Below are 54,516 nucleotides of genomic sequence, written 5' to 3'. Positions count from 1 at the left end.
CGTGAATGAAGACCGTGCGTCCGCCGATATCGTTCTGCGCCTCGAAGACGCCGTCGCGCTTCAGCGTCGCCAGCAGGCGTTCAAAGAACACCTGGGGATCGTTCTTCCAGTCCCAGAAGGCGCCGGAACTGATCATCTCGGCGAAGGTGATGTCCTCGCTCCAGCGCTCCTCGACGCGGTAGAAGTCGCGAAAGCTGCGGTTGAGATAGAGCGGGCGCCCGTCCAGCTGGAACAGCCCGACCGCGACCGGCAGGTTCTCCATGGCAAGTTCGAGCGCTTTCACCCGACGGGTGAGGGGATCGGAAAGTGGTGATGTCGCAGTGGTGGCTGTCATCGAATATCGGCCCAGGTTTCAATATGAACATATTCGAAAAAACCTAAACAACCGTTGCGTGAAAGGTTAATCCTGACAATGCGCCGTTAACGGGACGGCAATCTTTCGGACCGCGCCGGTCCGCCGCCACCGTTGGCTCAATGGCGCCGCTCCGTTTCGGCAGCCGAGTTTCTGCCTTCCTTGCCATACCGCGTCGCCATCCCTGCAGGTGCTGCGGCGAAGCGCCTCTTTGAAATAGAGAGGAACCTTCATATATATGAAGAAACGTTTCTTTTGCAGGAGATCTCTGTGGCCAACATCACCGTACTCGGCTCCGGTTTCGGGGCGCTCACCACCGTTCGGGAACTGCGCCGCAGTGGAGTCCGGGATGAAATCACCGTGATTTCGCCGCGCGACGAGCTGCACTACCTGCCGAGCTCGATCTGGTTGCCGGCCGGCCTGCGAAAAGGTCCCGAACTGAAGATCCCGCTCTCCCATTTCTTCGCCGAACATCGCGTGCGCCATGTCAAGGCATCTGTGACGGGCCTTTCCGCCGACGGCCGTGTGGTGAAGACCGAGGCCGGCGAGTTTGCCAACGACCAGCTGGTGATCGCCACCGGCGGCCGCTTCATCCGCAAGCTGCCGGGCATCGAGCATGCGCTGATCCCCTGCGAGGGCGTGGCCGTCGGTGAGGAGATCGCCCGCAGGCTGGACGCCATGAGCGGCGGCACGATCGCCGTCGGTTTCGGGGCCAATCCGAACGAGCCGGGCGCCGTACGCGGCGGGCCGATGTTTGAATTCCTCTTTATCATCGACAGCCTGTTGCGCCGTCAGGGAAGGCGGGAGCGGTTCAAGCTGATCTTCTTCAATCCCTCGACGCGGCCCGGCCAGCGGCTGGGCGACAAGGCGGTCGACGGCCTGCTGGCGGAGATGGCAAGGCGCGGCATCGAAACCCGGCTCGGCCACAAGATGGTCCGCTTCGAGGCCGACAAGGTGGTGACCGAAGGCGGCGAGTTTGCCGCCGATCTCATCCTTTTCATGCCGGGGCTGACCGGCCCCGCCTGGCTTGCCGAGGCCGATCTTCCGCTCTCTCCCGGCGGTATGATCGCGGCCGACGAAAAGTGCCGCGTCAAGGATCGCCCGAACGTCTGGGTGGTCGGCGACAGCGGCAGTTTCCCCGGGCCGGACTGGCTGCCGAAGCAGGCACACCAGGCCGACCTGCAGGCCAAGGCCGCCGCCGAAAATATCGCCGCCGTGCTGAAGGGCGGTGCGCCGACGGTCGACTTCAAGCCCGAACTGATCTGCATCGTCGACATGCTCGACACCGCGATGCTCGTCTATCGCAGCGAGAAGCGCAGCTTCCTCGGGCCGAAGATGAAGATCTTCCACTGGCTGAAGCGCTATTTCGAAGGCCATTACCTGCGCACCTATCGCTGATCCCATGGCTGTCCGGCGGACCTGCTGACCGCGCCGCGCCCCTTTCGTGTGACTGCCTCGGTCGCGGTCGAGAACGCAATTGCGCCTTGATCCGCAGCCCCGGCCTCTCTATCTCTCGACGGACACTTTTCCGATTTCCTGCCTGAAGGAAGGTCCTCTCTTGTCCGTTTTTTCCAATCTGCCGAAGCCTCCCGTCGCCGAGAAGAAGCCCGTGTCCGATACGCGCCACGGCATCACCCGCAGCGACGACTATGCCTGGATGCGGGCCGACAACTGGCAGGCGATGTTCAAGGACCCGAGCCTGCTCGACGCTGCGCTGCGCAGCCATCTTGAGGCGGAAAACGCCTACATGGAAGCGGCCATGGCCGACACGAAGGATCTGCAGAAGACGCTGTTTGCCGAGATGAAGGGCCGCATCAAGGAGGACGACAGTTCCATCCCGATGAAGGACGGCCCCTTCGCCTACGGCACCGCCTTCGTCACCGGCGGCGAGCAGCCGCGTTATTTCCGCATCCCGCGCGACGCCGACCACAAGGACGAGGCGAACCGCAAGCTTCTGCTCGACGGCGACAAGGAAGCCACCGGCAAGGACTATTTCCGTCTCGCCGGCCTCGATCACACCAGCGACCATGCCTTCGGCATCTGGGGTTATGACGACAAGGGCTCGGAATATTTCACGCTGCGCATCCGCAATCTCGAGACCGGCGAGGATCTGGCCGACGTGATCGAGAACACCGGCGGCGGCGGCGCCTGGGCGCCGGACGGCAAGAGCTTCTTCTACACGCTCCAGGACGAGAACCATCGCCCCTCCAAGGTCTTTCATCACATCGTTGGCCAGCCGCAGTCGGAAGACCGGCTGGTCTACGAGGAAAAGGATCCGGGCTTCTTCATGGGAGTCGGCGGCTCGCTGCTCGACGACTTCATCTATCTCGACATCCACGACCACGAGACGTCGGAATACCGCATCCTGTCGACGAATGACCTGTCGGCCGAGCCGAAACTGGTCGCCGAGCGCGAGGAGGGCGTCGAGTATTCGATGACCGAGGGCGGCGACGTCTTCTACATCCTGACCAATGACGGCGACGCCAAGGACTTCAAGATCGTCGAGGCGCCGGTTGCCGCGCCCGGCAAGGAGAACTGGAAGGAAGTGGTTCCCCACACCCCGGGCCTCTTGATCCTCAACCACATGGCCTTTGCCCGTCATCTCGTCTGGCTGCAGCGCCGCAACGGCCTGCCGGAAATCATGATCCGCGACCGCAAGACCGGCGAGGAACATGCGATCGCCTTCGACGAGGAGGCCTACTCGCTGGGCCTGCAGGGGGCCGCCGAATACGACACCGACGTCATCCGTTTCTCCTATTCGTCGATGACGACGCCAAGCCAACTCTTCGACTACGACATGACGACCCGCGAGCGCGTGCTGCTCAAGACCCAGGAAGTGCCGTCGGGTCACAATCCGGACGACTACGTGACCCGCCGCGTGCTGGCCGCCGCCCATGACGGCGAAATCGTGCCGGTGACGCTGCTCTACCGCAAGGACACGCCCCTCGACGGCTCGGCCCCCTGCCTGCTCTACGGCTACGGAGCCTATGGCATCACCATCCCGGCCGGCTTCTCGACGAATGCGCTGTCGCTCGCCGATCGCGGCTTCGTCTATGCGGTCGCCCATATCCGCGGCGGCAAGGACAAGGGCTACGCCTGGTACGAAGACGGCAAGATGGAAAAGAAGGAAAACACCTTCAAGGACTTCATCGCCGCCGCCGATCATCTGGTGAAGGAGCGCTTCACGGCTTACGAAAACATCATCGCCGAGGGCGGTTCCGCCGGCGGCATGCTGATGGGCGCGGTCGCCAACATGGCGCCGGAGAAATTCGCCGGCATCATCGCCGCCGTGCCCTTCGTCGACGTGTTGAACACCATGCTCGACGACACCCTGCCGCTCACCCCGCCGGAATGGGGCGAATGGGGCAATCCGATCGAGTCCGAAGAGGAATACCGCTGGATCGCCGCCTACAGCCCCTACGACAATGTCGGCGCAAAACCCTATCCGCCGATCCTCGCGCTCTCCGGCCTCACCGATCCGCGCGTCACCTACTGGGAGCCGACCAAGTGGATCGCGAGACTGCGTGAAAACGCGCCCGAGGCCGGCCCTTTCCTGCTGAAGACCAACATGTCCGCCGGCCACGGCGGCAAGTCCGGCCGCTTCCAGCGCCTGGAAGAGATCGCCTTCGAATACGCCTTCGCCATCAAGGTGGCGGGGAAGATGTGAGGGGGCGGCCGCCCGTCCGGCAGCGCGCTCTTTCGATTGGTCAGCGACAAACGAAGGAAGTTCGTTAATTTGTTCTTCAACTCTGCGTTGTTATGTTGCGCCGCCGAAGGTCCGAAGCCGTCGTGACCGGGGGTGCAGTTACTCACACACAGCGGGGCTCAGTGCATGAGTGCAAAAGGTGATCGTTTAGCTGCATTCCTATCCTTGGTGGTTCTCATTCTCTTTGGTTTGGGCCTCTTGGTCTTCGCTGTTCCGGAGTTGACTATCATTCTCGCATTCACCGGGTTTGGCCTCCCGGTGGCCTTTCTCATGTGGCTGGCTCCGACTGCTTTCGTACTTCTGTTTCTCTTCTTGTTGTTCTACAGCGTCATCAAGGCCAGATGGTCGATACGACTGGCGAGTGCCTTGGGCCTTTCTCTAGCACTCTTGAGCTTGCCGCCGTTGCTGCTCAACGGTCCGATTGAAAGTCAAGCTGAGTCCTTGGCTAGCGCCGATCATGACGACATCCACTTACCGCTGGGGCGCTCCTCCATAGCCGTGAAAAAGGCCCACAACTATGAACGGGACACGACGCAATGCGATGGTTTTTGCCTGCACGCCTTGCTTTCCGGCGCCGCCGACCGCGTTCTCATTGCACTTTCAAGTCAGCCGGAAAGTCCGCCAACCGGTAGCGAGCAGGCACTCGAATTCAGCATACAGAAGCAGAAAGTGTGCCCAGTTGTTGCATTCAAACCGGGTTGGCACACTCTGGATCTGCCTGCGGAAAATGAGGGCAAAGGTTCGCGCGTGAACGCTGTTGACCTGATTAAGCTGAGGATCGCCAATGGCGAGTGCCTGGTCCGACGGCCAACGACTCTGAAGGACGCTGAAGTTGTCATAACGCAGGGCGAAATTAAGCGGGCGCTAAGACCGCTTGAGGCGGGATTTGACCTCGCAGCGGATACCGTGGCGGCATCCCGTTTGAACGTCTATTTCCGCGGGGCTGACGGGGCGTTCGTCGAAGTCTACCGCCGAACCTCAATCAACTACTACCCCTTTGGGCCGCTCTACTTGCCGGTGATCAACAGTGGATCCGAATTCAAGATGGAACCAGGTTGGTGGCGATGGCATAAGGCAATCAACGTCGACGACCCATCCAGAGGGGATGGGGCTTGGGGGGCGTTCCTCACCGGAACCCTTGGATTGAACCTCGCCCTGGATGGCCGTGGCGCGGAGCAAGAGATTTTCGCCAAGATCGAGAACGCGCTAGCGGCGAACCGGGCGGTGACGCGCAGCGAATGGGATGCCTTCGCAAACCTGTTCGATCGTATCGCGCTCGGTGACAGAACGAAACTGGACAAGCGTAGCGAGGCACTAGCGCTCCGCATTCTCGATGATCCACGTTATCCGCCGCCGCCCAGGCTATACAGCCTCGTTGCTTCTTCGAGAGGCTCTGCCGAGAATCTCTCTCATCTTGCAAACGTCTTCATGACGCGTGCCGCGGCAGGAGTGACCTGGTCTGAGAGCCTGAATGTCAGTGAATCGCAATCTCTGCAAAATCTCTCAATCGGCATTGGCGCGCTCCCCGATGAAGCGTTGACTCCCCATATCAATGGGCTTGTCGGGCTAGCGCTCAAGCCGGAGGCTAGGGAGCATGCGCGGGAAGCGTTGTCTCGTCTTTCGATATTCGGCGAGGCCGCCGCCCCGACTTTGCTGCGTCTCGTGCGTACCGGCCTCAGTGGCGGCAAGGAGTCGTTTCAGTCGAACACATTTCAGCATCCCTACCTCGCGGGTATGATCGGGTTATGTCGTGCAGGTCCCACCGCAAGCTCGGCCTTGCCCCAGATGACAGCCTGGCTGCAGCAGGGACTTCTGCCAATGTACGGGTCCTACGGTCGGCTAGCCGCGGCCACGATGATCAGGCTTGGGGCTTCGTCCGAACAGCTCTGGCCGTCCTATTCTGCTGCCAACGGAAATGCCAAGAGGGATGAGATGGAGCATCTGGCGCAAGCCAGTTTGAAGAACACAAGGAATTGTCGGTATTAGATTGCTGCGCCACGTTGCCGTTCAAGGATGCATTCAAGATACTTACTTCGTCACGGATCTGGCAAAGGACGTATGACATGGCGACGGAAACCATCCCCTTCGATGTCTCGGAATTCTTCAGTGATGCCGAGGCACAGGCCGCGCTGCTGACCGATGCCTTCGAAAGTGGCGATGCCGGACACATCGCCAACGCCTTTGGTGTGATCGCCAAGGCCAAAGGTATGACCAGCGTCGCCCGTGAGGCAGGCGTGACCCGGGAGGCGCTCTACAAGGCTCTGAGCGAACGTGGAGACCCAAAATTCTCCACCGTGCTTGGCGTCGCGAGGGCTCTCGGACTGAAGCTGACTGTCACGCCCGCGTCGGCGCCTGCGGAATAGGGTTCATGCCTGTCTTCGTCGCCCTTCTGCGCGCCATCAATGTCGGTGGCACAGGAAAACTGCCCATGGCGGAGCTGAAGGCGCTCGCCGAGGGGCTCGGCTTCGCCGAAGTCTCCACCTACATCCAGTCCGGCAACCTGATCTTCCGCGACGGCGGCGATCCGGCGGAGATCGCCGCGCGGCTCAACGCGGCGCTCGGCGACCGTCTCGGCAAGGCTCCCGGCGTCTTCCTCCGCACGCCGGTGGAGCTCCGCGCCGTCCTCGACGGCAATCCCTTCGCGGCGATGGCGCCGGAGCGCGTGCTCGTCAGCTTCTTCGGCAAACCGCCCGGCGACGACGCCCTGCACGGTTTCCTCGCGCCCGACGGCGAGGAGGCTGTGGTGCGCGGCCGCGAGATCTACGTGCACTATCCGATCGGCTCCGGCCGCTCGAAGATCAGGCTTCCTGCGCTCAAGGCCGGCACCGCGCGCAACATCAACACCGTCGCCCGGCTCGCCGAACTGGCCACCGGATTGGAGGGGCCGTGAGCGCTGGCCCGCCTGCGTGCGGCCATATCCGCCGGTCCGCCGATCTGGCATGATGCGGGGCAGCCGAGGGGAGGGCCGGGCATGTCGACAGTCATACCACTGCTGGCGCTCGCGGCGATCATCACCGTGCTTGTCGTCGCGCTCCGTTCGATCCGCCGGTCCGGGCCCTGGCAACCGCCCTACGAGCTCATCAATGCGAGCCCCGAGGAAATGGAGCGCCGGGCGGTCTATCTGCGCGACCGGTTGTCCCGAGATCCCTTCGGCCAGGCGCGCGCGACCGCGCTCTGGCGCAAGCTTGCCTCGGTCGGCGAGGGCGAAGGACTGATCGTCGAATTCCACCGCGACTTCTGCGGCCAGGGGCTGGTCCGCCGCGCCGACCGCGTGGTGCTCTGCGACATCTTCGACGGCGGCGGGCATAGCGGCGATTCCATCGCCACCTGGGACAATGAAACCGACTTCGTCGCCTTCTTTGCAGGTCAGTCCGATTTCTCCTGCAGCGGCTGGGACGAACGCGAGCCGGTCTTCCACACCACCGACCCCTGGGATCGCAACAACCAGCGGATCACCCGCGCCGCCATCGATGCCTGGCTTGCCAAGGGGCGTGCTTGAGCGAAGGGCGGGGTGGCGCGGCGTGTGACGTCCGTCACGAAGCAGCGTCACGCCCGAATCATTTTGTCAAGCGACCGACCGGCTCAAACCCCTGATTGCTGCATTGCGGCGCAAGCTTCGCGCAAGCTTCAATGGTTAACAAAAGGTTAATTGTTGGAACGAGAGTGTCTGCCATGAGGATCGATAGCGGCCTTAGCAGCTATTCATACAATAGCCGGTACGTTCATACCGCAAAGGACGGCGAGGAAAACGCAGCAGATTCCGCTGCTTCGGCAAAGCCGCGCGCCAGCGGCAATTCCGCCTTCAGCAGCACACTGCTGTCGTCGAACCTGGCCTCCGCCCTGTGGATGGTCGAAGGCGGCCGCAAGACCGCGTCGACGGTCCAGTCGGATGCCAGCTTCGCTTCGGACGAAACCGCGCTGCCGACCGTTGCCGAGAAGGTCGAGGCGCTTTACCGCGAATACGAACTGGGCGGCGAGGAAATCGACGCCTGATCGGTTTCGCGCCGGATCGAATGCAAGAAGGGCGCCCTCGGCGCCCTTTTCCGTTTTCTGAGGCTGGTCGTGCCGGCCTCGATTGCCTGGCCCCCGTCAATGCGCATGATCGTGGGCGTGGCCGGCCTTTCCGTGGACCTGCGTTTCGTCATGGGAATGCCCGTGGCCAGGCCCCTGGTCAGTCCCGTGATCGTGGCTGCAGCCGCACACGCTCTGGCTTGCCGCCTTGGTGAAGGCTTCGGCGCCGCCGGTCTTCCATTCCTGCCACGACTGCCAGAGGATCTGCGCCGAGGAGTTGAGGAAGAGGCCGGCCATGATGAAGGCGACGGCAAGGTCCGGCCAGGCGGTCGCGGTGCCCCAGACGCCCAGCGCCGCGATCATGACGATGACATTGCCGATCGCGTCATTGCGCGAGCAGAGCCAGACGGAGCGCACATTGGCGTCGCCGTCCTTGTAGTTCATCAAGAGCAGCACGCTGGTGACATTGGCGGCCAGCGCCATGAAGCCGATCGCACCCATCACCGGCGCTTCCGGCATGCCGTCGAAGAAGACCCGCCAGACGGTCGAGCCGAACACCCAGAACCCCATGAAGAACAGGCTGATGCCCTTGGCCGCCGCCGCCGTGCTGCGGACCTTGAGCGAGGCGCCGATCACGGCGAGCGAGATGCCGTAGGTGACGGCGTCGGCGAAGAAATCGAGCGCATCGGCCTGCAGCGCCTGCGAGCGCGCCAGCTGTCCGGCCGTCATCTCGACGACGAACATCGCGGCATTGATGAAGATCACCGCCCAGAGCCGGCGCTTGTAGGTGTCGGACATGCCGTCGAATGGCCCGTGGCTATGGCCGTGGCTCTCGCTCATTGTGATTCCTTTCCGTCTTGAACTGGTCCGGTTGCTTACCTAATCTCTATAGCGACTAGAGCTTCAAGAGGTATTTTGACGAAATGTACTCGATCGGCGATTTGTCGCGGCGCACCGGCGTCAAGGTTCCGACCATCCGCTATTACGAGCAGATGGGGCTGATCGACGCCCCCGACCGCTCGGAGGGCAACCAGCGGCGCTATGAACGCAGCGATCTCGATCGCCTGGCCTTCATCCGCCATGCCCGCGACCTCGGCTTTCCGATCGAGGCGATCCGCGAGCTTCTGGCGCTCGGACGTCATCCGGACGAGCCCTGCGAGCGTGCCGACGAGATCGCCGCGGCCCAGCTCGGCGAGGTGCGCGAAAAGATCGCCAGGCTGCGAAAGCTGGAACACGAGCTGGAGCGCATCGTCACCCATTGCGGCGCCCACAGCGTCGGCGATTGTTATGTCATCCGCGCGCTCTCCGACCACGGATTGTGCGACCACGAGCATTGAGGGAGTGGATCATGCCGGTGATCAGGCAGGAAGACGCGCCGCTGGAAGAGGAAGACGGCAAGGGACCGAACGGCGAGCTTGGCCCCTATTCGGCGCGGCTTCTGTCCGATGCGGGCGGGCTCACCCAGTTCGGCGCCTTCATCGAGACCCTGCCGCCCGGTTCGCGCTCGTCGCGCAAGCACTGGCACGAGCAGGAGGACGAATTCGTCTTCGTTCTCTCGGGCAGGGTGACATTGCACGAAGGCGATGCGATCCACGAACTGGCCCCCGGAGAGAGCGCGACCTTCAAGGCCGGCGTCGCGCTCGGCCATTGCCTCGAGAACCGGTCGGACGCTCCGGTGAGCTACCTTGTCGTCGGAACGCGGTCACCGGACGACGTGGTGAACTATTCCGACGACGATCTGAAGCTCACCAAGATCGGCTTCGTCAAGCACTGGACCGATCGGTCGGGCAAGCCCCTGAAGTTTTGACCCTAAAGCGCGCCTTTCTCCATCAGATCGAGGCAATGGTCCGCCCGTTCGAGCAGTTTGGCCCTCTTCGCGTCGTCCATCCGCCGCCAGCTGGAAAGGATGTTGACCATGCGATGGTTGCCCCGGAGCTTCTCCGCGTTGACGGCGATGAAGCGCCAGTAGAGCGCATTGAACGGACAGGCGTTTTCGCCCGCGCCATCCTTCACGTCATAGGCGCAGCCGCCGCAGAAATTGCTCATGCGGTCGATGTACTTTCCGCTTGCCGCATAGGGCTTGCTGGCCATCTGGCCGCCGTCGGCATAGAGTGCCATGCCTAGCGTATTCGGCAGCTCCACCCACTCATAGGCATCGGCATAGACGGCAAGATACCATTCGCAGACCTCGGCCACCGAAAGCCCGGCGAGAAGCGCGAAATTGCCGGTCAGCATTAGCCGCTGGATATGGTGCGAATAGGCGTGTTCGATCGTGTCGTTTACGGCCGACGCCATGCAGCGCATCTTCGTCTCGCCGGTCCAATAGAGCGCGGGCAGGGGGCGGTGGGCCTCGAAGGCGTTCTTCTCCGCGTAGGCGGGCATGAAGCGCCAATAGATGCCGCGCACATATTCACGCCAGCCGAGGATCTGGCGGATGAAGCCTTCGACCGCGTTGAGCGGCGCCGCACCCTCGAAATAGGCGCGCTCCGCCCGGCGGATCACGTCCATCGGCAAAAGCAGCCCGGCATTCAGATAGGCGGCGATCATCGAATGGAAGAGATAGGGCTCGCCCGCCACCATCGCATCCTGCCAGTCGCCGAAGGAAGGCAGGATGTCGGTGACGAACTGCTCGAACTCCGCTTCCGCCTGCTCCGCCGTGACCGCGAAATGGAAGGGTTTGAGCGTGCCGATATGGTCGGCGAAGCGCGCCTCGACGAGCGCGACCACGTCGCGGGTGATCGCATCGTGCCGCCAGGACAGGCGCTTCGGCCCCTTCAGCCCCTTCGGTGGTGACTTGCGGTTTTCCTTGTCGAAGTTCCATTGCCCGCCTTCGGGCATGTCCCCCTGCATCAGCACGCGGAAATGGCGGCGCATGTCGCGGTAGAAATACTCCATCCGGAGCTCCCGCCGGCGATCCGCCCAGCGGCCGAAGCCGGCCCGGCTGATGAGGAAGCGGGTGTCATCAAGGATCTCGACCGGCACGCCGAGCCTCGCCTGCCAGCCGCGCATTTCCTCCAGCAGCCGCCATTCGCCGGGTTCCGTCACAATGATCCGGGAGGCGTGGCTTGCTGCCAGCGCCCGCTCCACCTCGCCGAAAAGCGACTGGCTGTTGTCGGGATCGTCGAGCTTTGCGTAACGCACGGAAAGACCGCGCGTGCGCAGTTCCTCGGCGAAATGGCGCATGGCGGAGAAGAGGAAGGCGATCTTCTTCTTGTGGTGGCGCACATAGCGCGCCTCCGCCATGACCTCGGCCATCAGCACGACGGAACCGTCGGGCGCGGCGTCGGCGAGCGATGACAGGGAAGGGGAAAGCTGGTCGCCGAGGACGAGATGGAGCGTGGTCATGTGCCGAGAACGCGGTGGATCGAGGGTCGGATCACTTCGTCTTGACAATCGATTGAAATCGGCGCATTGATCCCGCCCATGATCGACGCACGCGCACCCATCACCTGCACGTATTTTTGGGCCTACCGGTAACCGGCGGCTCGACAGATCATCATGTCAACAGGCCGCCGTCAGGCGGCCTTGTTGTTTTCAAGACAAAAAGCTTCCCCTGACGGCGATACGAAACAAGGGAAGCGAAAATGACCGAAGATACAGATCTCACCCTGCCGCGGCCTCCGGTCGTGGTCATCCGTGCCGCCAAGCGCCACGACCTGCCCGAACTCAATCAGATGATTGCCTCGCTCGCCAGCCATCATGGCGATGCCTCCGCCATGACGCCGGAAAAGCTTGAGCGTGACCTCTTCGGCCCGATGCCGTGGATCACCGCTCTGGTCGCCGACGGCGGCGAGGGCCTGATCGGCTACGCCATTCTCGTGCCGCTCTACAGAGCCCAGGAAGGCAAGCGCGGCATGGACCTGCATCACCTCTATGTCCATGACGGCCAGCGCGGCAACGGCATCGGCCAGCATCTCGTCGCCCGCGCCAAAGAGATTGCCCGCCAGGCCGGTTGCGACTACCTTTCGGTCAGCGCGGCCACCGGCAATTTCGCCGCTCACCGCTTCTACGAACACATGGACTTCGTGCCGCGGCCGGTCACCGGCATGCGCTACCTGCAGGCGCTCTCCTGAGCGTCGTCGCGGCCCTTTGTTCGATATTCGAGGAGAATGAGCCATGCCCCGCATCGTCGTTGCCCTGCAGGTCGATTTCGCCGATTGGGAGCCCGCGCTCCTGATGGCTGCCGCCCGATACTATCTCGGCTGCGAGGTCCTGACGGCCTCGCCCGATGGCGCCCCGGTCATCTCGATGGGTGGATTGAAGGTCGCGCCCGACATCGGTTTTGCCGAGATCGATCCGGCACGCTTCGATGCCCTGGTTATTCCCGGCGGCTATGCCTGGGAAAAGGGCCAGGCCTTCGATTTCACCGCCCTTGCCACCGGCTTCCGCGCCGAAAACAAGGTCGTCGCCGGGATCTGCGCCGCAGCCAGCGCGCTTGCCGCGACCGGTGTGCTGAACGACGTCGCCCATACCGGCAATTCGCTTGCCTCCCATCAACGCTATCCGGCCTACAAGGGGACCGCGCTTTATCGCGACCAGCCGCAGGCGGTCTCCGACGGCAGGATCGTCACCGCCGCCGGCTCCGCGCCGGATACCTTTGCCGAGGCGGTGCTGAAAGCGCTCGATCTCTGGACGCCGGAAGCCGAAGCCGAGCTTTCGGCCTTTTCCGCCGAACACCGCGTGGCGCGCGCTTGAGTCAAATCCAGGTGATGTGAGGAGCGGGTTCCCGTCCGAAGCTGCCTGAAAACAAGGAGAAGGTGGTTCTCGTGCCTCGGAAAACGACGGAACGCCTCTAGGGGCGAGACCCCCGCCTTATGTCGCGGCTGTTGAGATTGAAGGCATTGCCGGCCGAAACTCCGCGTGCGGCCTTTGCCGCCGCCGCCGCCGTGAAGGCGTCGTGATGGGCGTTGAACCAGTCGATGCAGGTTTCCCTGCTGGGGGAGGGCTCTCCGGTCAGGCTGCGGAAGGCGAGCCTGTGCACGAAACACCGGCTGCCGGACGCCCGGTGTTCGAAGACCAGCGCATCGAGGTCGATGCGCCAGTCGAATTCGGGGCAGGGCGTGCCTGCCATGCCGTGGTCAGGCCTCGAAGCGGCGACGGAAGTGGCCGCTCAATGCACCGAGCAGAGCCCAGAACAGCAGGCTCGTCAGCGTCGCCACGACGACGAAGCGATGCGACATCGCCTCCGGTGCAAGCGCGTGTTCGCCGTCCGGCGGCAGCGGTGCGCCGATCACGTGCGGCAAGGCGATCAGCACAATGGCCGCGGCCGCCGCCCAGGGCTTGCGCTGGAAGAACAGCAGGGCAAGGCCTGCCGCCGTCGAAAGCGCTGTGCCCACCCACCAGACCTGGCGGTCGAGAAGCGGTGCGGCCGGCGTGCCCGGTAGTTCCGGATGGAGCCCGAAGCCGGGCGCGAGCATTACCACGACGAAGCCGCACAGGCCCCAGATCAGCCCGTGACGCCAGTCGCTCTGCCGTCCCGAGATCTGCATCAGGCCGTTCAGCGCCAGCGCGAAACCGGTGGCCGTCAGGATGTTGGCGACGAGCGTGTAGGCATTGCGCTCGATGCCGTCGGCCGGAGCCCAGGCGTCGGCGCTGTGATGGTCGTGCGCTTCGGTGGCGGCTGCGTCGCCGTGGTCATGGGCCGCAACAGTTCCCTGGCCGGCGCCGTGGCTCTCGGCCACGTCACCGCCCTCAAAGACTTCGGCCGCCAGAATGAGCGGCGTCGTTCCTAGGAATTGCGCAAGCGTGACCACCGTTCCGACGATCAGCCCGACCAGCACCGAAGTGAAGACGAGCGAACGAAACAGTGACATCGGCTCTCCTCAGTGGCAGGGGAAGGCGTTGGCGTGGCGCGCGTCGTGAGCGGCGTTGTGAACCACTTCCATCGGCGAGAAGCCGACGAAGCCGACGATGAACAGGCCGAAGAAGACGCTGAGCAGGGCCGGCGCAAAGCGGCTGGCCGAAGACGAGGTGGATGCTGTGACGGTATTGACGGACATGATTCCCTCCGAACGATAGCGATGAGTGACGACGACCGAGGAGGAGGAGAAGATCGGGGCCGGATACAGCTTCGGATCGACGATCCGGGCCGCACACGCTCCCTGTCTTCCGAACACCCCGTCCGGCAGGCGACGACAGCTGATGGCAGGTCTCCTGGCTTGCGGGTCATGACCCCCGGACAGCCTTCCCGGATTGCTCCAGTGGCATCGTCGTCCAGGCGTTCGCCGCTCACAGTTGCGGGGGCAGCCACGAATCGAGCCCCGTCAGGGTCGTCCCTATCGTGTTCCCTATTAATCCCCGAAGCGCCGCTTCTGGGGAACCATCTGAGGCACTATTGGGGTCGCGATCTGCAAAAGTCAATCACAGGCCTCTGCGCCCGACCGAAACGGAGAGGAAAAGTCCGGCCTCTACGGCGCTCAGTGGCGCACGGGCGGATTTTCTGCCCATTGCTGCAGGGTGGTCTTGATCAGCACGAGTGCCGCCCGCTGCGCGTGATCGCGTTCGCGCGGGTCGACGATGTTGGAAAGCCGCTTTTCGAACGCCTGCACCGTCTGATCCACCCAGCGGTGCAGGGCCGGATCCGGGTGACTGTCGAGCAGCGAGCGGAGTGCGCTTTCCATTCGTCTGCGTTCGATGCTCATGCTTCCGTCCCTGTTCTCTTTTGTGATGCGGGTCACTCTGTCCGTCGAGCCTTGCGCGATGCTGGAGGGAAAGAGGACGGCAGTTGCCGATTCCGGCTTTCGCCCCTCATCCGCCTCCTGAGCCGGTCGAAGGGCGGCACCTTCTCCCAGTGAACGGGGAAGGCAATGGAACGGGAAAATGGTCAAGGGTGAGGGGCCGGCGGGAAAAGGTTGAGGCGCTGTCGATGCCGGGACTGCTGGAGTGTGGTTCCGAGGCTGCCCTGCAGATCCTCCGGCGCTGTCGTGCGCACTTTCAACTGCGCTGGGGGACCAGTCGTTACGCCGTTTCGCCGGCCGCTTTCGAAAGCGCTTCCTCCGCCCATTGATTGAGACTCTTGCCGGAGAGTTCGGCGGCCCTTGCCGCGCGCGCGTGCACGTCCGGATCGACACGGAACATCATCTTTCCCGAATAGGATTTATGAGGCTCTCGCCCAAGCTTACGGCAGGTTTCGATGTAGTCGTCGGCGGCGTCGTGGAAAGCCTGCTTGAGTTGGTTCACGCTTTCGCCGTGAAATCCGACCACGTCGTCAAGGCCGGCGATGTTGCCGAAGAAGATCTCGTCCTCGGCATCGAATTCGATCCGTGCCGAAAAGCCTTTGTAGTGCATGACGTTCATGGTCTTACTCCGAGGTCGTCGAGGAATCGCCGTGCGTCACGGATCTGGTAGCGCTTAGCTTCCTTCTCGGGGTGCGGCCGATGAAAGAAAGCCAACCGTCCGTCTTTCTCGAAGCGCACACGGGAGCCGCTGCCTTCTATCAGCACGCAGCCTGCCGCAAGCATAAGGCTTTCGACGTCCGCCCAGGCTATGGAGCCGGATACCGGGTCGGTGAAGATCGCCAGCAGTGTCTTCCTCTGCCGATTGTTCATTCGCAGAAGGCTAACGCGAGCTAGCGTTTTTTGCAAGCGTTTCTTGCTGAAGCCGGCTCAGGGGCCGTTTGCCCCACGCATCCTCACGCCCCTATCCATCGCTCACGGCACCGCCGGCACGGCCTTGAGGTAGGCGGCGATCGCCTCGCGGTCGGCGGCGGTGAGTTCGGCCATGTTCTTCTGCACCTCGACCATCGAGCCGCCGACGCTGTCGAAGTCGGGGGTGAAGCCGGTCTCGAGGTAGCTGGCGATGTCGCCGGCCGTCCACGAGCCGATGCTCTTCGAGCCGGGTGTGATGTTGGGGATCGTGCCTTCGCCTTCCGGGTTGGGGCCGCCCGCCAGCCACTGACCGGCCTTGAAGCCGCCGAGCGCGTCGCGGGGCGTGTGGCATTCGCCGCAATGTCCGGGGCCTTCGACCAGATACTGGCCGCGCTTCACCGTCTCGTCGGCATTGGCGATCTCGGCCCGTGGCCGGTCGTTGAAATAGAGGAACTTCCAGCCCCCGAGCGAAAGCCGGATGTTGAAGGGGAAGGGCAGTTCGTGGTCCGGCGCAACGCTGTCGCTTGCCGGCAGCGTCTTCATGAAACCGTAGAGGTCGTTGATGTCCTTCGGCGCCATCCGGGCATAGGAGCCGTAGGGGAAGGACGGATAGAGGTGCTCGCCGTCGCGGCCGACGCCGCGGGTCATCGCATCGCCGAATTCTGCAAGCGTCCAGGCGCCGATGCCGGCCGTGGTGCTGGGCGAGATGTTGGGGGCGTGGAAGGTGCCGAACGGGCTCGGGAGCGGCGCGCCGCCGGACAGCACGAGGCGTGCGTCGCCCTCCGACTTCGCCGGTGAATGACAGCTCGTGCAGCCGCCGGCGAAGAACACCTGCCGGCCGTTCTCGAGGTCGGGTTCGCCGAGATCGGCCCAGACAGACGGATCCTGTCGGGCGGGCGCCGTCACGAACAGAAAGCCGGCACCGCCGACAACGCCGAGCGCCGCCAGCGCGCCGAGCCCCTTGAGCCATTTCGATGTCATGGCGACCTCTTCAATCCTGATCCCAGCCTAATGCGGAAATCCCGGCAGCGCGCCCCGGTGGACGACGGGAAACGCTGCCGGGATCGTATTGGTTCGCCTTACTTCTTCAGGCGGTAGGTCTCATGACAGGCGCCACAGGTCGCGCCGACCGCCTTCATCGTCGCGCCGGTGCTGGCCTGGTCGGTCGGAAGCTGGGCGAGCTGGCCTTCGGCGGCCTTGACCAGATCGGCGGCCTTCGCCTTGAAGTCGTCCGGGGTTTCCCAGATCTTCGGGCTGGCTTCCGTGTCGAGGCCCACTTCGGAGCCGGCCGGGAAGTGGTTCGGGAAATCCTTGCCGACCTCTGCCATGGTGGTCAGCGAGGCCTTGACGACCTCCGCGTCGAACGGCTTCTCGCCCTTGACGATCGCGCCGATGGCGCCCATCGCGCCGCCGACCTTCTTCATCATTTCCTGGCGGACGACCTGAGGCTCGTCTGCGGCGATCGCGACGGTCATGCTGAGCGCGCTGGCGAGGACGCCGGCCATGACAAGTTTCAGCTTCATCGGGGGATATCTCCATCTTGGCGGCCGGCCGAACCGGCGGTTTGTGGTGCGGACATGCGCGCCGATGTTTGCCGAATTGGCATGGCGGAATGAAGTCACATTCCGGTGAATGGCTGGGCTTCGGTCAATTGTCTGATTGTTATCGGTAATTTTCGCGTGATCGGATTTCATGCGCCCTGCAGCCCCTGCCAGAGCGTAACCGCTGCCGCGGCAATCAGCAGGGCTCCCGCGCCGCGGCCGACCCAGATCGTCGCCGCCGGATTGCCGGTCAGCGTCAGCCGTGCCCGGTCGGCCGCCAGCGCCACGCCGCCATAGACCAGCGCCTGCGTCGCCATGGTCATCGCCCCGAGCACGAGGCCCTGCATCCAGACCGGGCCATAGGTCGGCTTGACGAATTGCGGATAGACCGCGATGACGAACAGATAGGCTTTGGGGTTGAGCAGGCAGGTGGCGACCGCGCGCCGAAAGGTCTGCCGGAGCGCGGGAGCGGGTGCCTGATCGACCGCGGCGACGGTGATGGCACTGCGCACCAGCGTGACGCCGATCCATGCCATGTAGAGTGCGCCGGCGATCAGGATCGGCAGGAACAGCCGCGGCGCCAGCGCAATCAGGATGCCGGTGCCGAGCGTGCCGTAAAGCGTGTGCACCATGCCGCCCGTCATCATGCCCGAGGTCGCGACCAGCCCGGCCCGCCGCCCGCCGGAAAGCGCGCTCACCAGCACATAGAGCATGTCCATGCCCGGGACGATGATGATGCCGGCGATCAGCACCAGGAAGAGCCACAGATTGTCGGTATAAGTCATGTCAGTATCCTCATGGGTGCGGAAAGGCAAAAATCATGTTTCCGGCGCAAAATCAGCCGGTTTCGGCTTTCCATAGCGTCGGCCAACTGACATGCTTGTGTCAGTTGCGTTCGGCGGGAGCGGGAAAAATGCGCAAGGCCTCGCGGCTCTTCGAGATCATCCAGATCCTCAGGACATCCCGGCGTGTGGTGACCGCCGCCGAGATCGCCGAGCGGCTGGAAGTGACGCCGCGCTCCATCTACCGGGACATTGCTGCCCTGCAGGCGATGCGCGTGCCGATCGAGGGCGAGCGCGGGCTGGGCTACATCCTAAGGCCGGGCTTCGACATGCCGCCGCTGATGTTTTCTGTCGAGGAAACCGAGGCGATCGTGCTCGGACTGGCGCTCCTGGAGCGCACGGCGGACATCGGATTGAAACAGGCGGCCAAGGGCGTCAACGCCAAGATCGCCGCCGCCGTGCCCGAGCCGCTGCGCCGCGTGCTGGCGGGCAACGCATTGAAGGCCTGGGGCACGATCGCGCCCGCGCCGGAGGGCATCGACCTCGCTTTGGTGCGCGCCGCGATCCGCGACGAGCGAAAACTGCTTCTCGACTATCGCGACGAAATGGGCAGCGCCACCGAGCGCGTCATCCGGCCGCTGGCGCTGGTCTATTATTCGGCTACCGCCGTCATCGTCGCCTGGTGCGAACTGCGCCGGGCGATCCGCAATTTCCGCGCCGACCGGGTCGAGGCGTGCGAACCGCTCGAGGATTTCTTCCGCGGCGAGGGCGACACCTTGCGGGAAGCCTGGGCCGCCGGCTGGTCGAACGGTCCGCCGGTTGGATGACCCTAGAGCCCGAGCGTCCGGCTCTCTTCGCGGCCGAATCCGGTGATCTCGATGCGGTCTGAATGAACGGCGACGATCGCGAAGGCGTTTTCGTCGGCCGTATCCACCATACCCCTGAAGTTGACGAAATGCGTGTCGCCGAGCCGGCCGTAATTGCCGGCGTGGTTATGGCCGCAGAAATAGCCGATGGCCGCAGGCGAGGCGGCGATCATCGCCGAAACCTCTTCCGCACCCCACAGATTGTGATCGCTCGCCGGATGCAGCGGATAGTGCCCGAGCACGATCGCCTGCTCGCCGGCCGCTTCCGCAAGCGCGAGCCGCTGCCGGATCCACTCGGTCTGGGCGGCACTCATCCCGGCATTCCAGGTCTGGGCATTGATCGCGCCGGCTTCCGTAAGGGCCGCAAGCCTGGTGGCGGCCTCGCCGCGACGCGGGTCGTCGAGCGGCGGCGCAAACAGCGACACCTCGTTGCCGTCGGTCAGGATCAGCCGTACGCCGTTGCGGACGAAGTCGTGATAGGGCGCCGGCATGCCGAGCTTCGCGTGGACACTGGCGAGCCGGTCGGCGGCGACCGCGAAATCATGGTTGCCGGGCAGGAACAGGCAGTCGTGCCGGAGCGTGCGATAGACCTCGAGCACCGGGTCGAAATTCTCCCAGTCCCGGTCGATCACGTCGCCGAGCGTGACGACGAAGTCGAGCGCCTCGCCGTTCAGCGTCGCGATCGCGGCGCCAAGCTTGTCGAGGCTCCTGGCGTAATGACGGTCAAGCCGCGTGTTCGGTTCGATGGGCGCATATTGCGGGTCGGCGATCACGCCGAAGCGGAGAAGGGGGGATGTCGTGTCGGGGAGCATGTCGGATACGTGATGAAAGGAATGGCCGCACATAGGCGCGCCGGATGACAGTCGTGTGACGCCCGACGACATCGAGCGTTCGATTGCCCCGCGTCCCGGCTCCGGCGTGCACCCATTTATTTCCCACTCTTTGTCGTGGACGCGCGTCGAAAAAGACCTATGAAGTCGAGATCGACAGCCGGAAAGTCACGCACAGGCCTCGTTTCATGATCGTCCGCAAGCGCCCCAGCCTCTTCGCCCTCTTTTTCATTCTGCGCGGCTCCGTCCTGCCGATGATCTATCCGCAGGTGCTCTTCGTCCTGCTGCTCTCGGCGGCGGTGGTCTGGGCTCACGGCTTCTGGCCTGGCCTCGTTCCGGGCTTCAACAGCGCGCCTTTGGCGCTGGTCGGCATCGCGCTTTCGATCTTTCTCGGCTTCCGCAACAATGCCTGCTACGACCGCTGGTGGGAGGCGCGCAAGGACTGGGGGCTGTTGATCCTCGCCGCGCGTTCGCTGGCGCGCCAGTCGCTGATCCTCGAGGATCGGGGCGATGATCAGGAACCCGCGCCGCGCCGGCGCCTGCTCGACCTGGCGATCGCCTTTGCCTATGCGCTTCTGGCGCATCTGCGTCCGGGCGGCGACCCCGACCGCATCCTCGGCCGGCTGCAACCGGACGAACATGCTGCTTTCCTCGCCAGCCGCAATCCGCCGGACTTCATCCTCCGCCGCATGGGTGCCGTTCTGGCCGGCCTGAAAAGTCGCGGCCGCCTGAGCGACATCGAGTTCGGCCTCTTCGATGCCACGTTGAAGGATATGGGCGCCGTCCTTTCGGCCTGCGAACGCATCCGCCTGACCCCGGTGCCCTTCGGCTACACGCTGCTTCTGCACCGCACCGCCTATATCTTCTGTTTCCTGCTGCCCTTCGGTTTTGCCGACATGCTCGGCTGGCTGACCCCGTTCGCCGTCGCGCTGGTCGCCTATACCTTCTTCGGCCTCGATGCGCTGGGAGACGAGCTGGAGGAACCCTTCGGCGAACTGCCCAACGACCTGCCGATCGGCGCGCTTGCAGAAACGATCGAGATCAATCTGCGCGAAGCACTCGGCGAAACTGAGTTGCCGGCGCTGCCTGCACCGAAGGACTACCTATTGATGTAGAACTGATGCTGCGCGCAGCATCGGTAGCGTATTGGGTGGGGCCGTTGCGACCCGATGGCCCTTCTAATCCATTTATACTTCCTAAATGAGTCCCTGTTACTTCTCACCCTGTCTGGATCGATACGGTTGTTATCTCCGGCGGCATGAGAGCTGCTTCAGACGATGTCACGTCACGTTTTCATCGGATCTGTCCATGCTCGCGCTTTCCAGAAGCCATTATCCCGAATTACCCCCGCCGGAGGAGCTCGACAGCGATGCGCTGTCGGGGGAGAACCTGCGCGAGCAGATGGTCATCGCCTATCTCCCGATCGTGCGCGGCTTCCTGGTCCCGGCCATCTGCTACTATGCGATCATCACGGTCGCCCATTTCTTCTACGAGACCTGGGAAAACTTCCTGACCCTCGGCGGGATATCCTTGCTGACCGCGATCATCGCTTTCGGCCTGCGCAATGTCTGGCTCGCTCGCCGGATCGACTTCCGCGCCCTGGAAGCAGCCAGCCTGACGATGAACCTGTTGATCTACATGAACATCGTCTCGTTTCTGTCGATCCATTTCGAGCCGACAAAGCTCGTCTATTTCGTCCTGCTGATCATGGTCTGCTCGACCTCCGGCGTCAGTTTCCGCGTCGTGGTGCTGGGCGGCGTCGTGTCGATCGTCACCATGTTGTGGATGGCGAACCGGGCGGGCGGCGACATCTTCCTGCAATTTGCCTTCATCGGGTTGGCCGGTGCCTTTGCCGCGATCGGCATGGCGATGCTGATGCGTGGTGCGATCCTGCGTGCCGTGCGCGCCCGCGTCACCGCCGATGCGCTGCGCCGGCGGGCCGAGCGCCAGGCCGATTTCGATGCGTTGACGGGCCTTCCCAACCGTCGCAACTTCTTCGCCACGCTGGAACAGCTGATGGCCTCGCCGGCAGCGGGCACCTATGTCGGCATCATCGACCTCGACGGCTTCAAGCCGGTCAACGACCTTTATGGCCATGCCGTCGGCGACGACCTGCTGGTCGAGGTCAGCCGCCGCATCCGCCGCGCCTGTCCGCCGGACTACATGGTTGCACGGCTCGGCGGCGACGAGTTCGCCCTGGCGATCACCCGGCCGCTCTCCGAAGATGCCCTGATGCATCTCGGCACCGCGATCTGCGAGGCTTTGCGCCGGCCCTTCACCATTTCCGACATCCCGATCGCCATTTCCGGCTCGATCGGCTTTGCCCATTATCCGACGAACGGTGTCACCGCCCGCCAGATCTACGAGCGCGCCGACCATGCACTCTACTGCGCCAAGCGTGCCACCCGCGGCGATGTGGTCATCTTCACCGAGCGCCACGAGGCCGAGATGAGTGATTGCGGCCGTATCGAGCAGACGCTACGCAATGCCGATCTCGTGCGGGAACTCTGCACCGTCTTCCAACCGCAATACGACATTCTCAAGGGGAGCATTTCCGGATTCGAGGCTTTGGCGCGCTGGAACAGCCCGACGCTGGGTCTCGTCAATCCCGGTCTCTTCATCGCTGCCGCCGAACGCACCGGCATGATCGAGCGCGTCACCGGCATCCTGCTCGAAAAGGCGCTTGCGGCTGCCGTCACCTGGCCGGAAGGCATCACGCTTTCCTTCAACCTCTCGCCGCTCGATCTCGTCTCCGCGCGGTCGATCACCAATGTGATGCGCATCGTCCGCGAAAGCGGCATCGCGCCCGAACGCATGACCTTCGAAATCACCGAAAGCGTGGTGGTGAGCGACTTCGAACGCGCCCGCGACTCGCTTGTCGCGCTGGCCGACATGGGCTGCAAGATCGCGCTCGACGACTTCGGTGCCGGCTATTCGAGCTTCGGCTACATCCACCGCTTCCCGCTCCACCGGATCAAGACCGATCGCTGCTTCGTCACCCGCCTTGCCGAGGACAATGTCGTCGGCCTCAACATCCTGCGCGCGATTGCCGAACTCTGCGCCAATCTCGGCGTCGAATGCCTGGCCGAAGGCATCGAGACGGAGGAAGAACTGCGTAGCGTCCAGTCGGCCGGCATCCGCTTCGTGCAGGGCTATCTCCACGGCCGGCCCATGGGGGCAGCCGAAGCTGCTGAGCTCATCGCCGCTCGCGGCGAAGGCGAGATACTGGCCGCTGCCGGCTGATGCCGGACCTCGAACCGGATGCCATCAAAAGCCATCAATATTTAGGGGTTCTAAATAGATGATCCGTAATATGCGCTGGCCTGATGACCGGGTTGCGATCCCTGCCGCATGATGTCGGCCCGACCGGAACACTTGACAGAAGGAAACGCGAGCATGAACGGGAGAGGTGAAACAGGGCTCCGGCATCCTGATGTCGTGACGGCCGATGTCGGCAATCTTTCCCGGGAGACGCTGCGGGCCGAGATGGCGAAGACCTTTCGTCCCATCATCCGCGGTTTCATGCTGCCCGTGGTGCTCTTCTACACGCTGGTCATCGTTCCGAACTTCTTTCTCAGCCCCTTGCCCCAGGCCTTGAAGCTGTCGGCTTTGTCGGGCGCGACCGCCGTCACCGCCTTCGTCTGCCGGCGGCTACTCGCCCGCCGCGACGCCAGCTTCGCCCGCCTCGAACTGATCGGTGCCGTCGTACTGCTGCTGATCTACCTGAACTGCTGCAACATTCTCTACATCGCCTTCCATCAGGCGAACCTTGTCTTCTTCCTGCTGCTGTTCATCCTGACGGCCGCGGTCGCCATCAGCGTGCGTCTCATCGTTGCCGGCTGCTCGCTGGCGCTCGCCACCATGCTCGCCGCTGCCTGGGCCATGGGGCCGGAAACGCTGCTCTACTATTCATTCGTCAGCATCGCCGGCGCCTTCGCAGCGACCGGCATGGCGATCCTGATGCGCGGTGCGATCATGAATGCCGTGCGGGCAAGGCTCGTTGCCGACCGCCTGCGCCAGCGCGCCGAGGTCCAGGCCGAACGCGACGCACTGACCGGCCTTCCCAACCGCCGTCACTTCTTCTCCGGGCTCGAAAGAATGGTCGTCGCAGACCTCTCGGGCGAGACCGCCCATATCGGCCTCATTGACCTCGACGGCTTCAAGGCGGTCAACGACGTCTATGGCCATGCTGTCGGCGACCAGCTTCTCGTCGAGGTTTCTGAGCGCCTGCGCGAAATCTGTCCCGAGGACTGCCTGATCGCCCGCCTCGGCGGCGACGAGTTTGGCGTGCTCGTACGCCGGCCGCTGACGGCGGCAGGCCTCGACACGCTGGGCCGGGCGATCTGCGAGACGCTCGGTCGGCCCTTCGCCGTCGCCGGCCGTAGCCTCACCGTCACCGGTTCGGTCGGCTTTGCCCATTACCCGACGAATGGCCGCACCGTGGGCGAACTCTACGAGCGGGCCGATTACGCGCTCTATCGCGCCAAGCGGGAGCACCGCGGTTCGGCCGTCGTCTTTTCCGCCCGTTACGAGGCGGAAATGCGGGACGTGAGCCGGGTGAAGCAGGTTCTTCGCGACAGCGATCTCGAGGCAGAGCTCTACCTCCTGTTCCAGCCGCAATACGACATCATGCGCAACCGTCCGGTCGCCTTCGAGGCGCTGGCCCGCTGGCAGAGCGCCGTCCTGGGGCCGGTCACGCCCGACGTCTTCATCGTCGCTGCCGAACGCTCCGGCCTGATCGAGAGGGTGTCGGAAATCCTGCTCCGCAAGGCCCTGGCGGCCGCCGCCGTCTGGCCGCAGGAAATCGGCCTGTCTTTCAACCTCTCGGCCGTCGACCTGGTCTCCACCTCGGCGATCGCCAGACTCTGCACCATCGTCGGGGAAAGCGGCGTGGCGCCCGGGCGCGTCACCTTCGAGCTCACCGAAACGGCGATGATGTCGGATTTCGAAAAGGCGCGTGCCTCGATGGAAATGCTGGCCTCACTCGGCTGCCGCATCGCGCTCGACGATTTCGGTTCCGGCTATTCGAGCTTCGGCTATATCCACCGCTTCCCGCTGCACAAGATCAAGACCGACCGCAACTTCGTCGTCCGTCTCGGCGAGGACAAGGCCGTCGGCTTCGGCATCCTGCGCGCCATCATCGAACTCTGCGCCAATCTTGGCGTCGAATGCATCGTCGAGGGCGTCGAGACGGCGAACGAGGTCGACACCGTACGCGCCGCCGGTGCCCGCTATATCCAGGGCTATCACTTCGGACGCCCGATGACCGCCGTTGCGGCGGGAGACTATCTCGACGCCGAGATGGCGGGCGAGGATCTCAAGGCCTCCTGACAGAGGGCTTTTGCGCTGGCAGTCCGCTCTTCCAGATGAAAAGAACCCCGGAAACGGACCGCGGGCGAGGGGGATGGGCCGCCGTTGGCCATGTCGTTTCCGGGGCAATGAAGACGCAGTCCGGGCGCAGCACCTGCGCGCCCGGAATTGCCGGCCTCAGTCGTCGAACTTGACGGCCTTCAGCTTGTCGATGCCGAGCACCTGCAGCGCCAGCTTCTCGTAGAAGGGCTCGGCCATCCCGCTCTTGATCTTGTGCAGGAAGTATTTCTCGAAGCCGATCTTGGCGGCATGCACCCACTTGCCCTGCGACGACCAGTTGACGTTGCGCGGCGGGATCTGCGGCTGGGCCACGAAGGCGATGCCCCCGTCGCCGAAGTCGGCGAGGCAGACCGCATTCCAGGAGCCCTCGGCGTTCGGCTTCTCGCCACGGACGAGCCGCGCGATGTTTTTGGCGGTCGCCGTCACCATGCTCTCGATCATGAAGCCGGTCTTCGGCACGCCGACCGGCACCGGCGTCTTGCCGGTGGGCGCGATCGCCACGCAGACGCCGACGGCGAACACGTTCTGGAACTTGCCGTTCTGCTGGTGCTTGTCGACCAGGATGAAGCCGCGCGGATTGGTCAGCCCCTCGATGTCGCGCACCGCCTCGACGCCGCGAAACGCCGGCAGCATCATCGTATAGGCGGAGGGAACCTCGTGGATCGTCTTGGTCGTGCCGTCGTCGTTGACCTCCTCGACGGTCACCTTGTCGGCCTCGAACTTCTGCACCTTGGAATTGGTGATCCACTTGATGTGCTTGGAGCGCATCGCGCTTTCGAGCAGCCCCTTGGTGTCGCCGACCCCGTCGAGGCCGAGATGGCCGATATAGGGTTCGGAGGTGACGAAGGTCATCGGCACCTTGTCGCGCACCTTGGCGTCGCGCAGCGCCTTTTCCAGGATGAAGGCGAATTCATAGGCCGGACCGTAGCAGGACGCGCCCTGCACGGCGCCGATGACGACCGGGCCGGGCTTGGCCACCAGCTTTTCGAAGGCGGCCTTGGCAGACAGCGCATGGTCGATATGGCAGACCGACTGCGTGTTGGCCTCGGGGCCGAAGCCGGGGATCTCGTCGAAGGCGAGTTCCGGGCCGGTCGCGATCACCAGGTAGTCGTAGTCGACGAAGGAACCATCGGTGAGCTCGATGCGGTTGTGGGCGGCATGCAGCCGCTTGGCGCCCTGCGGATAGAGCCCGATGTCGCGCTTCTTGCACGCCGGCTCGAGATCCACCTCGATGCTTTCGCGGTCGCGCCAGCCGACGGCGACCCAGGGGTTGGACGGAACGAAGGAATATTTCGACCCCTTGTTGATGATGCTGACGCGGTCACCCCGCGACAGGTTGTCCCTCAACTCATAGGCCATGATGGTACCGCCCAGACCGGCACCGAGAACGACGACATGCGCCATGTAGCAACCTCCCATTTGCACATTCGGAAACACATATTATAAACAGTATATACGAAGCTACGTAGATATAATTTGACGTTCGTCAACTGAACGCAAAAAAACTTGTCCCCCGTCAAATCCTTGGCGGGGGAGGCGATTGCCGGCAAAAAAGGGGGAAAGGGATCTCAGCCGGGAAGGTTCGGCTGGATCTTCTGGCTGGGCAACAGCTCGTTGGCGATGGTGAGCGCGATCAGCGACAGCGGCACGGCGAGCACGGCGCCGACTGCCCCCCACATCCAGGTCCAGAAGATGATAGCGACGAAGACGGCGAACGGGTTGATCTCCAGCCGCCGCCCCATCACCGCCGGCGTCACCAGGTTTTCCATCACCATGTGCACGATGAAGAAGGCGAGCGCGGGCGAAAGTGCCATGAACAGCGAATCATGGGTGACCAGGCCCCCGATCGCCAGCGCCAGCGTCATCGCGGTCACGCCGAGGAAGGGGATGAAGCTCGAAAGGAAGGCGAAGAAGCCCCACAGCACCGGCATGCTGAGCCCGCCGATCCACGAGATCAGCACCATGGCGACGCCCACCACCGCATAGAGCAGCGAGGCGGTGGCAAAATAGAAGCCGAGTGCCTGCTCGATCGAATTGATCGTGCGGATCGCCGCAAGCCGCCGCGCCCGGTCGCGAAAGGCGATGATCAGCGTCTTGCGGATGGTCAGCCGGCTGCCGAGGAAAAGCAGCAGCGCGGCGAAGAAGATCAGCCCCTGCACGACGGCCGGCGTGACATGGGTGGCAAAGGTGGTGAGCACGGTGCCGGTGTTCTCGATCAGCGCCTCCGGCGTCACCGGCCCCGAGGTGAAGCTGAACCGCGAGATGTGCAGCCATTCGATCTTTTCGAGATAGGGAAGGATCCGTTCTATCACCGCCTCGACCATGGCCGGGGCAAGGCCGGCAAGCTCGGTGAGCGGCCCGATCAGCGTGTTGGCGGTGAAGAACAGCAGCATGGCAAAGAGCGTGGACAGGATCAGCGCGGTCAGCATCGGCGGGATGCCGAGCGCGCCCAGCCGGTCGGCCGCCACCCCGAGGATCAGCCCGATGACGATGGCGAACGTGATCGGCATCAGCACGCTTGCCGCGAGATAGACGGCGGCGACCGCCATGATCGCAAAAATACCGATCACAGACCAGATCAGCGCGAGGTCGAGCGCCGTCTTGCGCACCCGCACCCGATGATAGGTCCGCCGCGACGTCGGCCCCTTGAACGGCCCCGGCACGGTTTCGACCGCCGCGCGCGCCCTCGCCTCGCGGCCCCGGCCCGATCCGTTCGTCCTGTCGCCCATGCTCATTACCCCGGTGAAGATGCCGGACAACGCGGCAGGAGGCGGAGTGTTCCCTGAACGACCCGGCCCTTACGACTTCCTTATGCACCGGTCCGATCTTCCCCATCGAATTCCGATGCGTGGCAGGGCTATCCCGGAGCCGATGGCGCGACCCGGAATCTGCGGGCCGCGGCGGGTAAGGCCCGCGGGTGATGGCGATGAAGACCGACGACGATAGACCTCGAAGAACAGCGTTTGCCCCCGCGCCGAAACCGGGCCGGCGCTTTCCGCGCGAATACTATGTCCTGGCGGGTGTCGAACAGGCTGGCCCGGTGATCGGCCATATCGCCGGCCGTCCGATCTTCGAAAGGGTAATCGACGCGCGAGGAGGGCGCTACCGTTTCGCCGGCGTCGCGCCGCGCGACATCACCGGACGTTTCGATGTCCTGTCCCTGCAGGTCGGCGAATGGATCGTCGAGCCCGGACTGATCTATCTGGCCGAGACGGCCTGACGGGGCATGGCCGGGAGCGAAGGGGCGCCGTGCCCGCAGATCCGTCAGCAAGACGGCCGGCAACAGAACTGCCCCGAACACCCCGCCGAAAACACCCCGCCGGGCATGCCTGCAAACGCACCCCCACACCTTCGGGCCGGCCGCTGCTACTTGTCGCCGCGCGTTCCTGGCTATTCTGCTGCACTGCCACAATTTCGGCGTTTCCCGCGCTAGTCTGGCCGACGAGCCTCACGCACCATCTTCCCCCTTGTTCGCGGTCATCCAATGCGTCTTTCCCGTCGCGCCTTCTGCGCCTGTCTCTTCTGCGGCCTCGCCTCCGCCCGCGCGACTTCCGTGTCTGCCGCAGCGGATGCGGCGGGTTCCGTCCCGCCCGGCGCCGGCGACGTGTCGGGCCGCCCGGCCGCCGCTCCGCCGCTTTCTCCGCCGGCCCCGGTCCTGCCGCCGATCAAGGCGGGTCGCCTGATCGAGCCGAAGCTCCATGTTCCAAAGGGTGGAAACGCCGCTCCCCAGGTCGCGCTGACGCTGGACGCCTGTTCCGGCGCGACAGACCACCGTATCCTTGATTTGCTGATCGCAAAGGAAATCCCGGCGACCTTCTTCGTCACGGGCCGCTGGATCCGCAAGAATCCTGAGGCGCTCGCGCTGATTGCCGCCCGGCCCGACCTCTTCGAGGTCGAGAACCACGGGCTGAACCACGTGCCAGCGATCGACCTGTCCGGCACAGTCTACGGGATTGCCGCCGCAGGCTCGATGGATGCGGTGCGCAAGGAAGTCGAAGAAGGCGCCCGCTTCATCACTGATGCCGGCCTTGCCGCCCCCCGCTGGTTCCGCGGCGCGACCGCCCGCTACACACCGGCCTCGGCCGCCGAGATCCGGGCGATGGGCTACCGGATCGCCGGCTATTCGCTGAACGGCGACGACGGCGCCTCCGTCGCCGCCAAAACCGCCACCCGCCGCATCGCCGCCGCCCGCGACGGCGACGTCATCATCGCCCACGTCAACCAGCCCACCCACCCGGCCGGCGCCGGCGTCGCCGAAGGCCTAACGGCGCTCAAGGAACGCGGTGCCCGGTTTTTGAAGCTGAGCGAGGTGGAAGCCGATGCGGTCGCGGCCGTCGGGGACGACGGGTGAGGAGACGAGGCCGGTCCGGCAACGGGACCGTCGTCGAAATCGGGATGCCGGTTGTCCCGGGGCCTTGCTGTGAACGCAATTGAGGCGCATCGTTCCTCATCGATGGCACTTTAAGAGGGCGCTGTCGGCCGGGGGCTGCGCGCCTTCGCCCCAAGGAAAAGGAGGACGTCATGTCTTCCATTCGTCAGCACATAGACGGAACGTTGGATTCGCTCCCTTTCGGTGCGTTTGCCGTTGCGCTGAGCTTCGGCCTGGTTCTCTTCATGACGACGGGAGGCTGGATATGGTGACTGTTCGCCGCTTCAGTGTGACCGCGGACGAGGGAACCTACCGGCAGGGCGTTCTCATGCGCCTCCTGCGACGGGCCGCCTATTCGACGGGGAATCTTGCGCCGATGGCCGGCGGCGATTTCGCCGCCGAGAGAACCGCGATCCGGCAGATCAAGGCCGCCATGATCGGCCTCGAAGACTATCCGGCCACCCGCGATCGGAACCAGGCTGCAGAAACCGAGGCCTGGGAGCAGGAAGGCGGAAGCGTTGAAGCCGAAGCCGTGAAGCGCCTTCCCTCGAACAAGGAGGATAAGTGAATGTTCGCGCACAGATATGAATGCCAGGAAGACACCAGCGGTACATGGAGCGTTATCGACACTCTGACGGGCCGGGTCTGCGAGATCGGCTACCGGGATGTCTGCCGGCTCCGCGAAAGCGATGCGCTGGCGATGACCGAAGTGTTGAACCAACACCCGATCGCGCCCCTCGCGCAGCCGACCGCAATGTTCCATTCGTCGGGACACTACAGTGACCGTGCTGAGAGCGAGCCCCGTCAGGCTCGGGCACGACAGGGCTGAGCGCCGATCGCCCGTTTGACTGGGCGACGCCACTATAGTCCTTGCGCAAGAGGCGAAATAGGCGCATGCAATAGCATCAGCAGCTACGTCAAGGGCGCTGCTGGCTCGGGGATTTGAACCCCGGCCCCAACGAAAGGAGGACAATATGTCTTCCGACTCCTATCCTTCGAACCTATCGCGAAATCTCGTCCGAACCGGCACGCTGGGTTACCGGGAAAATCTCGCGCTCTGCGCACTCCTGATGGTGGATCGTCCCACCCCGGGGCTTGGTTTCCGCCATGCGGGACCCGAAATGGATTTCGCCGTGTTTCCGGATTTCTCCGGCAAGGCCGTCGGCCGGTTGGCGCTGTCCGCCCGGCGCGCCGGGACATACGTCCTGGCGGATTCGCTTGAAGAACCTTTCTCCGGCACCCGCTCGTCCCCTTCGATCGGGGAACAATAGGTGTCGTTGCGGGTAGTCCCGTAACGCCCGAACGCATCCGACGTCGATCAACACAGGAGGAAACCATGGCCAAGGGTCAGGTAAGAAGCACGCGCGAAGTCCGAAAACCCAAGAAGGAAAAGGACGTCAAAGCGCGGGAGGCCCTGCTGGGCGCGCAGGTGAAGATGGCCACCGACAAGAAATCCTGACGGCCGCAGCCGCTCCCTGGCTTGGCATCGGGCCATTCTCGGCACGCCGGGATCGGGATGCCGCTGTCTGCGTGCCATGAAGCCATGCCGTATCCGCGGCAGGACGGGAGAACAAGCATGATCAAATTCGACTACACGACGGGTGCCGGGCTTTTTGTCGGCCGCAAACTGCGGCAGACCCGCGGCCCCCGATACAGGCGCTTCGACACTGCCGCCGAAGCGGTCCGCTTCGCGATCGAGGAAATACCCGGATCTCGCCTGCTGGGCTCGGTGCTGGAAGTCGATGACGACCGTTTCGACGACCGGCAGATCCGCATGCTCTATGACGATCCTGGCTATCCGTTTGCCCGTCGGGAAAAATGATCGGTGGCGGCGACCTCTTCGCAAGGAGGTTGCCGGTGCCGGTTTGCCAGACACTGGGACGAAATGATGATCTTCTCGGTACGCCACATAACCTCCTATCGCTACAGGAGGCCGGTCAGGTTCGAACAGCACAGGCTGATGTTTCGCCCGCGTGACAGCTTCGATCAGACCCTGTTCAGCTGCAGCCTCACAGTCACGCCCGAGCCGGCCGCCGTGCGCTGGATCCACGATGTCTTCGGCAACTGCATCGCCTTGATCGACATTTCCGGCAGGGCCGCCGAACTGCGGGTGGAAACCGCAATCCGTGTCGATCACACCATCCATGTTCCCCTTGATCTCGAGCAGGACGAGCGCTCGCTCGCCTTTCCGTTCTCCTACGACGCCGACGAGGCGATCGACCTCGGGCGGACCGTGCTGCGGCACTATCCCGACCCTGGAGACGAGGTCGGGAAATGGGCCCGCCAGTTCGTGCCGGCCGGCGAGATGGTGCGGACCGGGCATGTGTTGATGACCCTGTGCTATGCGATCCGCCAGAGCTTCGTCTACACCCGCAGAAGCGAGCACGGCACGCAGCCGCCCGGCGAGACCCTGCGACTGCGCAGCGGCACCTGCCGCGACTTCGCGCTGCTGATGATGGAGGCGGTCCGCTCGCTCGGTTTCGCAGCCCGTTTTGTCACCGGATATATCTATGTCCCCGACCGGGACGGTTCGACCACGCTGGGTGGAGGATCCACCCATGCCTGGTGCCAGGTCTACCTGCCCGGTGCCGGCTGGGTCGAGTTCGATCCGACCAACGGCATCGTCGGTAGCCGGGATCTGATCCGCGTCGGCGTCGCGCGAGATCCGAAGCAGGCAGTTCCGCTGTCGGGGAGCTATGTCGGGAGCGCGCGCGATTTCGAGGGAATGCAGGTGCAGGTCAACGTGACCAGCGAGGGTGGCGCGGCACAGAATGAAGGGGCGACGGAACGCCCTTCCATGTCCGTGCGTTGAAGGCTGTGATGAATGCTAACGCAAGGAACGACATCCCCATGAAGATACGCGCCGGCTTTCATCTGGGCTATGAATGCGAACACGAAACCGCAATGCTCCTGGTCCTCAACATCCATCCCTCCCGGCGGGTCGATCTGATGACCGAACAGGTCCTGAGTTTCGACCGCCCGGTCGAGGCATGGGGCTACACCGACGTCTTCGGCAATGCCTGCAGCCGTATCCTGGCGCCGGCCGGCCTGACGACGATCTCGACCTCGTTCGACATCTACGACAGCGGTCTGCCGGACCCCATTCCCACAGACGCCATCCAGCATGACATCAGCCACCTGCCCGACGACGTGCTCGTCTTTCTCCTCGGCAGCCGCTACTGCGACACCGACCGTCTGGCGGATTTCGCGTGGAAGACCTTTGCCGGAACCCCGTTCGGCTGGCCCCGCGTGCAGGCGATCCTGGACTTCACGCATGACCGCATCACCTTCGACTACACGAGGGCCGACCCGCTTCGGACGGCCTTCGGCGGTTTCACGGACCGGACCGGCGTCTGCCGCGACTTCGCCCACCTCGCCATCACCCTGTGCCGCTGCATGAACATCCCGGCGCGCTACTGCACCGGCTACCTCGGCGACATCGGCGTGCCGAAGGATCCCAACCCGATGGATTTCAGCGCCTGGTTTGAGGTTTATCTGAGCGGGAGATGGTTCACCGTCGATGCTCGCCACAACACCCCGCGCATCGGACGCATCCTGATGGCCACCGGTCGCGATGCGACCGACGTCGCCCTCTCGACCGCCTTCGGTCCGGCTGTCCTGAAACGCTTCGAAGTCGTGACGGACGAGATCCCCGCCTGAACCGGCTGGGAGCTGCGCCAAAAAACCACGCCCCTGTTCATCAAATTTTCTTAAATCAGAAAAGCCTTGTCCACGCGTCGGTAACCTATCGCCCTTATGATCCCGACGATTGTTTGGAGTTCGGGAGTTCGGTGATGCGGCGCGGTTGGGAGTTGAGGCAGTCCTTCGGACGCATCATGTGTCGGAGGGACGGCAATTTCGGCATGGTCACCGCGCTGCTGGCAATCCCGCTCGCGCTTTCGGTCGGCGTGGCGCTCGACTATGTCAACGCGTCGGCGGACCGGGAGAATCTGCAGGCGCTGGCCGACAGTGCGGCGCTGGCCGGCGGCGGGCAATACGACGGAACCAATGCCTCGGTGGCGATTTCAACCGCAGAGGCGATCCTCAAATCCTATGCGGAAAAACTGCCGGCCGGGACCACCTACGACGTCAAGCTCGACGGCCAGTCCCTGAGCGTGACGATGGATAGCGCCTCGACCAATGCCTTCATGGGCATCGTCGGGCGCGGCACGACCGATATCGGCGTCGCCTCGACCGCGATCAGCCCGATGAAGCCGAAGAAGATCACTTTCATGCCCACCAAGGCCCAGGGCTGGTACTACAAGAAAGTGTCGATCATCGTCGTGCGGCCGAAAAGCACCGCGGAAGAGGTGGTCGGAACGGTCACCTACCAGCCGACTACCCAGGCGGACGGCGGCCAGGGCACCATGGTCGTCTCGCCGCAGACCACCCTGGAGCTCGGCGACTATGCCTCGTTGATCCTCAAGATGGAAATCAAGTACGACGGCTGCGGCCTGAACCAGAAGGCGACGGTTTCGAATTCCAAGGTGACCTGTTCGGCGAGCAACCGCAACGCCGACAAGACCTTTAATCTCACTTTGCGCACCGACAATCCGGACACCACGCATTACCTGTTCGTCGACGGCGTCCAGCTGCCGCAGGGCGTGACCAGCCCGCTCGAAAGCATCCTCGAATGCGGCAAGACGTCGAACCACGCCTGGGAAGACGGCGGCGGATGGGCGCGCCAGGACTTCTTCTACACCGCCACCTCCTATTGCGCCCCGAACGGCCAGTTCGTCCGGCTGACCAGGTAGGGGATCCGTCGATCGTGATCCGCCGGCGGCGAGATGCCGCCGGGGCCTTTGCCGCTGCGGGCAGGGCGCTTTCGCCGGCTCGCGCCGCGCGCCGCTTGTCTCTCAACGTATCGAATTCCCGCCAATTTGGCTGACCCGGCGCCCAGCCGGCCGCATGACGTCCGGCGCGTGCCGTCGAGTGCGTCTGCCCAACGACAACCTGACGGTCAAAGCGGCTGCCCGTCAGCCTTGGACCGTCGTTTGCCGGCGCCATGCGCAGGAGGGGTCGCGGATCGCACATTCATTGTCGGAGGGCATTGACAGAAAGCTTCGGGAAAGTTTATAGAACGAACGTTCGATTAGTTCGAGCGATGGAGAGGAGAAGGGAATGGAAATGTCTGGAGGACGGCGAAGCGAGGCGGAGGACGTCATGGACGTCAGGGAGAACCTCTTGTCGACGGCTGTCGGGATGTTTTCGGAAAAGGGTTTCAGCGGCACGTCGATCCGCGATATCGCCAAGGTGCACGGCGTCAGCCTCTCCAACATCTACTATCACTTCGGCAACAAGGACGGTCTGTGGCGGGAGATCCTCGACCGTTCGGTCCGGCTGCTGCCGGATCGCCTGCGGGCGGCGGTTGCCGCGGCCGCAACGCCGCGGGCGGCGCTCGAGGCGCTGGTCAGGGCGCATCTGGCGGCTGCGGTCGAATATCGGCGGGAATTGCTGATGCTGCTGGCGCAGCGCGCCCAGCTGGCGGAGGACGTCGGCAACGAGACGGCCGAGATCCAGCGCGAGGTGCTCGACATCTATTCCGAGGTGCTCGACAGGCTCGGCGCCGAGGGGGCGCTGAATTCCGGGCATGCGCGGGTCACCGCCTTCAACATGCTCGGCGTCATCAACTGGCATCTGCGCTGGTACCGTCCCGACGGCCCCCTGCCGGCGGAGACCGTGCACCAGGAAATCGTCGACTTCATCATGCGCGGCGCCTGCCGCGACTGACATCACGACAGACCCGCCTTGCCGGCGGAACGAACGGAGTGGCAGGCCGGCCGCTCCGAAGGGAGGAGACATGGCCTATACTATCGACATCGATACCGGTGGAACCTTCACCGATGGTTTTGTGGCGGGGCCGGGCATTGCCCGGGCGGTCAAGACCCCGACCACGCCGCATGATCTGACTGAATGCTTCCTGAACTGCATCAGGGCCGGCGCCAAGGCGGTCGGGCTGACGGTCGAGCGCTTTCTCGAGCAGACCGACGTGGTGCGCTTTGCCAGCACGGTCGGAACCAACGCCCTGATCGAACGCAACGGCGCCAAGATCGGCCTCGTCGTCTCGACGGGCGGCAAGGCTCTGGCGCCGCTCGCGACCGACCGCGGCGCCGGCATCATCGATGCCGACATGGTGGTCGAGATCGATGCCGGGCTGTCGCCGGAGGAGGTGCTGGGCAGGGCGCAGCGGCTGATCGATGCCGGCGCGCAATGCCTGGTCGTCGCTCTCGACGGCAGCGAGACCGATCCGGCCGCCGAGCGTGCCGTCCGCCAGATCGTCAAGCGGGAGTATCCGCGCGACTTCCTGGGCTCCATTCCGGTCTTCCTCTCCTCGGACGTGACGGTGCGCGACGGTTATGGCGAGCGCATCAACAGCGCGGTCGTCTCGGCCTATTCGCACAGCCGCCTGGCGCGCCTTCTCTACAAGGCCGAACAGGAGCTGCGTTCGCTCAGCTACCGCGGGCCGTTCCTGATCGGTCACAATGACGGTGCGGTTGCGCGCGTTGCCAAGACCCGGGCGATCAGCACCTACAATTCGGGTCCCGCGGCGGGGCTGGTCGGCGCGCGCGCCGTAGGCGCCCTCTATGGCGAGACCGACGTCATTTCCGCGGACATGGGCGGCACCTCTTTCGACATCGGCCTCGTTTCCAATGGCCGCGTCAATGTCGGCCTCCGGCCCGAAATCGAGGGCTACCGCACCAACGTGCCGATGAACGAGGTCGAGGCGCTTGGCGCGGGCGGCGGTTCTATCGCCGGCCTGAAGGACGGGGCGCTCTTCGTCGGCCCCCGCTCGGCCGGCGCCATGCCGGGTCCGGCGTGCTTCGGCCTCGGCGGCAGCGAGCCGACGGTCACGGATGCCAACCTCGTGCTCGGCCGTATCGATCCTGACAACTTCCTCGGCGGCGCGCGCAAGCTCGACCTCGAAAAGGCCCGCGCAGCGATCCGCGACGTTCTCGCCGAACCTCTCGGCATCAGCATCGAGGCGGCGGCGCTGGCCGTCATCGCCCTTGTCGACGGCGAGGTGGGCGAGGCGATCGCCACGCTCAGGGGCGCTGCGGGAAGCGGTGATCCGCTGCTCAACGTCTATGGCGGGGCGGGTCCGCTCCATGCCTGCAAGGTTGCCGAAAACGCCGGTCTGCGGCGGATCGCGATCACGCCCTTCTCCGCGGTCTTCTCGGCCTTCTCCTCGTCGCTGATGGATGTCGGCCACGGCTACATGCGTTCCGTCGGCCTGGCGTCGGGGGATCCGCGGCTTCTGGAGACGGCCGGCAGGCTGGTCGGGGAGATGAAGGACACCGCCTTGCGCGACATGCGCGGCGAGGGCTTCGACCTTGAGAAACTGTCCTGGCGGCTGGATGCGATCATGAGGCGCCCGGACGGCTCCGAGCTGCATTGCTCGGCCGCGGTCGGCGACCCCTCCGAACCGCAGGCCCTCCAGACGCTCCACGCGACGATCATGACGGAGGCGCCCGATGCGGTGGAGCTTTCCTCCCTCGGCCTCTTCGTCTCGGCACCGGTTCCGCACTTCCGCTTCGAGGAGAAGTCGCTCTCCGCCGAGGATATCGCCGTCGCCCGGACGGGCCAGCGCGACATCGTCACGGAGACGGGCGGTGCGCCCGCGATGGTCCCCGTCTTCGATCTGGAAAAGATGCTGCCCGGGCACCGCCTTTCCGGTCCGGCGCTTCTCGAAAGCAGCAAGACCACCGTCTGGGTCGCGCCCGGCTGGCAGGCCGGCATCGATCGTTTCGCCAATCTCATGTTGACGAGGGCCTGAGCATGACCGTTCGCATCACAGAAAATCTCTCCATCGATCTCGAAACCGAGCAATGGTGCTGCGTTGCCTGCGGCCATCGCCTTGCCTCTGCCCGCACCAACTACAAGACCGGCTGCATGGTCGCCGAGGTACCGATGGAGGAGGCCCACCCGCCGCTGATCGAGGGGCAGGCCATGAGCTTCACCCCCAACACCGACTTCTGCCGGCTGGTCGAATTCTACTGCCCCGAATGCGGCACGGTCCTGGAAAACGAGTATCTGCCGCCCGGGCATCCGCTGACCCATGACATCGAACTCGACATCGATGCGCTGAAGGCGCGGCATGTCGCCCGGGAGAGCCTGTGATGGGCGGCCGGCAAGCCGTCGAAGCGGTGCGGCGGGGGCAGCGCTGGGGCGATCCGATCCTGATGCCCTCGGCGGCGGGCCTCGGCGCCCGGATCGGGGCGCAGGTAGAAGGCGCCGTCTGGGCGGATCCGCAGAAGCTCGCGGATGCCTGCGTGGCCGCCGCCCGCTATCTCGGGGCGGACGCGGTCTGGGTGCCTTCGTTCGGCACGGCCGGCGTCCCCGACCTCGAACCGGCGATCCATCGCGACGCGGTCCAGCGGGCGCTGGCGGCGGCGGGCCGGCTTCAGCTCGCCTGCGTCGCCGAAATCCGCGGGCCGCTCGCCCGGGCCGCGGCGCTCGGAGGCGATCTCGACGAGGCGCTGAAGCGGGTCAGGCCCGATGTCGTCGCCGAGTTCGAGGCGCTCGCCAACCTGAGGCCCGACATCATTGTCCTGGCAGAACCCGAACCGAGCGGCGAACAGGCGGAGAACCGCACGTTGGCAAGGCTCTACGGCGCTTTGCGGAGGCTGGCCGAGCACTATGACGTCCTCAAGGGCATGAAGCCGGCGATGCCGGGCATGACCGGCGACAATGCGCCGGATCTGTCCTTCGGCGCCGCGGCCGGACTTTCCGCCGGCCGCAGCGCCCTGGTGCTCGCCGTGGACTGGACGGATGCCGGAGGATTTGCCGCCGCCTGTGCCGAGGCGAGGGGAGCGGCACGGCAGGCCGAACAGCCACTGATTGTTTCCTGCGCCGTGGCACTCGGCGGTGAAATCGAACCAAGTCGCTGCCGGGAGGCGGCAGCACACATCATGGAACGCGTCTGAGGCGTCATTCCGATCTGGGAGGAAATCATGAATTTCGATGTTGGCATCGACATCGGCGGGACGTTTACCGATCTCTGCGCGATCGCGGAAGACGGCACGCTGATCACTGCAAAATCGCCCACCACCCATTACGACCTGTCCGTCGGCCTGATCCGCGGGCTGCGGGAACTGGGAAAACGCGCCGGCCTGGCTCAGGACGTGTTCCTCGGACAGGTCGAGGCGCTGAGATACTCGACCACCATCGGGACCAATGCGCTGATCGAGCGCAAGGGACCGCGCCTCGGCCTGATCACCACGGCGGGCTTCGAGGACACCATCTTCATCGGTCGCAGCCGCAGCTGGGCCGACGGCATGGCGCTGCACGAGATCCGCGACATGGCCACCATCAAGAAGCCCGAGCCGCTGGTCTCGCCGCACATGGTCGTCGGCCTGTCCGAGCGCATGGACTGCCACGGCAAGGCCGTCCGGGCGCTTGATCCGGACGAACTGCGCGAGAAGCTGCAGAAGCTCGTCGACGGCGGCGTCCAGGGCATCGTCGTCAGCCTGATGTGGTCCTTCCTCAACCGGGCCCACGAGGAGGAAGTCCGGCGCATCATCGAGGAGGAATATCCGGAGGAATTCCTCGGCTCCATGCCGGTGACGCTCGCATCCGAGGTCTCGCCCAAGGCCGGCGAGTACACGCGCACCATGACGGCGCTCGTCAACGCCTACATTCACGGCGTGATGATGCAGGAGCTCGGCGACCTGACCCACAACCTGCGAAAGGCCAACTATCGGCGCCCGCTGATCCTGGTCCACAACACCGGCGGCAGCAAGAAGGTCTCGCGCACCCGTGCGGTGCTGACCCACAATGCGGGTCCGGTTGCCGGGATGTATGGCGCCGCACTTATCGGCGCGCAGGAAGGCTACCGCGACATCGTCTTCGCCGACATGGGCGGCACGTCCTTCGACATCGGGGTACTGGCGGGCGGCGTTCTCCGTGCCCAGGATTTCATTCCCGTCATCGATCGCTGGCGCACCAACATCCCGGCGATCGAAGTGAAGTCGATCGGTGCAGGCGGCGGTTCGATCGCCTGGATCAACGAGGCCATGGCCGGCCGTCTCGAGGTGGGGCCGCAATCGGCAGGCTCGGTTCCGGGGCCTGCCTGCTACGACAAGGGCGGTACGCTGCCGACCGTGACCGACGCGGACCTGGTTCTCGGCTACCTCAATCCCGACAACTATCTCGGCGGCCAGATGGATGTGGATCCCGACGCGGCGCATGATGCGATCGCAGCGAAGATCGCCGGCCCGCTCGGTATCTCCGTCCTGGAGGCCGCCTGGCGCATCCGCCGCATCGTCGATGCCCGCATGGGGCAGGAGATGTTCAACGAGGTGGCCCTGAAGGGTCACAACCCGCGCAAGTTCGTGGTCTTCGCCTGCGGTGGCGCGGGCGCGGCCCATGCATGCGGTTTTGCCCGCCATGTCGGCGCGACCACGATCATCGTCCCGGCAATGTCTTCGGTCTCGGGTGCGTTCGGCGCGTCGAGCATCGAGATCCGCCAGGTCTGGGAACAGTCGCGCAGCGTCCGGCTCTTCAACTTCGTCGAACAGTCCTATCTCGGCGATCCGTCCGTCATCAACACGGTGGTGGACGACCTGACCGACAGGGCGACCCGCGACCTGAAGCTCGAGGGCTTCGATCCCGACCGCATCGAGTTCACGCTCGAATTCGACATGCGATACGGCTCCCAGTACCACCTGACCCGCATCACCTCGCCGATCCTCTCGTTCCGGGGTGCCGACGATGTCCGTGATCTCTGCCGGCTGTTCGAGGAGCAGTATGCGGCGGTCTATTCGCCGGAAGCGGCCTTCCCCTCCGGCGGCATCGCCATCGAGGCGGTCTTCGTCACGGCACGCATCCGCCAGGAGCCCCGCAAGCTCAACGGCGATGGGCAGGGCGAAGCCTACGAAGCCCAGCCCAGCGCAATCCGCAAGGCCTGCTTCGATCCGGCCGCCGGCATGACCGAAACCCGCGTCTATGACTGGACGAGCCTGCGCCCCGGGGCAACCGTCGCCGGCCCTGCCATCATCGAGGCACCGGACACGACCTACGTCATCGAACCGGGTTGGACCTATCGCATGAACAGCCTGCGCAACGGCATCATCAGCGCCTGATGGCGCATATGGCGCCCGGCCTCGAGGGGCCGTGGCCGCCAGAGGGAGGATCACATGAACGCACTGACCACCATCCGCTACAGCCGCGACCACGAGGTCGTTCAGAGACTGCGCCCGGAGCCGCCGACCGAGTGGGAGACCCGGGCGATGGAGGGGCTCGACGACCTGGAATACGAGATCTTCGCCCACAAGATGCACATGATCGCGCTCGAGGGGAAGGAAACCACCATGAAGCTCGGCGCGTCCACCGCGATGCGGTGGGGCGACGTGGCCTTCGGGATCTACACGGCGCAGGGCGACCTGGCCGTCTGTGCGACAGGCATCTACCACCACGCCGTGCTCAGCCAGCTACCGGTCAAGTACCTGGTGAAGCATCTGGCCAACGACCCGACCGTCGGGCTGCACGAGGGCGACGCCTTCTTCTACAATGACCCGTTCTATGGCGGCGTGCACAATGCCGACATGGGGCTTTGCATCCCGGTTTTCGCGGATGGCAGGCTGGTGGCCTTCATCGGCGCCGCGGTGCATACCGGCGAATGCGGCGGTTCGGAACCGGGCGGCATGGTCAACGGCGCGAAGTCCCGCTACGACGAGGGCCTGATGTGCCCGCCGATCAAGATCGGCGAGAACTTCGCGCTGAAGGAGGATCTGCTCGGCCTGCTGGCCACCGCCACCCGCGATCCCCGCACCATGGTCCTCGACATCAAGGCAAGGCTTGCCGCGGCCCGCATCGCCGAGCGCCGCGTCCATGAATATGTCGCCGAGATCGGAGCCGATTTCCTGGTCGGCGGCTTGCGCCTCATCCTGAAGCAGACGGGCGAGGCCGCGCGCCAGAAGGTCGCGACGCTGAACGACGGCATCTATCGCCAGCCCCGTTTCCTCGACACCACCGGCCCCGAAGCTGCTCTGCTCAAGATCAACCTGACGATCGAGAAGAAGGGTGACCGGATCAAGCTGATCCTCAATGGCTCGTCGCCGATCCTGCCCGACCGGCCGATGAACACCTACTTCCAGGGTCTGCTGGGCATGGCGATGGTCTATGCCTGCGGCTGGCTCTTTCCGGACCTTCCCGCCAACAACGGCCTGCTCGAGGCGGTGGAGTGGGAATTCCCCGACAACAGCTTCATCAACGCCAAGGGCGACGTTCCCGTATCCTATGCGCCTGCCTCGATGGTCGCCTTCAGCCAGGGCATGTTCATGGCCGGCGCCAAGCTCACCTACGCCACCGACCCGAGCCGGGCGGTGGGCGCCTGGTACACCGGCTTCGCAGTGACGGTCTTTGCCGGTTTCAACCAGTGGGGCGAGCCGATGGCCGACATTACGCCCGAGATCAACGCGACCGGTGCCGGCGGCCGCCCGGGCATGGATGGCATCGATGTCGCCGGCGCCTTCTTTGCGACCATGAGCGACTGCGGCGACGTCGAGACGACCGAGGCCGAGCGGCCCTTCCTCTACACGTTCCGCAATTTCTTCAACAACTCCTACGGCCACGGCAAGTACCGCGGCGGTTCGGGTGTCGGGCTCGGCCTCAAGGTCCACGGCGTGCCGATGGTTGCACTCGGCTCCATGGGCTTCGGTTCGCATTTTCCCTCGACGCTCGGTGTCTTCGGCGGCCGCGCCGCGCCGCCCGCCTTCGTGCAGACGGTGCGGGGCTCGAACCTCGATGCGCTGATGGCCGAGGGGGCTACCCTGCCGCGCAACATGGCCGAGCTCTACGGTCCCGCCGGTACGCCGGAGGAGGGTAACCGCAGCTATCTGAGCCTTGCCCATCCGCCGGCCCTCTATCAGGGCGGTGACACGGTCTATGTACCGGTGTCCGGCGGCGCGGGCTATGGCGACCCGCTGCAGCGCGACCCGCAGGCGGTCGCGCAGGATGTGGGCACCGGCCGTGCTTCGGCCGAGGCCGCCCGCGATATCTATGCCGTGGTGATCGACGCGCACACGGGCCTTGCCGATGGCGAGGCCACGGAGGCCCGTCGTGCGGAGGTCCGCCGCAAAAGGCTCGCCCGGGCAAAACCCTATGCCGCCTTCGTCGCCGAGTGGTCGAAGCTTTCTCCGCCCGCGGAGATCCTTCGCTACTACGGCCCGTGGGACGGAGCCGCTCATTGACCGGCGCACGAGGAAGACAGGACATGACTGACACGACGATCCACGGCCTGCTGCAGAGGCAGGCCACCCGGTACGGGCATCGCCCGTTCCTCACCTTCGGCACACGGACGCTCAGCTTCGCAGAGCTCGAGGCGATGAGCGGCCGTGCGGCCGCGGGCTTTGCGGCCCTCGGTGTCGGCAAGGGAGACCGGGTCGCGCTGATGCTCGACAACTGCGTCGAATACCTGGTGCTGTGGTTCGGCCTGTCGCGGCTCGGCGCGGTCGAGGTTCCGCTCAACACCGCCCATCGCGGCGTGGTGCTTGCCCACATGCTGCGGATATCGAAGGCCCGCATCGTCGTCGCCGATCTCCATCATCTGCCGGCGGTCGACGCGGTACGCGCCGACATCGGCTGGCGGCTGAAGACGGTTGTGCGCGGTGCGCCGCTTCCGGACGGTGCTGTCGCCCTCGAGGCGGTACTGTCCTGCACCGATCCGGCGCCGGTGGTCGAGGTCTCCGCGCGGGATCCCTACGCGATCATGTTCACCTCGGGCACCACCGGACCGTCCAAGGGCGCGCTCATGCCCCAGGGCTATGCGCTGGCGGCGGCGCGGCAGATCTGCGATGCGACCGGCTACGGCGAGGAGGATTGCCTCTACAACGCCCTGCCGGTCTTCCATGGTAACGCCCAGATCCTCAGCGCGCTTCCCGCCCTGATGGCGGGCGCCCGCATGGTTCTGGTCGAACGCTTCTCCGCCAGCCGCTTCTGGACCGATATCCGCAGCCACGGCTGCACCGCCTTCAACTACATCGGCACCATCCTCTCCGTCCTGATGAAGGCCCCCGCCGATCCCGAGGACAGGAATCATGGCTTGCGGGTGATGATGGGCGCCGGCGCCGGAAAGGGGCTTTTCGAAGCCTTCGAGGAGCGCTTCGGCACCCGGTTGATCGAGGGCTACGGGATGAGCGAGATCGGCGTGCCGATCATGAGCGACCCGGCTCGTTCCCGGCCCGGTTCGTGCGGCCGGCAGACCGATCACTATGACCTGATGCTGGTCGATGCGGCGGGCCGGAAGATCACGACCCCCGACACGCCGGGCCAGTTGCTGGTGCGCCCGAAGCGGACCAACGGGATGATGATCGAATATGTCGAGATGCCCGAGAAGACGGTCGAGGCCTTCCGCGACCTGTGGTTCCACACCGGCGACCTGCTGCAGTTCGACGCCGACGGCTTCTGGTACTTCGTTGACCGCGACAAGGACGCACTGCGGCGCCGGGGAGAAAACATCTCGTCCTTCGAGGTCGAGCGCATCATCGCCGGCATGGAGACCGTCAGCGAATGTGCGGTCATTCCGGTGCCTTCCGATCTCGGCGAGGACGACGTGATGGTCTGCATCGTCGCCTGCGAGGGCGCGTCGCCGGACCCTGTCGCGGTCCGCGAACACTGCCGCGGCCTGATGGCCGATTTCATGCTGCCCCGTTACATCCGCTTCGTCGCGGAACTACCGAAAACCCCCACGGCACGCGTGGAAAAGCACCGGCTGCGGGCCGAGGGCGTTACGTCCGACACCTGGGATGCCGACAAGGCGGCGGTGCCGGCATGACCGTCGCAGCGCATTCCAAGCCGACGCTCCCCCCCGAGCTGATGGCGCAATACCACGTCGAACCCGACGGCCGCGTGCTGCTGCGCGCCGTGCGTTCCGCCCGGGGCGGCGAGGTGCTTTTCCCGCCCCGCCAGTTCAGCGGGCCGGACCTTGCCCCGACCGAGGAGCTGCTGCTCTCGGGTGACGGCCGGGTCAATTGCCTGACCCGCGTTCGGGTGCGGCCGCCCTATGAACTGCCGCCCGGCTACATGATCGGTTTCGTCGATCTGGACGCGGCACCACTCCGGTTGTTCGGCCTTTTCGACGGCGAGACGGAGCTTTCGCCCGGAAGCCGCGTCGCGCTGCGCCTGCGCGCCATCGGCGTCGACAACGACGGCAATCCCTGCCTGCGCCCGATCTTTGTTCCGGCTTCAGGCAACAGCAAGGAAGGAACGGCGCCATGATCACGCCCTGGATCGCCGGGTGGGGCCTGACCTCCTTTGGCCGGCACGAAGCCACCGATCTCGAGACGCTGGCCGCGACGGCCGCGCGCGACGCGTTGCTGGACTGTGGCCTCGCGCCGCAGAAGATCGAGCTCGCGGTCTTTGCCAACGCCCTGGCCGCACGGCTCTCGGGCAGCCTCACGATCGGCCAGGACGCGCTCGCCCACGTCGGACTTGCCGGATGCGCCGTCATCAACACGGAGAATGCCTGCACGTCGGGCTCGACCGCATTCCACATCGCCTGCACGGCGATCCGGGCGGGGGAGGTCGATGCGGCGCTGGTCGTCGGGGCCGAGAAGATGTTCCATCCCGCGCTCGGCCTGATCGATTCCGGCAAGACGCTCGCCGACACCCTGCTGGGGCGGGTCACGCCGGCGGGTTTCGCGCTGAGGGCGAGCCGGCACATGGAGCGCTTCGGCACCACAGCTGAGCAGCTCGCAGCTGTTTCCGTCAAGAACCGCCGTGCCGCGGCAGCAAACCCGCTGGCGATGATGCGCGAGCCGCTGACGCTCGCGGACGTCCTTGCCTCGCCGATGGTCGTCGATCCGTTGACGCGCCTTCAGTGTTCGCCGATCGCCGACGGCGCGGCTGCGATCGTCCTGGTCAGCGACCGCCTCGCAAGGCAGACCGGTGCGCGGGCACGCGTGCGCGCCTCGGTGCTGACCAGCGGGCGCTACGACCTGATGGCCGACCTGTCCGAGTGGCAGACCGACAGCCGGACCGCCGAACGCGCCTATGAACGGGCGGGAATTGCCGTGGCCGATCTTTCTGTCATCGAATGCCACGACGCCTTCTCGATCGCCGAGATCCTGCATTACGAGGGCCTCGGCCTGTGCGCGCCCGGAGAGGGCGGACGCTATGCTGAACGCCTTCTCGCCGGCGATCCGGCCTGCGTGCCGGTCAACCCGTCGGGCGGGCTCCTGTCGCGCGGCCATCCGGTCGCAGCGACCGGAATCGCCCAGATCATCGAGGTCTCCCGTTACCTGCGGGAGAAGCGCGAGGCAGGCGACATCGGTCTCGCCCACTGCATGGGCGGCGACAAGGAAGCCGACACCAAATCCTGCACCATCACCGTCGTGGAGGCTGCCAGTCCGGCAGGCTGAACGGAGAGCGCAGGACATCTGACCAGATCAACAACGGAGGAGAAGACTGATGCAAGACAAGACTGATCTCAAGGGCAAGGTTGCACTGATCACCGGTGCCGGTGGGGCGATCGGCGGCACCACCGCGCGGCTGATGGCGGCGCGGGGAGCGTCCATCGTTGCCGTCGACCGTGACGAGGCTGCCCTGACGGCACTCGCCCGCGACATCGCCGGCTGCACGACCGTGGTTGCCGACGTCACCGACGAGGCCGCCGTCGAAAACTACGCCGCCCAGGCAGTGAAGACGCATGGCCGCATCGACATCTTCTTCAACAATGCCGGGATCGAGGGCCACTTCTTCCCGATCCAGGCCTATCCGACCGATGCCTTCCGCAAGATCGTCGACATCAACCTGGTCGGCGCCTTCCTCGGCTACAAGCACGTGGTTCCGCACATGCTGGCGGCCGGCAAGGGCTCGATCATCGTCACCTCGTCGGTCGGCGGTCTGATCGGCACACCGTTCATCTGCGCCTACACGGCCACGAAGCACGCGGTCCTCGGCCTGATGCGCAGCGTCGCCGCCGAATGCGGTGCCGCCGGCGTGCGCTCCAATGCCGTCAACCCCGGTCCGATCGAGTCGCGCATGATGACCGACGTCGAAAAGGGGATGGGCAAGGACATGCCCGACGGGGCCGTGCGCTCGATGATGACGCAGATGGTTCCCATGCGCCGCTACGGCACGCCGGCAGAGGTCGCGGAGCTGGTCTCCTTCCTCGGTTCGGACGCTGCGAGCTTCGTCAATGGCGCGGTCATGACCGTGGACGGCGGTTTCACCGCGGTCTGATCCGCGAAACGCCCCGGTGTCCCGGCCGCGGAAGGGGAATGATCTCCACCGCGGCAGGCAAACCACCGGGCGTCAACGGCAAAAAGGAGAGGAGGATGACAATGAACATCAACAGACTTTGGGGCGCGGCAAGCCTTGTCGCATCGCTGGCGACCGCCTTCCAGGCGCACGCGATCGATACTTCGCCCGGCGATTACACCCTGCTGCCGCCGGAAACGGCGGTCGCCCTGCAGTATTTCCAGTATTCGACCGCCGACGAACTCAATGTCGAGGGCGTGGGCGACGTGCCCGGAACTCAGGTCGACGCCGTTCTCGCCGTATCGCGGGTTCTCTACTACGGCGATGCGGGCGGCGTCCGCTATGGCCTGCAGGCCTATCTTCCCTATGGCGGCTTCACCGAGGCGAAGATCGGCGGCAGTGCGGTCAACGAGGCAAACGGGCTCGGCGACCTGACCGTCGGCGCGACCGCCTGGCTGATCGAGCCGTCGAACCCGGTGACCGGCACCACGCTCGCTGCGACCGCCTTCCTGACGATGCCCACCGGCAGTTACGACGCCTCGGGCGTCAGCATCGGATCGGGCACCTACACGGTCACGCCGCAGATCGGCTTCATCCAGGGCCTGGGCGCCGGCTTCTTCTTCGACGGCACCTTCGACGTGGCGCTGAGCCGCGATCATGACGAGGGCGGCGTCACCTTGAGCCGCGACCCGAGCTACCAGGTCCAGACCTATCTCCGTTATCAGCCGTCCCAGCGCACGTCGTTCTCGATCGGCTATTCCGGAAAATTCGGCGGCGAGGCCTATTCCGACGGTGCCTATACCGGAAGCAAGACACGGGTGGATTCGCTGCGCATCTTCGCAAATCACTTCCTGACCCCGACGGTGCAGATCGAAGCCATGCTGTCGAAGGACTTCAATGTCGAAGGCGGCCCGTCAAACACGGTTACCCAGATCCGTCTCCTGAAGGTTTTCTGAGGGCCAGGGCAGAACCGCCGCGGACGACACCCCGCGCCAAAACAACGAAGGAGCGGCTGCTTTGCGCGGCCGCTCCTGATTTTTTTCCGAAAGCAAGCCTTGCCGGTCAGGCCGACGCGGTGAGCGTCAGGCCGATGCCCCACGGGTCCTTCAGTGCATGGCCTTCCGCCGTGCGGCTGACCGGGATTTCCAGGGTTTCCAGCGTGGCGAGCGCCTTGTCGAGGGCTGCCTGGTCGTTGAAGGTCAGCGAATAGTCCGAAAGGCCCGCCATGCCGGTGCTGCGGCTGGTGGCGCCACGGCTGTTCCAGATATTGGCGGCGATGTGGTGGTGATAGGTGCCCGCGCCGAAGAAGCTCGCGCCCGGATAGACCGCCATCTTCTTGAGGCCCAGCACCCCTTCGTAAAACCGGTCGGCCTCCGGAATATTGCCCACCTGCAGATGGATATGGCCGATCGCGGCACGGTCGGTCATGCCTCCCCACGGGGTTTTCGGCGCCGCGTCATAGAGCCCCTGCAGGTCGAGCCCGTAGGTCGCCATCTCGACGGTGCCGTCGGCCTTGAAATTCCATTCGTCCGGCCGGCGGTCCCGATAGATCTCGATGCCGTTTCCTTCCGGGTCGGACAGGTAGATCGCCTCGGAAACCAGGTGGTCGGAGGCGCCGTCGAGCCGGACGCCACGCGAAACGGCATGGGCGAGCCAGTGGCCGAGCTCCTCGCGATCGGGCAAGAGGAAGGCGGTGTGGAAGAGGCCGGCCGCGTTGCGCGGCTGGCGGGAAACGTCCCGGGCGGTCGTGAGCGTCAGCAGCGGCCGGGTGCCGGCGCCGAGCGTGACCCCGCTCGCGCTCTTGTCGATCAGCGAAAGTCCGAGCATGTCCTGGTAGAAGGACGAGACGGTGTCGAGATCGGAAACCACGAGATGGCTGCGACCGACATGGATCGGGCGGGTAAGGGCGAAGCTTTCGGCTTCGGAGGAAAGGGCTGCGTCGGACATCTGGTTTGGCTCCTTGCCGTGGACCGCGTCGGCGCCGGCCTGCGCCGCTCTTTTCCGCGGTCTCTGCAGTTGCCTCAAGCGCCCGGCCGGCCCGGGGTTCTTGTGTTGTCGAAAAGGAATATGCGCCTTCGGCGTCGTTCACGAAAGATCGGATAATGGAGATTTATCGTTCGATGATCGTTGACGATCATGCGTCGTGAAAATTGATCCTGATCAATGCGGCGACAGGCCGTGCGAAGGAATGTAGGATGGAAGAAAGGGAGGCGGGCCGCGTCTGGATCCGCCCGGATAGGAGAAGGTCATGTACAAGAAGATCGTGGTTCCGGTGGATTGCGCAGCCCTCGAGCGCGGCGAACAGATCCTGCGCAAGGCGGCAACCCTTCTGGACGCCGGCGGCGAAATCATCCTCCTGACGGTCATCGAGGACATGCCGGGCTACATCACCATCGAACTGCCGGTCGATGCGATCGAGGGCGCGATCAAGGACGGCAAGGGCAAGCTCGTCGAGCTGAAGGAAAAGACCGGCATCGAGGCCCGCGTCGAGATCCGCTCCGGCGCACCGGCCCGCGAGATCCTTGCCGCCGCCAACGAGCACGGCGCCGATCTGGTCATCATCGCCTCGCACAAGCCGGATCTCGCCAACTATCTGATCGGCGCGACCGCCGACCGCGTGGTGCGCCATTCCAAATGCTCGGTGCTGGTCGATCGCTGAGCCGGACCGGCCGCGACGAACAACCCGCGACACACAAGAAGAAACCGAGGAAACTGCCCGCATGAACACCGAAAAATATGAAAAGATCCTGCGCGACCGCCAGAACGAGATCCTCACTCGCCTGAAGAAGATCGACAACGATCTTTCCCGCACCCGCGACCAGGACAGCGAGGAACAGGCGATCGAGGCGGAAAACGACGAGGTGCTGGAAGAGTTCGGCCAGGTCGGTGAGAAGGAACTGAAGGCGATCGACGCCGCCCTCGACCGCATCGCCAAGGGCACCTTCGGCATCTGCGCCAAATGCGGCGAGCCGATCGCCGAAAAACGCCTCGACGCGGTGCCCTATGCCCCGCTCTGCCAGGAATGCGCCTCGGGCGCGTGACGTTTCGTCGGGGGACGAACGGCCGCTGCCGCTTGTTCCTTCTCCCCGTAAATGGGGCTGAGGAATGGGCGGCGGATGAGGGGCGGCCTGCGCGCAGGGGTGCAAGGCAGGCCGAAATGCAGCAATGCCGGGAAGGGGGCGCAGGGACGTCCCCTTTTTTGATTCAGGGCGCTGCGCTCTTCCCCTGTCGCCCCCGCATCCTGACGCTGACACGTGTCTCTGACCTTTGCCCTTCCACTCTGGCCCCCTCTGCCCCTTACCCTGACCCTCTCCCCGCCCGCGGGGAGAGGGGATGGCCAAGGCGGTGCCGCTTGTCCCTTCTCCCCATAGTCATGGGGAGAAGGTGCCGGCAGGCGGATGAGGGGCGGATTGAGGAGAGGGGCAGTGGTGGACAGGGCCGCGGACCGGGACCGCAGGCGCAGGCCGAAATGCAGCAATGCCGGAAAGGGGCGCGCAGGGACGCCCCTTTTTTCGTTCCCCGCGCGGCCGCCGTGTCCTAGATCAACGCGCCGATCGTGCCGCCGACGAGCAGGATGATGCCGATCAGGAAGGTGAGGGCCGCACCCGGGCCGCGCTTCTTGGCGTCGGCGTAATATTCGGCTGCATAGAGCACCCGCGACGCCGTCCAGGCGAGGCCGAGGAGGCCCGCCAGCGCGTCGGAAACATAAAAGCCGAACAGCCAGAGCGAGGGCAGGAACAGCACCAGTTGCTCGACCGTGTTCTGCTGCACGCGAAAGATCCGTTCGAAATCGGCATTGCCCGTCGTCTTCGGCGCCTCGACGCCGAACTGCTGGCGCGCCCGCGCCACCTTGAGCAGAAACCAGACATAGGCGACCAGCGCCGCAAAGGTGGCGAGCACGGTAAAGCGCATCGAATATTCCTTGATCGAAAGCTCGGGATGGCAATGCCGCGGATGTTAGAACATGCCGCGTCGGCCTGTATAGCGGTTTTGCCGTGGGAGCCCGATCCTTCCCGGCGGACGCCTCACGAACAGGGAGTGCCTGCGACACAAGGTGAAGGCCTCGGCCCTTTTCCCGATCGCCGCCACCCGATAAGGTAACTGGAAATTTGCACATGATGAGTCATGATCGTCTTTTCGATCCGGGCTTTTGGGACTGACACGCCATGACCGACCATTTCCGCTTCGGGCGCGCCTATGATTTTCACGAGCTGGTGGCCGATGGCATCGTCCACGGCGTCGGCGTGGTCTTCGCGCTGATCGGGGCCACGGCCCTGATCTTCTACGCCACCGTCTGGACGAGCTATGCCGAAATGGCTGCCGCCTGGATCTATGGTCTCGGCCTCGTCATCGCGCTCGCCGTGTCCTTCACCTACAACATGTGGCCGCATTCGCGCACCAAGTGGATCCTGCGCCGCTTCGACCATTCGGCGATCTTCGTGCTGATCGCCGCGACCTATACGCCCTTCCTGGTCAAGGGCTCCCATGACTGGGTGATCCTGACGCTGCTGTTCGGCATTTGGGCGACCGCCTTCGTCGGCATCTACCTGAAGTGCCGTTTCCCCGGTCGCTACGACAAGCTGGCCATCCTGCTCTACCTCGCCATGGGCTGGAGCGGGGCGATGGCGCTCGGCCCGATTTCGAAGACGCTGCCCGGCATCACCGTGCTCCTGATCATCATCGGCGGCTGCATCTATTCCGCCGGCGTCATCTTCCACGTCTGGGAACGCCTGCGCTTCCAGAACGCCATCTGGCACGGCTTCGTCGTCACCGCCGCCGCCGTGCACTACTCCGCCGTGGTCACTGCCATCGGCCATTGAGCGGGCATTTCCATCCGGCTCTCTATTGCCGCTGAGGGCGTCCGTCTCCTGCCATCTTTCACGAGCCGCCGTTGACGGCTTGGGCGTGGCGTGATCATTCTCCCGTCGATCCCGGTTTTCCGATCGGCGGACGAGAGGTTTTCGTCGTTCTTCACGCGCCCCCCTCGTCAATGGGGCAGGGGCGACCGTCAATTTCATGTTGTTTCCGGATTGAAGAAATGAATTTTGAATTGCTTGTGGTGGAGCATGGCTGGCCGTTTTCGTTGATATTGATCTTCATCGCCACGACCATGCTGGCGCTTCTCGGCTTCTGGCGTCGGGACGGCAAGATGAGGTGGCTGAGGTTTTTCGGCGTGTTCCTGGTGTCCGTCCTGACCATCTGGGGGCTGTCGGAGTTCGTCCACGCATATGCGCTCTGGCGTGTCAGCGTTTACGATGCGGACGGCGTCCAGTCTTTCGCCAGCGACGAGCAGCTTGGTCCGGAGCTATATCGACGGCTCATGGAAATCGTGGTGCACGACACTGGCAATGCGCTCCAGCCCCTTGGCGCCGTCGTCATGTCCTCGTTCTTCCTGATGGCTTCTCAGGCATTGGCCCATGCGGTCGGACTGGTTCGAAGGCGAACTGACAACGGGTAACGGCCGCACCTGCATCTGCCCCTCGGGAAGCCGGTTTTAAAGGTCGCCTGCGAATGGGTGTTGGCGGGCAGACGAGAGTATTCTGCCGATAGGTGGTCGGCGGGGGGCAAGGCCGAGGCGGCAATTTTGCTTTACAGTTCCGCCATGCCAGGTCTAGGGAGCGTCACCGATCTTCCCATCAGGGCACCCCGATGCAGCAAGCCATCCTCATCCGCGACGCCGGCGAAGCCGATCTTGCCGCCATCCGCGACATCTACAACCACGCCGTCGAGCACACGACGGCGATCTGGAACGACGTGCTGATCGACGTCGACAACCGTCGCGTCTGGCTGGAACTGCGCCGCGCCAAGGGCTTTCCGGTGCTCGTCGCCGAGGTCGGCGGCCGGGTCGCGGGTTATGCCTCCTATGGCGACTGGCGCGCCTTCGATGGCTATCGCCACACCGTCGAGCATTCGGTCTATGTCGACAAGGACAGCCGCGGCGCCGGCCTCGGCAAGGCGCTGATGCTGGCGCTGATCGAGCGGGCACGCGCCGCCGACCTGCATGTGATGATCGCCGCCATCGAGGCCGGCAACGCAGCGTCGATCGCCCTTCACGAACGCCTCGGCTTCCGCCTCGTCGGCATTCACCGCGAGGTCGGCCAGAAATTCGGCCGCTGGCTCGATCTCGCCGCGATGGAACTGAAGCTGTAAGGCTCATGGGGCGGCTTGAGCCGGTCGGGGCGGCTGTCCCGGCTTGCGGCGGGGGCGACTTCCGCCTAGGCTGCGGCACCTTTCCGGAGACCCCTCGCCATGGCGCATTCGCACTCCCATCTCTGGCCCGGCGTGCCGCTGGCGCTCGGATCGGCCCTTCTCTTCGGCCTGTCGGCGCCCCTGTCCAAGCTGCTGGTCGGCGCGATCGATCCGTGGCTTCTGGCGGGCATTCTCTATCTCGGCGCCGGCCTCGGCCTTGCCGTCCTCGCCCGGGCCCGTGTCGCGCTCGGCCTGCCCAATGAGGAGGCACCGCTGTCCCGCCGCGACCGGCCCTGGCTTGCGGCGGTCGTCCTCTTCGGCGGCGTGCTCGGGCCGCTCTTCCTGATGCTCGGCCTGTCCCTGACCACCGCCGCCTCGGCCTCGCTGCTTCTCAATCTCGAAGGACTGGCCACGATGGCGATTGCCTGGCTGGTCTTTCGCGAAAATGTCGACCGGCGCCTGCTTCTCGGCGCGGCGGCCATTCTCGCCGGTGCGATGCTCCTGTCCTGGAACGGCGCGGGGCTGAGCCTCGACGCGGGCGGCCTCTTCGTCGCGGCCGCCTGCCTGTGCTGGGGCATCGACAACAACCTGACGCGCAAGCTGTCGTCTGCCGATCCCGTGCAGATCGCCATGATCAAGGGGCTGGTCGCCGGCTGCACCAACCTGACGCTGGCGCTCGCCTTCGGCGCCGCCTGGCCGCCCGCGACGCTTGTCGGCGCCGGCGCCGTCGTCGGCTTCCTCGGCATTGGGCTCAGCCTGGTCATGTTCATGCTGGGCTTGCGCCACCTCGGCGCGGCCCGGACGGGCGCCTATTTCTCGCTCGCGCCCTTCATCGGCGCGCTTGTGTCGGTGCTGATGTTCCGCGAGACTGTGACGCCCGGGCTGGTATCGGCCGGCCTGCTGATGGCTTTCGGCCTCTGGCTGCATCTGACCGAACGGCACGAGCACGAACACAGCCACGACGCGCTGGCGCACGACCATGCCCATGTGCATGACGAGCACCACCGGCACAGCCATGACGGCCCGGTCACCGAGCCGCATTCCCACTGGCATCGCCACGAGCCGCTCCGCCACAAGCATCCGCACTATCCCGACCTGCATCACAGCCACAGCCACGGCTGAGGCTGGAGATCTTTCGCTGACGGATCTGCCCGCTCGGCCTCCGACAAGCTTGAAATGGCCGAGGCAAGCGTGAAGGCGACGACGCTCCCTTTCGGTCGAGGGATCCGGCCCTGTTCCGCTGTCGCGCACCCCAGCTTCGCCCCTCACGCTGACCAGACCGGGGTCGAGCCGCGTGTCTCGACCCGTCCTTCGGACCCCCGCAGGCGGGGAGAGGGGACGGCCCACGGCGGTGCCGCTTGTCCCTTCTCCCCATGATCATGGGGAGAAGGTGCCGGCAGGCGGATGAGGGGCCGTTGGCATCGACAGATGCCGCCGCCGCCGCACCAGCGCCTGTCACTCGATCCGTGCGCGCAGCATCTCGCCGCGGATGGTGATCGACGGTTTCGCCCCCGGCGTGTTCGGTAGCGCGCTGTCGACGAAGGACGCCGTTGCCTCCACCAGGTAGCTGATCGTGGTCGGCTGCACGAAGCGCAGCGTCGCGTCGAGCATCTTGCCGGAGATCGCGATCGCCTCGTTCTGCATCACCCGCTGATAGGTGATCCGGGCCCGCAGCGCCGCACCCGAAAGCGTCAGGCTGTCGGCGTGCCCGTCGA

Annotated in this window: 60 protein-coding genes and 1 riboswitch (2 of these 61 running past the window's edge); of the genes, 42 read left to right on the top strand and 18 right to left on the bottom strand. The window is 64.8% G+C overall.

Features of this window, described 5'->3' with window-relative positions:
* Positions 1–334, bottom strand: partial view of a putative bifunctional diguanylate cyclase/phosphodiesterase gene (locus HHL25_RS22495; protein WP_169595481.1) — the 5' end (the start) only. It extends 1,409 nt beyond the left edge of the window; 334 of the gene's 1,743 nt are visible here — the first part of the coding sequence; the start codon lies at positions 332–334; its stop codon lies off the left edge, out of view.
* Positions 335–622: 288 nt separating this feature from the next.
* Between HHL25_RS22495 and HHL25_RS22490 the strand changes: the two genes are divergently transcribed.
* The 7 genes from HHL25_RS22490 (at position 623) to HHL25_RS22460 (ending at position 8,051) form a co-directional block, all read left to right on the top strand.
* On the top strand, positions 623–1,750 hold the full coding sequence (locus tag HHL25_RS22490) for an NAD(P)/FAD-dependent oxidoreductase (RefSeq protein WP_169595480.1): 1,128 nt from the start codon (positions 623–625) through the stop codon (positions 1,748–1,750).
* A gap of 160 nt (positions 1,751–1,910) precedes the next feature.
* On the top strand, positions 1,911–4,019 hold the full coding sequence (locus HHL25_RS22485) for a S9 family peptidase (protein WP_169595479.1): 2,109 nt from the start codon (positions 1,911–1,913) through the stop codon (positions 4,017–4,019).
* A gap of 165 nt (positions 4,020–4,184) precedes the next feature.
* Positions 4,185–6,044: a hypothetical protein gene (locus tag HHL25_RS22480; RefSeq protein ID WP_169595478.1), complete on the top strand. Its 1,860-nt coding sequence runs from the start codon at positions 4,185–4,187 to the stop codon at positions 6,042–6,044.
* A 77-nt stretch (positions 6,045–6,121) separates the two neighbouring features.
* The gene (locus HHL25_RS22475; RefSeq protein WP_169595477.1) at positions 6,122–6,421 is read left to right on the top strand and encodes an addiction module antidote protein; all 300 of its coding nucleotides are present in this window, start codon (positions 6,122–6,124) and stop codon (positions 6,419–6,421) included.
* A gap of 5 nt (positions 6,422–6,426) precedes the next feature.
* Positions 6,427–6,948, top strand: a complete 522-nt coding sequence (locus HHL25_RS22470) for a DUF1697 domain-containing protein (RefSeq protein WP_169595476.1) — start codon at positions 6,427–6,429, stop codon at positions 6,946–6,948.
* 81 nt (positions 6,949–7,029) lie between these two features.
* The gene (locus HHL25_RS22465; RefSeq protein ID WP_169595475.1) at positions 7,030–7,557 is read left to right on the top strand and encodes a hypothetical protein; all 528 of its coding nucleotides are present in this window, start codon (positions 7,030–7,032) and stop codon (positions 7,555–7,557) included.
* A gap of 173 nt (positions 7,558–7,730) precedes the next feature.
* Complete coding sequence (locus tag HHL25_RS22460; RefSeq protein ID WP_169595474.1) at positions 7,731–8,051, top strand: hypothetical protein; 321 nt, start codon at positions 7,731–7,733, stop codon at positions 8,049–8,051.
* A gap of 96 nt (positions 8,052–8,147) precedes the next feature.
* On the opposite strand, the gene HHL25_RS22455 is transcribed toward HHL25_RS22460, so the two are convergent.
* Complete coding sequence (locus tag HHL25_RS22455; protein ID WP_169595473.1) at positions 8,148–8,909, bottom strand: cation transporter; 762 nt, start codon at positions 8,907–8,909, stop codon at positions 8,148–8,150.
* Between the two features lie 83 nt (positions 8,910–8,992).
* Between HHL25_RS22455 and HHL25_RS22450 the strand changes: the two genes are divergently transcribed.
* Positions 8,993–9,406 (top strand): MerR family transcriptional regulator, encoded by a 414-nt coding sequence (locus HHL25_RS22450; protein ID WP_169595472.1) that lies wholly within the window; start codon positions 8,993–8,995, stop codon positions 9,404–9,406.
* 11 nt (positions 9,407–9,417) lie between these two features.
* Positions 9,418–9,876: a cupin domain-containing protein gene (locus tag HHL25_RS22445; RefSeq protein WP_169595471.1), complete on the top strand. Its 459-nt coding sequence runs from the start codon at positions 9,418–9,420 to the stop codon at positions 9,874–9,876.
* 2 nt (positions 9,877–9,878) lie between these two features.
* Here the strand turns inward: HHL25_RS22445 and HHL25_RS22440 are convergent, their stop codons facing one another.
* Complete coding sequence (locus HHL25_RS22440; RefSeq protein WP_169595470.1) at positions 9,879–11,414, bottom strand: cryptochrome/photolyase family protein; 1,536 nt, start codon at positions 11,412–11,414, stop codon at positions 9,879–9,881.
* A gap of 239 nt (positions 11,415–11,653) precedes the next feature.
* Between HHL25_RS22440 and HHL25_RS22435 the strand changes: the two genes are divergently transcribed.
* Together HHL25_RS22435 and HHL25_RS22430 are read left to right on the top strand one after the other, a co-directional pair.
* Positions 11,654–12,142 (top strand): GNAT family N-acetyltransferase, encoded by a 489-nt coding sequence (locus HHL25_RS22435; RefSeq protein ID WP_169595469.1) that lies wholly within the window; start codon positions 11,654–11,656, stop codon positions 12,140–12,142.
* 43 nt (positions 12,143–12,185) lie between these two features.
* Positions 12,186–12,764, top strand: coding sequence for a DJ-1/PfpI family protein (locus tag HHL25_RS22430; RefSeq protein ID WP_169595468.1), 579 nt, complete (start codon positions 12,186–12,188; stop codon positions 12,762–12,764).
* 97 nt (positions 12,765–12,861) lie between these two features.
* Here HHL25_RS22430 and HHL25_RS22425 read toward each other — a convergent pair whose 3' ends face one another.
* The 9 genes from HHL25_RS22425 to HHL25_RS22385 all read right to left on the bottom strand — a co-directional run bounded on the left by HHL25_RS22425 (position 12,862) and on the right by HHL25_RS22385 (position 17,981).
* Positions 12,862–13,140 (bottom strand): hypothetical protein, encoded by a 279-nt coding sequence (locus tag HHL25_RS22425; RefSeq protein WP_169595467.1) that lies wholly within the window; start codon positions 13,138–13,140, stop codon positions 12,862–12,864.
* Positions 13,141–13,147: 7 nt separating this feature from the next.
* The gene (locus tag HHL25_RS22420) at positions 13,148–13,882 is read right to left on the bottom strand and encodes a CbtA family protein (RefSeq protein ID WP_169595466.1); all 735 of its coding nucleotides are present in this window, start codon (positions 13,880–13,882) and stop codon (positions 13,148–13,150) included.
* A 9-nt stretch (positions 13,883–13,891) separates the two neighbouring features.
* Positions 13,892–14,068, bottom strand: coding sequence for a CbtB domain-containing protein (locus HHL25_RS22415; protein WP_169595465.1), 177 nt, complete (start codon positions 14,066–14,068; stop codon positions 13,892–13,894).
* 127 nt (positions 14,069–14,195) lie between these two features.
* Positions 14,196–14,408: riboswitch (cobalamin riboswitch) on the bottom strand.
* 77 nt (positions 14,409–14,485) lie between these two features.
* On the bottom strand, positions 14,486–14,710 hold the full coding sequence (locus HHL25_RS22410) for a hypothetical protein (RefSeq protein WP_169595464.1): 225 nt from the start codon (positions 14,708–14,710) through the stop codon (positions 14,486–14,488).
* A gap of 316 nt (positions 14,711–15,026) precedes the next feature.
* Positions 15,027–15,365, bottom strand: a complete 339-nt coding sequence (locus HHL25_RS22405) for a type II toxin-antitoxin system HicB family antitoxin (RefSeq protein WP_169595463.1) — start codon at positions 15,363–15,365, stop codon at positions 15,027–15,029.
* On the bottom strand, positions 15,362–15,616 hold the full coding sequence (locus HHL25_RS22400) for a type II toxin-antitoxin system HicA family toxin (protein WP_169595462.1): 255 nt from the start codon (positions 15,614–15,616) through the stop codon (positions 15,362–15,364). Before HHL25_RS22400 ends, HHL25_RS22405 begins: the two co-directional genes overlap by 4 nt.
* Before the next feature lie 102 nt (positions 15,617–15,718).
* Complete coding sequence (locus tag HHL25_RS22395; protein ID WP_169595461.1) at positions 15,719–16,636, bottom strand: c-type cytochrome; 918 nt, start codon at positions 16,634–16,636, stop codon at positions 15,719–15,721.
* Positions 16,637–16,734: 98 nt separating this feature from the next.
* Positions 16,735–17,178, bottom strand: a complete 444-nt coding sequence (locus HHL25_RS22390; RefSeq protein ID WP_169595460.1) for a c-type cytochrome — start codon at positions 17,176–17,178, stop codon at positions 16,735–16,737.
* A gap of 167 nt (positions 17,179–17,345) precedes the next feature.
* Positions 17,346–17,981 (bottom strand): LysE family translocator, encoded by a 636-nt coding sequence (locus tag HHL25_RS22385; RefSeq protein ID WP_169595459.1) that lies wholly within the window; start codon positions 17,979–17,981, stop codon positions 17,346–17,348.
* A 128-nt stretch (positions 17,982–18,109) separates the two neighbouring features.
* Between HHL25_RS22385 and HHL25_RS22380 the strand changes: the two genes are divergently transcribed.
* Positions 18,110–18,805, top strand: a complete 696-nt coding sequence (locus tag HHL25_RS22380) for a helix-turn-helix transcriptional regulator (protein ID WP_169595458.1) — start codon at positions 18,110–18,112, stop codon at positions 18,803–18,805.
* Between the two features lie 2 nt (positions 18,806–18,807).
* Here HHL25_RS22380 and HHL25_RS22375 read toward each other — a convergent pair whose 3' ends face one another.
* Positions 18,808–19,656, bottom strand: coding sequence for a metallophosphoesterase (locus tag HHL25_RS22375; protein ID WP_169595457.1), 849 nt, complete (start codon positions 19,654–19,656; stop codon positions 18,808–18,810).
* Positions 19,657–19,862: 206 nt separating this feature from the next.
* On the opposite strand from HHL25_RS22375, the gene HHL25_RS22370 reads away from it, so the two are divergent.
* The 3 genes from HHL25_RS22370 (at position 19,863) to HHL25_RS22360 (ending at position 25,005) form a co-directional block, all read left to right on the top strand.
* Positions 19,863–20,789, top strand: coding sequence for a bestrophin family protein (locus HHL25_RS22370; RefSeq protein WP_169595456.1), 927 nt, complete (start codon positions 19,863–19,865; stop codon positions 20,787–20,789).
* 193 nt (positions 20,790–20,982) lie between these two features.
* Positions 20,983–22,917: a putative bifunctional diguanylate cyclase/phosphodiesterase gene (locus HHL25_RS22365; protein WP_169595455.1), complete on the top strand. Its 1,935-nt coding sequence runs from the start codon at positions 20,983–20,985 to the stop codon at positions 22,915–22,917.
* A gap of 153 nt (positions 22,918–23,070) precedes the next feature.
* On the top strand, positions 23,071–25,005 hold the full coding sequence (locus HHL25_RS22360; protein ID WP_169595454.1) for a putative bifunctional diguanylate cyclase/phosphodiesterase: 1,935 nt from the start codon (positions 23,071–23,073) through the stop codon (positions 25,003–25,005).
* A gap of 156 nt (positions 25,006–25,161) precedes the next feature.
* Here the strand turns inward: HHL25_RS22360 and HHL25_RS22355 are convergent, their stop codons facing one another.
* Both HHL25_RS22355 and HHL25_RS22350 read right to left on the bottom strand, forming a co-directional pair.
* Positions 25,162–26,448 (bottom strand): NAD(P)/FAD-dependent oxidoreductase, encoded by a 1,287-nt coding sequence (locus HHL25_RS22355; protein WP_169595453.1) that lies wholly within the window; start codon positions 26,446–26,448, stop codon positions 25,162–25,164.
* 164 nt (positions 26,449–26,612) lie between these two features.
* Entirely contained in the window at positions 26,613–27,773 is a 1,161-nt protein-coding gene (locus HHL25_RS22350; RefSeq protein WP_246701945.1) for an AI-2E family transporter, read from the bottom strand.
* A gap of 197 nt (positions 27,774–27,970) precedes the next feature.
* On the opposite strand from HHL25_RS22350, the gene HHL25_RS22345 reads away from it, so the two are divergent.
* The 21 genes from HHL25_RS22345 (at position 27,971) to HHL25_RS22250 (ending at position 47,568) form a co-directional block, all read left to right on the top strand.
* Positions 27,971–28,264 (top strand): hypothetical protein, encoded by a 294-nt coding sequence (locus HHL25_RS22345; RefSeq protein WP_246701944.1) that lies wholly within the window; start codon positions 27,971–27,973, stop codon positions 28,262–28,264.
* Positions 28,265–28,528: 264 nt separating this feature from the next.
* Positions 28,529–29,395 carry a polysaccharide deacetylase family protein gene (locus HHL25_RS22340; RefSeq protein ID WP_169595451.1) on the top strand — a complete coding sequence of 289 codons (867 nt, stop codon included), beginning with the start codon at positions 28,529–28,531 and terminating at the stop codon, positions 29,393–29,395.
* Positions 29,396–29,678: 283 nt separating this feature from the next.
* Complete coding sequence (locus HHL25_RS22335; RefSeq protein WP_169595450.1) at positions 29,679–29,981, top strand: hypothetical protein; 303 nt, start codon at positions 29,679–29,681, stop codon at positions 29,979–29,981.
* Positions 29,982–30,242, top strand: coding sequence for a hypothetical protein (locus HHL25_RS22330; protein WP_169595449.1), 261 nt, complete (start codon positions 29,982–29,984; stop codon positions 30,240–30,242). It abuts the gene before it with no gap.
* A gap of 145 nt (positions 30,243–30,387) precedes the next feature.
* Positions 30,388–30,684: a hypothetical protein gene (locus HHL25_RS22325; RefSeq protein WP_169595370.1), complete on the top strand. Its 297-nt coding sequence runs from the start codon at positions 30,388–30,390 to the stop codon at positions 30,682–30,684.
* Between the two features lie 65 nt (positions 30,685–30,749).
* Complete coding sequence (locus HHL25_RS23660) at positions 30,750–30,872, top strand: hypothetical protein (protein WP_261345132.1); 123 nt, start codon at positions 30,750–30,752, stop codon at positions 30,870–30,872.
* Between the two features lie 117 nt (positions 30,873–30,989).
* Positions 30,990–31,235 (top strand): hypothetical protein, encoded by a 246-nt coding sequence (locus HHL25_RS22320; protein WP_169595448.1) that lies wholly within the window; start codon positions 30,990–30,992, stop codon positions 31,233–31,235.
* Positions 31,236–31,298: 63 nt separating this feature from the next.
* Positions 31,299–32,225: a transglutaminase family protein gene (locus HHL25_RS22315; RefSeq protein ID WP_169595447.1), complete on the top strand. Its 927-nt coding sequence runs from the start codon at positions 31,299–31,301 to the stop codon at positions 32,223–32,225.
* Between the two features lie 38 nt (positions 32,226–32,263).
* On the top strand, positions 32,264–33,073 hold the full coding sequence (locus tag HHL25_RS22310; RefSeq protein WP_169595446.1) for a transglutaminase-like domain-containing protein: 810 nt from the start codon (positions 32,264–32,266) through the stop codon (positions 33,071–33,073).
* Between the two features lie 176 nt (positions 33,074–33,249).
* The gene (locus HHL25_RS22305; protein ID WP_169595445.1) at positions 33,250–34,167 is read left to right on the top strand and encodes a TadE/TadG family type IV pilus assembly protein; all 918 of its coding nucleotides are present in this window, start codon (positions 33,250–33,252) and stop codon (positions 34,165–34,167) included.
* 367 nt (positions 34,168–34,534) lie between these two features.
* Positions 34,535–35,143 carry a TetR/AcrR family transcriptional regulator gene (locus HHL25_RS22300; RefSeq protein ID WP_169595444.1) on the top strand — a complete coding sequence of 203 codons (609 nt, stop codon included), beginning with the start codon at positions 34,535–34,537 and terminating at the stop codon, positions 35,141–35,143.
* A 70-nt stretch (positions 35,144–35,213) separates the two neighbouring features.
* Positions 35,214–37,187: a hydantoinase/oxoprolinase family protein gene (locus tag HHL25_RS22295; protein WP_169595443.1), complete on the top strand. Its 1,974-nt coding sequence runs from the start codon at positions 35,214–35,216 to the stop codon at positions 37,185–37,187.
* A gap of 2 nt (positions 37,188–37,189) precedes the next feature.
* Positions 37,190–37,531 (top strand): acetone carboxylase subunit gamma, encoded by a 342-nt coding sequence (locus tag HHL25_RS22290; protein ID WP_169595442.1) that lies wholly within the window; start codon positions 37,190–37,192, stop codon positions 37,529–37,531.
* Entirely contained in the window at positions 37,531–38,337 is an 807-nt protein-coding gene (locus HHL25_RS22285; RefSeq protein WP_169595441.1) for a hypothetical protein, read from the top strand. Before HHL25_RS22290 ends, HHL25_RS22285 begins: the two co-directional genes overlap by 1 nt.
* A gap of 27 nt (positions 38,338–38,364) precedes the next feature.
* Positions 38,365–40,494 carry a hydantoinase/oxoprolinase family protein gene (locus HHL25_RS22280; RefSeq protein ID WP_169595440.1) on the top strand — a complete coding sequence of 710 codons (2,130 nt, stop codon included), beginning with the start codon at positions 38,365–38,367 and terminating at the stop codon, positions 40,492–40,494.
* 54 nt (positions 40,495–40,548) lie between these two features.
* A complete protein-coding gene (locus HHL25_RS22275) occupies positions 40,549–42,603 on the top strand; it encodes a hydantoinase B/oxoprolinase family protein (protein ID WP_169595439.1) in 2,055 nt (684 codons plus the stop codon).
* Between the two features lie 23 nt (positions 42,604–42,626).
* Complete coding sequence (locus tag HHL25_RS22270) at positions 42,627–44,186, top strand: AMP-binding protein (protein WP_169595438.1); 1,560 nt, start codon at positions 42,627–42,629, stop codon at positions 44,184–44,186.
* Complete coding sequence (locus tag HHL25_RS22265) at positions 44,183–44,629, top strand: hypothetical protein (RefSeq protein WP_169595437.1); 447 nt, start codon at positions 44,183–44,185, stop codon at positions 44,627–44,629. The genes HHL25_RS22270 and HHL25_RS22265 overlap by 4 nt, the downstream gene beginning before the upstream one ends.
* Positions 44,626–45,771: a thiolase family protein gene (locus HHL25_RS22260; RefSeq protein ID WP_169595436.1), complete on the top strand. Its 1,146-nt coding sequence runs from the start codon at positions 44,626–44,628 to the stop codon at positions 45,769–45,771. Before HHL25_RS22265 ends, HHL25_RS22260 begins: the two co-directional genes overlap by 4 nt.
* A 49-nt stretch (positions 45,772–45,820) precedes the next feature.
* The gene (locus HHL25_RS22255) at positions 45,821–46,594 is read left to right on the top strand and encodes an SDR family NAD(P)-dependent oxidoreductase (protein WP_169595435.1); all 774 of its coding nucleotides are present in this window, start codon (positions 45,821–45,823) and stop codon (positions 46,592–46,594) included.
* A gap of 101 nt (positions 46,595–46,695) precedes the next feature.
* Positions 46,696–47,568, top strand: a complete 873-nt coding sequence (locus HHL25_RS22250; RefSeq protein WP_169595434.1) for a transporter — start codon at positions 46,696–46,698, stop codon at positions 47,566–47,568.
* A gap of 106 nt (positions 47,569–47,674) precedes the next feature.
* Here the strand turns inward: HHL25_RS22250 and HHL25_RS22245 are convergent, their stop codons facing one another.
* A complete protein-coding gene (locus HHL25_RS22245; protein WP_169595433.1) occupies positions 47,675–48,559 on the bottom strand; it encodes a VOC family protein in 885 nt (294 codons plus the stop codon).
* Between the two features lie 301 nt (positions 48,560–48,860).
* On the opposite strand from HHL25_RS22245, the gene HHL25_RS22240 reads away from it, so the two are divergent.
* Together HHL25_RS22240 and HHL25_RS22235 are read left to right on the top strand one after the other, a co-directional pair.
* Positions 48,861–49,271: a universal stress protein gene (locus HHL25_RS22240; protein WP_169595432.1), complete on the top strand. Its 411-nt coding sequence runs from the start codon at positions 48,861–48,863 to the stop codon at positions 49,269–49,271.
* Between the two features lie 61 nt (positions 49,272–49,332).
* Complete coding sequence (locus HHL25_RS22235; RefSeq protein WP_169595431.1) at positions 49,333–49,653, top strand: TraR/DksA family transcriptional regulator; 321 nt, start codon at positions 49,333–49,335, stop codon at positions 49,651–49,653.
* A 496-nt stretch (positions 49,654–50,149) separates the two neighbouring features.
* On the opposite strand, the gene HHL25_RS22230 is transcribed toward HHL25_RS22235, so the two are convergent.
* A complete protein-coding gene (locus tag HHL25_RS22230) occupies positions 50,150–50,524 on the bottom strand; it encodes an MAPEG family protein (RefSeq protein ID WP_169595430.1) in 375 nt (124 codons plus the stop codon).
* Between the two features lie 254 nt (positions 50,525–50,778).
* On the opposite strand from HHL25_RS22230, the gene trhA reads away from it, so the two are divergent.
* The 4 genes from trhA to HHL25_RS22210 all read left to right on the top strand — a co-directional run bounded on the left by trhA (position 50,779) and on the right by HHL25_RS22210 (position 53,923).
* Complete coding sequence (gene trhA / locus HHL25_RS22225) at positions 50,779–51,432, top strand: PAQR family membrane homeostasis protein TrhA (protein WP_169595429.1); 654 nt, start codon at positions 50,779–50,781, stop codon at positions 51,430–51,432.
* Positions 51,433–51,650: 218 nt separating this feature from the next.
* On the top strand, positions 51,651–52,070 hold the full coding sequence (locus HHL25_RS22220) for a hypothetical protein (protein ID WP_169595428.1): 420 nt from the start codon (positions 51,651–51,653) through the stop codon (positions 52,068–52,070).
* A 191-nt stretch (positions 52,071–52,261) separates the two neighbouring features.
* Positions 52,262–52,762 (top strand): GNAT family N-acetyltransferase, encoded by a 501-nt coding sequence (locus HHL25_RS22215; protein WP_169595427.1) that lies wholly within the window; start codon positions 52,262–52,264, stop codon positions 52,760–52,762.
* Positions 52,763–52,861: 99 nt separating this feature from the next.
* The gene (locus HHL25_RS22210; protein ID WP_169595426.1) at positions 52,862–53,923 is read left to right on the top strand and encodes a DMT family transporter; all 1,062 of its coding nucleotides are present in this window, start codon (positions 52,862–52,864) and stop codon (positions 53,921–53,923) included.
* Positions 53,924–54,256: 333 nt separating this feature from the next.
* On the opposite strand, the gene HHL25_RS22205 is transcribed toward HHL25_RS22210, so the two are convergent.
* Positions 54,257–54,516 carry the end of a hypothetical protein gene (locus HHL25_RS22205; RefSeq protein ID WP_169595425.1) on the bottom strand. It continues 478 nt past the right edge of the window, so 260 of the gene's 738 nt are visible here — the last part of the coding sequence; the start codon falls outside the window, past its right edge; it ends in the stop codon at positions 54,257–54,259.

The sequence above is a fragment of the Rhizobium terricola genome (genome assembly GCF_012927355.1).
GTDB classification, from domain to species: domain Bacteria; phylum Pseudomonadota; class Alphaproteobacteria; order Rhizobiales; family Rhizobiaceae; genus Allorhizobium; species Allorhizobium terricola.
Note: the sequence above shows the minus strand (reverse complement) of the source record. Positions and strands in the feature narration are given on the sequence as shown.

What these genes read in the sequence shown, in the direction of transcription:
- HHL25_RS22480 (WP_169595478.1), top strand. Translation starts at nt 4,185, where the DNA reads ATGAGTGCAAAAGGTGATCGTTTAGCTGCATTCCTATCCTTGGTGGTT.
- HHL25_RS22475 (WP_169595477.1), top strand. Translation starts at nt 6,122, where the DNA reads ATGGCGACGGAAACCATCCCCTTCGATGTCTCGGAATTCTTCAGTGAT.
- HHL25_RS22470 (WP_169595476.1), top strand. Translation starts at nt 6,427, where the DNA reads ATGCCTGTCTTCGTCGCCCTTCTGCGCGCCATCAATGTCGGTGGCACA.
- HHL25_RS22465 (WP_169595475.1), top strand. Translation starts at nt 7,030, where the DNA reads ATGTCGACAGTCATACCACTGCTGGCGCTCGCGGCGATCATCACCGTG.
- HHL25_RS22460 (WP_169595474.1), top strand. Translation starts at nt 7,731, where the DNA reads ATGAGGATCGATAGCGGCCTTAGCAGCTATTCATACAATAGCCGGTAC.
- HHL25_RS22455 (WP_169595473.1), bottom strand. Translation starts at nt 8,909, where the DNA reads ATGAGCGAGAGCCACGGCCATAGCCACGGGCCATTCGACGGCATGTCC.
- HHL25_RS22450 (WP_169595472.1), top strand. Translation starts at nt 8,993, where the DNA reads ATGTACTCGATCGGCGATTTGTCGCGGCGCACCGGCGTCAAGGTTCCG.
- HHL25_RS22445 (WP_169595471.1), top strand. Translation starts at nt 9,418, where the DNA reads ATGCCGGTGATCAGGCAGGAAGACGCGCCGCTGGAAGAGGAAGACGGC.
- HHL25_RS22440 (WP_169595470.1), bottom strand. Translation starts at nt 11,414, where the DNA reads ATGACCACGCTCCATCTCGTCCTCGGCGACCAGCTTTCCCCTTCCCTG.
- HHL25_RS22435 (WP_169595469.1), top strand. Translation starts at nt 11,654, where the DNA reads ATGACCGAAGATACAGATCTCACCCTGCCGCGGCCTCCGGTCGTGGTC.
- HHL25_RS22430 (WP_169595468.1), top strand. Translation starts at nt 12,186, where the DNA reads ATGCCCCGCATCGTCGTTGCCCTGCAGGTCGATTTCGCCGATTGGGAG.
- HHL25_RS22425 (WP_169595467.1), bottom strand. Translation starts at nt 13,140, where the DNA reads ATGGCAGGCACGCCCTGCCCCGAATTCGACTGGCGCATCGACCTCGAT.
- HHL25_RS22420 (WP_169595466.1), bottom strand. Translation starts at nt 13,882, where the DNA reads ATGTCACTGTTTCGTTCGCTCGTCTTCACTTCGGTGCTGGTCGGGCTG.
- HHL25_RS22415 (WP_169595465.1), bottom strand. Translation starts at nt 14,068, where the DNA reads ATGTCCGTCAATACCGTCACAGCATCCACCTCGTCTTCGGCCAGCCGC.
- HHL25_RS22410 (WP_169595464.1), bottom strand. Translation starts at nt 14,710, where the DNA reads ATGAGCATCGAACGCAGACGAATGGAAAGCGCACTCCGCTCGCTGCTC.
- HHL25_RS22405 (WP_169595463.1), bottom strand. Translation starts at nt 15,365, where the DNA reads ATGAACGTCATGCACTACAAAGGCTTTTCGGCACGGATCGAATTCGAT.
- HHL25_RS22400 (WP_169595462.1), bottom strand. Translation starts at nt 15,616, where the DNA reads ATGAACAATCGGCAGAGGAAGACACTGCTGGCGATCTTCACCGACCCG.
- HHL25_RS22395 (WP_169595461.1), bottom strand. Translation starts at nt 16,636, where the DNA reads ATGACATCGAAATGGCTCAAGGGGCTCGGCGCGCTGGCGGCGCTCGGC.
- HHL25_RS22390 (WP_169595460.1), bottom strand. Translation starts at nt 17,178, where the DNA reads ATGAAGCTGAAACTTGTCATGGCCGGCGTCCTCGCCAGCGCGCTCAGC.
- HHL25_RS22385 (WP_169595459.1), bottom strand. Translation starts at nt 17,981, where the DNA reads ATGACTTATACCGACAATCTGTGGCTCTTCCTGGTGCTGATCGCCGGC.
- HHL25_RS22380 (WP_169595458.1), top strand. Translation starts at nt 18,110, where the DNA reads ATGCGCAAGGCCTCGCGGCTCTTCGAGATCATCCAGATCCTCAGGACA.
- HHL25_RS22375 (WP_169595457.1), bottom strand. Translation starts at nt 19,656, where the DNA reads ATGCTCCCCGACACGACATCCCCCCTTCTCCGCTTCGGCGTGATCGCC.
- HHL25_RS22370 (WP_169595456.1), top strand. Translation starts at nt 19,863, where the DNA reads ATGATCGTCCGCAAGCGCCCCAGCCTCTTCGCCCTCTTTTTCATTCTG.
- HHL25_RS22365 (WP_169595455.1), top strand. Translation starts at nt 20,983, where the DNA reads ATGCTCGCGCTTTCCAGAAGCCATTATCCCGAATTACCCCCGCCGGAG.
- HHL25_RS22360 (WP_169595454.1), top strand. Translation starts at nt 23,071, where the DNA reads ATGAACGGGAGAGGTGAAACAGGGCTCCGGCATCCTGATGTCGTGACG.
- HHL25_RS22355 (WP_169595453.1), bottom strand. Translation starts at nt 26,448, where the DNA reads ATGGCGCATGTCGTCGTTCTCGGTGCCGGTCTGGGCGGTACCATCATG.
- HHL25_RS22350 (WP_246701945.1), bottom strand. Translation starts at nt 27,773, where the DNA reads ATGGGCGACAGGACGAACGGATCGGGCCGGGGCCGCGAGGCGAGGGCG.
- HHL25_RS22345 (WP_246701944.1), top strand. Translation starts at nt 27,971, where the DNA reads ATGAAGACCGACGACGATAGACCTCGAAGAACAGCGTTTGCCCCCGCG.
- HHL25_RS22340 (WP_169595451.1), top strand. Translation starts at nt 28,529, where the DNA reads ATGCGTCTTTCCCGTCGCGCCTTCTGCGCCTGTCTCTTCTGCGGCCTC.
- HHL25_RS22335 (WP_169595450.1), top strand. Translation starts at nt 29,679, where the DNA reads ATGGTGACTGTTCGCCGCTTCAGTGTGACCGCGGACGAGGGAACCTAC.
- HHL25_RS22330 (WP_169595449.1), top strand. Translation starts at nt 29,982, where the DNA reads ATGTTCGCGCACAGATATGAATGCCAGGAAGACACCAGCGGTACATGG.
- HHL25_RS22325 (WP_169595370.1), top strand. Translation starts at nt 30,388, where the DNA reads ATGTCTTCCGACTCCTATCCTTCGAACCTATCGCGAAATCTCGTCCGA.
- HHL25_RS23660 (WP_261345132.1), top strand. Translation starts at nt 30,750, where the DNA reads ATGGCCAAGGGTCAGGTAAGAAGCACGCGCGAAGTCCGAAAACCCAAG.
- HHL25_RS22320 (WP_169595448.1), top strand. Translation starts at nt 30,990, where the DNA reads ATGATCAAATTCGACTACACGACGGGTGCCGGGCTTTTTGTCGGCCGC.
- HHL25_RS22315 (WP_169595447.1), top strand. Translation starts at nt 31,299, where the DNA reads ATGATGATCTTCTCGGTACGCCACATAACCTCCTATCGCTACAGGAGG.
- HHL25_RS22310 (WP_169595446.1), top strand. Translation starts at nt 32,264, where the DNA reads ATGAAGATACGCGCCGGCTTTCATCTGGGCTATGAATGCGAACACGAA.
- HHL25_RS22305 (WP_169595445.1), top strand. Translation starts at nt 33,250, where the DNA reads ATGTGTCGGAGGGACGGCAATTTCGGCATGGTCACCGCGCTGCTGGCA.
- HHL25_RS22300 (WP_169595444.1), top strand. Translation starts at nt 34,535, where the DNA reads ATGGAAATGTCTGGAGGACGGCGAAGCGAGGCGGAGGACGTCATGGAC.
- HHL25_RS22295 (WP_169595443.1), top strand. Translation starts at nt 35,214, where the DNA reads ATGGCCTATACTATCGACATCGATACCGGTGGAACCTTCACCGATGGT.
- HHL25_RS22290 (WP_169595442.1), top strand. Translation starts at nt 37,190, where the DNA reads ATGACCGTTCGCATCACAGAAAATCTCTCCATCGATCTCGAAACCGAG.
- HHL25_RS22285 (WP_169595441.1), top strand. Translation starts at nt 37,531, where the DNA reads ATGGGCGGCCGGCAAGCCGTCGAAGCGGTGCGGCGGGGGCAGCGCTGG.
- HHL25_RS22280 (WP_169595440.1), top strand. Translation starts at nt 38,365, where the DNA reads ATGAATTTCGATGTTGGCATCGACATCGGCGGGACGTTTACCGATCTC.
- HHL25_RS22275 (WP_169595439.1), top strand. Translation starts at nt 40,549, where the DNA reads ATGAACGCACTGACCACCATCCGCTACAGCCGCGACCACGAGGTCGTT.
- HHL25_RS22270 (WP_169595438.1), top strand. Translation starts at nt 42,627, where the DNA reads ATGACTGACACGACGATCCACGGCCTGCTGCAGAGGCAGGCCACCCGG.
- HHL25_RS22265 (WP_169595437.1), top strand. Translation starts at nt 44,183, where the DNA reads ATGACCGTCGCAGCGCATTCCAAGCCGACGCTCCCCCCCGAGCTGATG.
- HHL25_RS22260 (WP_169595436.1), top strand. Translation starts at nt 44,626, where the DNA reads ATGATCACGCCCTGGATCGCCGGGTGGGGCCTGACCTCCTTTGGCCGG.
- HHL25_RS22255 (WP_169595435.1), top strand. Translation starts at nt 45,821, where the DNA reads ATGCAAGACAAGACTGATCTCAAGGGCAAGGTTGCACTGATCACCGGT.
- HHL25_RS22250 (WP_169595434.1), top strand. Translation starts at nt 46,696, where the DNA reads ATGAACATCAACAGACTTTGGGGCGCGGCAAGCCTTGTCGCATCGCTG.
- HHL25_RS22245 (WP_169595433.1), bottom strand. Translation starts at nt 48,559, where the DNA reads ATGTCCGACGCAGCCCTTTCCTCCGAAGCCGAAAGCTTCGCCCTTACC.
- HHL25_RS22240 (WP_169595432.1), top strand. Translation starts at nt 48,861, where the DNA reads ATGTACAAGAAGATCGTGGTTCCGGTGGATTGCGCAGCCCTCGAGCGC.
- HHL25_RS22235 (WP_169595431.1), top strand. Translation starts at nt 49,333, where the DNA reads ATGAACACCGAAAAATATGAAAAGATCCTGCGCGACCGCCAGAACGAG.
- HHL25_RS22230 (WP_169595430.1), bottom strand. Translation starts at nt 50,524, where the DNA reads ATGCGCTTTACCGTGCTCGCCACCTTTGCGGCGCTGGTCGCCTATGTC.
- trhA (WP_169595429.1), top strand. Translation starts at nt 50,779, where the DNA reads ATGACCGACCATTTCCGCTTCGGGCGCGCCTATGATTTTCACGAGCTG.
- HHL25_RS22220 (WP_169595428.1), top strand. Translation starts at nt 51,651, where the DNA reads ATGAATTTTGAATTGCTTGTGGTGGAGCATGGCTGGCCGTTTTCGTTG.
- HHL25_RS22215 (WP_169595427.1), top strand. Translation starts at nt 52,262, where the DNA reads ATGCAGCAAGCCATCCTCATCCGCGACGCCGGCGAAGCCGATCTTGCC.
- HHL25_RS22210 (WP_169595426.1), top strand. Translation starts at nt 52,862, where the DNA reads ATGGCGCATTCGCACTCCCATCTCTGGCCCGGCGTGCCGCTGGCGCTC.